Origin of the sequence: Clostridioides sp. ES-S-0010-02 (assembly GCA_020641055.1) — a bacterium.
Taxonomy (GTDB): Bacteria; Bacillota; Clostridia; order Peptostreptococcales; family Peptostreptococcaceae; genus Clostridioides.
The window spans coordinates 2,388,626-2,446,296 of sequence record CP067345.1; the positions used below are offsets into that span (position 1 = coordinate 2,388,626).

General features: G+C 28.3%; 50 protein-coding genes, 3 pseudogenes and 2 other annotated features (2 of these 55 running past the window's edge). Of the genes and pseudogenes, 1 reads left to right on the forward strand and 52 read right to left on the reverse strand.

Annotated elements, in window-relative coordinates; translation table 11 throughout:
- From JJC01_10990 to JJC01_11100, 23 genes and pseudogenes are all read right to left on the reverse strand, one after another.
- On the reverse strand, positions 1-555 hold the 5' portion of the coding sequence (locus JJC01_10990) for a DUF4872 domain-containing protein (protein UDN56716.1). 498 nt of this gene lie to the left of the window's left edge; only the first 555 of its 1,053 coding nucleotides appear in the window; it begins with the start codon at positions 553-555; its stop codon lies off the left edge, out of view.
- A gap of 397 nt (positions 556-952) precedes the next feature.
- Positions 953-2,152, reverse strand: a complete 1,200-nt coding sequence (locus tag JJC01_10995; protein UDN56717.1) for an argininosuccinate synthase — start codon at positions 2,150-2,152, stop codon at positions 953-955.
- Between the two features lie 262 nt (positions 2,153-2,414).
- Positions 2,415-2,622 (reverse strand) — a binding site (T-box leader).
- A 105-nt stretch (positions 2,623-2,727) separates the two neighbouring features.
- A complete protein-coding gene (truA, locus tag JJC01_11000) occupies positions 2,728-3,468 on the reverse strand; it encodes a tRNA pseudouridine(38-40) synthase TruA (protein UDN56718.1) in 741 nt (246 codons plus the stop codon).
- A 21-nt stretch (positions 3,469-3,489) separates the two neighbouring features.
- Positions 3,490-4,923 (reverse strand): HAMP domain-containing histidine kinase, encoded by a 1,434-nt coding sequence (locus JJC01_11005; GenBank protein UDN56719.1) that lies wholly within the window; start codon positions 4,921-4,923, stop codon positions 3,490-3,492.
- A gap of 2 nt (positions 4,924-4,925) precedes the next feature.
- Positions 4,926-5,624, reverse strand: a complete 699-nt coding sequence (locus JJC01_11010; protein UDN56720.1) for a response regulator transcription factor — start codon at positions 5,622-5,624, stop codon at positions 4,926-4,928.
- 28 nt (positions 5,625-5,652) lie between these two features.
- Entirely contained in the window at positions 5,653-7,032 is a 1,380-nt protein-coding gene (locus tag JJC01_11015) for a hypothetical protein (protein ID UDN56721.1), read from the reverse strand.
- Positions 7,033-7,179: 147 nt separating this feature from the next.
- On the reverse strand, positions 7,180-8,328 hold the full coding sequence (locus JJC01_11020; GenBank protein ID UDN56722.1) for a class I SAM-dependent RNA methyltransferase: 1,149 nt from the start codon (positions 8,326-8,328) through the stop codon (positions 7,180-7,182).
- Between the two features lie 53 nt (positions 8,329-8,381).
- The gene (gene larE, locus JJC01_11025) at positions 8,382-9,200 is read right to left on the reverse strand and encodes an ATP-dependent sacrificial sulfur transferase LarE (GenBank protein UDN56723.1); all 819 of its coding nucleotides are present in this window, start codon (positions 9,198-9,200) and stop codon (positions 8,382-8,384) included.
- Positions 9,201-9,564: 364 nt separating this feature from the next.
- Positions 9,565-10,266, reverse strand: coding sequence for a DUF4253 domain-containing protein (locus tag JJC01_11030; protein ID UDN56724.1), 702 nt, complete (start codon positions 10,264-10,266; stop codon positions 9,565-9,567).
- Between the two features lie 824 nt (positions 10,267-11,090).
- The gene (locus tag JJC01_11035; protein UDN56725.1) at positions 11,091-11,453 is read right to left on the reverse strand and encodes an arsenate reductase family protein; all 363 of its coding nucleotides are present in this window, start codon (positions 11,451-11,453) and stop codon (positions 11,091-11,093) included.
- A gap of 458 nt (positions 11,454-11,911) precedes the next feature.
- Positions 11,912-12,583: an amino acid ABC transporter ATP-binding protein gene (locus JJC01_11040; GenBank protein ID UDN56726.1), complete on the reverse strand. Its 672-nt coding sequence runs from the start codon at positions 12,581-12,583 to the stop codon at positions 11,912-11,914.
- A gap of 32 nt (positions 12,584-12,615) precedes the next feature.
- The gene (locus JJC01_11045; protein ID UDN56727.1) at positions 12,616-13,227 is read right to left on the reverse strand and encodes an amino acid ABC transporter permease; all 612 of its coding nucleotides are present in this window, start codon (positions 13,225-13,227) and stop codon (positions 12,616-12,618) included.
- A 37-nt stretch (positions 13,228-13,264) separates the two neighbouring features.
- Entirely contained in the window at positions 13,265-14,068 is an 804-nt protein-coding gene (locus JJC01_11050; GenBank protein ID UDN56728.1) for an amino acid ABC transporter substrate-binding protein, read from the reverse strand.
- A gap of 132 nt (positions 14,069-14,200) precedes the next feature.
- Positions 14,201-14,461 (reverse strand) — a binding site (T-box leader).
- A gap of 86 nt (positions 14,462-14,547) precedes the next feature.
- Entirely contained in the window at positions 14,548-15,855 is a 1,308-nt protein-coding gene (locus JJC01_11055; GenBank protein UDN56729.1) for a hypothetical protein, read from the reverse strand.
- A gap of 530 nt (positions 15,856-16,385) precedes the next feature.
- A pseudogene (locus tag JJC01_11060) lies at positions 16,386-16,890 on the reverse strand (AraC family transcriptional regulator).
- Between the two features lie 92 nt (positions 16,891-16,982).
- Positions 16,983-17,423 carry a SufBD protein gene (locus JJC01_11065; protein ID UDN56730.1) on the reverse strand — a complete coding sequence of 147 codons (441 nt, stop codon included), beginning with the start codon at positions 17,421-17,423 and terminating at the stop codon, positions 16,983-16,985.
- Positions 17,424-17,750: 327 nt separating this feature from the next.
- Complete coding sequence (locus JJC01_11070; protein ID UDN56731.1) at positions 17,751-18,128, reverse strand: C-GCAxxG-C-C family protein; 378 nt, start codon at positions 18,126-18,128, stop codon at positions 17,751-17,753.
- Positions 18,129-18,214: 86 nt separating this feature from the next.
- Positions 18,215-18,709: a methylated-DNA--[protein]-cysteine S-methyltransferase gene (locus JJC01_11075; GenBank protein UDN56732.1), complete on the reverse strand. Its 495-nt coding sequence runs from the start codon at positions 18,707-18,709 to the stop codon at positions 18,215-18,217.
- A 142-nt stretch (positions 18,710-18,851) separates the two neighbouring features.
- Positions 18,852-23,107: pseudogene (locus JJC01_11080) on the reverse strand (2-hydroxyacyl-CoA dehydratase).
- A 386-nt stretch (positions 23,108-23,493) separates the two neighbouring features.
- The gene (locus tag JJC01_11085; GenBank protein UDN56733.1) at positions 23,494-24,663 is read right to left on the reverse strand and encodes a hypothetical protein; all 1,170 of its coding nucleotides are present in this window, start codon (positions 24,661-24,663) and stop codon (positions 23,494-23,496) included.
- A gap of 381 nt (positions 24,664-25,044) precedes the next feature.
- Positions 25,045-26,061, reverse strand: coding sequence for a type I glyceraldehyde-3-phosphate dehydrogenase (gene gap, locus JJC01_11090; GenBank protein UDN56734.1), 1,017 nt, complete (start codon positions 26,059-26,061; stop codon positions 25,045-25,047).
- A 464-nt stretch (positions 26,062-26,525) separates the two neighbouring features.
- Positions 26,526-27,134 (reverse strand): NUDIX hydrolase, encoded by a 609-nt coding sequence (locus tag JJC01_11095; protein ID UDN56735.1) that lies wholly within the window; start codon positions 27,132-27,134, stop codon positions 26,526-26,528.
- Between the two features lie 82 nt (positions 27,135-27,216).
- Positions 27,217-27,918 (reverse strand): hypothetical protein, encoded by a 702-nt coding sequence (locus JJC01_11100; protein UDN56736.1) that lies wholly within the window; start codon positions 27,916-27,918, stop codon positions 27,217-27,219.
- A gap of 248 nt (positions 27,919-28,166) precedes the next feature.
- Here JJC01_11100 and JJC01_11105 point away from each other — a divergent pair, with 248 nt between their 5' ends.
- Positions 28,167-28,421 carry a DUF1294 domain-containing protein gene (locus JJC01_11105; GenBank protein ID UDN60164.1) on the forward strand — a complete coding sequence of 85 codons (255 nt, stop codon included), beginning with the start codon at positions 28,167-28,169 and terminating at the stop codon, positions 28,419-28,421.
- 110 nt (positions 28,422-28,531) lie between these two features.
- Here the strand turns inward: JJC01_11105 and JJC01_11110 are convergent, their stop codons facing one another.
- From JJC01_11110 to JJC01_11250, 29 genes and pseudogenes are all read right to left on the reverse strand, one after another.
- Positions 28,532-28,951 carry a YjdF family protein gene (locus JJC01_11110; protein ID UDN56737.1) on the reverse strand — a complete coding sequence of 140 codons (420 nt, stop codon included), beginning with the start codon at positions 28,949-28,951 and terminating at the stop codon, positions 28,532-28,534.
- Positions 28,952-29,146: 195 nt separating this feature from the next.
- Entirely contained in the window at positions 29,147-29,929 is a 783-nt protein-coding gene (locus tag JJC01_11115) for a PhzF family phenazine biosynthesis protein (GenBank protein UDN56738.1), read from the reverse strand.
- A gap of 216 nt (positions 29,930-30,145) precedes the next feature.
- On the reverse strand, positions 30,146-31,489 hold the full coding sequence (locus tag JJC01_11120) for an MATE family efflux transporter (GenBank protein ID UDN56739.1): 1,344 nt from the start codon (positions 31,487-31,489) through the stop codon (positions 30,146-30,148).
- Between the two features lie 106 nt (positions 31,490-31,595).
- Positions 31,596-32,051, reverse strand: a complete 456-nt coding sequence (locus JJC01_11125; GenBank protein UDN56740.1) for a MarR family transcriptional regulator — start codon at positions 32,049-32,051, stop codon at positions 31,596-31,598.
- A gap of 239 nt (positions 32,052-32,290) precedes the next feature.
- Positions 32,291-33,517 carry an RtcB family protein gene (locus JJC01_11130; protein UDN56741.1) on the reverse strand — a complete coding sequence of 409 codons (1,227 nt, stop codon included), beginning with the start codon at positions 33,515-33,517 and terminating at the stop codon, positions 32,291-32,293.
- Between the two features lie 244 nt (positions 33,518-33,761).
- Positions 33,762-34,574: a class I SAM-dependent methyltransferase gene (locus JJC01_11135; protein ID UDN60165.1), complete on the reverse strand. Its 813-nt coding sequence runs from the start codon at positions 34,572-34,574 to the stop codon at positions 33,762-33,764.
- Positions 34,575-34,943: 369 nt separating this feature from the next.
- Entirely contained in the window at positions 34,944-35,846 is a 903-nt protein-coding gene (locus tag JJC01_11140) for a radical SAM protein (protein UDN56742.1), read from the reverse strand.
- Positions 35,847-35,895: 49 nt separating this feature from the next.
- Positions 35,896-36,357, reverse strand: coding sequence for a hypothetical protein (locus JJC01_11145; protein ID UDN56743.1), 462 nt, complete (start codon positions 36,355-36,357; stop codon positions 35,896-35,898).
- A gap of 51 nt (positions 36,358-36,408) precedes the next feature.
- The gene (gene def / locus JJC01_11150; protein UDN56744.1) at positions 36,409-36,864 is read right to left on the reverse strand and encodes a peptide deformylase; all 456 of its coding nucleotides are present in this window, start codon (positions 36,862-36,864) and stop codon (positions 36,409-36,411) included.
- On the reverse strand, positions 36,845-37,099 hold the full coding sequence (locus JJC01_11155) for a helix-turn-helix transcriptional regulator (GenBank protein ID UDN56745.1): 255 nt from the start codon (positions 37,097-37,099) through the stop codon (positions 36,845-36,847). Before JJC01_11155 ends, def begins: the two co-directional genes overlap by 20 nt.
- A 96-nt stretch (positions 37,100-37,195) precedes the next feature.
- Positions 37,196-37,912: an ABC transporter permease gene (locus JJC01_11160; GenBank protein ID UDN56746.1), complete on the reverse strand. Its 717-nt coding sequence runs from the start codon at positions 37,910-37,912 to the stop codon at positions 37,196-37,198.
- Positions 37,909-38,592, reverse strand: coding sequence for an ABC transporter permease (locus tag JJC01_11165; GenBank protein ID UDN56747.1), 684 nt, complete (start codon positions 38,590-38,592; stop codon positions 37,909-37,911). The genes JJC01_11160 and JJC01_11165 overlap by 4 nt, the downstream gene beginning before the upstream one ends.
- A pseudogene (locus tag JJC01_11170) lies at positions 38,589-39,347 on the reverse strand (ABC transporter ATP-binding protein). Before JJC01_11170 ends, JJC01_11165 begins: the two are co-directional and overlap by 4 nt.
- A 232-nt stretch (positions 39,348-39,579) precedes the next feature.
- Positions 39,580-40,602: a hypothetical protein gene (locus tag JJC01_11175; GenBank protein ID UDN56748.1), complete on the reverse strand. Its 1,023-nt coding sequence runs from the start codon at positions 40,600-40,602 to the stop codon at positions 39,580-39,582.
- A 114-nt stretch (positions 40,603-40,716) separates the two neighbouring features.
- Positions 40,717-41,520, reverse strand: coding sequence for an N-acetylmuramoyl-L-alanine amidase (locus JJC01_11180; GenBank protein UDN56749.1), 804 nt, complete (start codon positions 41,518-41,520; stop codon positions 40,717-40,719).
- A complete protein-coding gene (locus JJC01_11185; GenBank protein UDN56750.1) occupies positions 41,521-41,784 on the reverse strand; it encodes a hypothetical protein in 264 nt (87 codons plus the stop codon). It lies immediately after the preceding gene.
- 80 nt (positions 41,785-41,864) lie between these two features.
- Positions 41,865-43,781, reverse strand: coding sequence for a phage tail protein (locus tag JJC01_11190; GenBank protein ID UDN56751.1), 1,917 nt, complete (start codon positions 43,779-43,781; stop codon positions 41,865-41,867).
- Entirely contained in the window at positions 43,781-46,183 is a 2,403-nt protein-coding gene (locus tag JJC01_11195) for a hypothetical protein (protein UDN56752.1), read from the reverse strand. The genes JJC01_11190 and JJC01_11195 overlap by 1 nt, the downstream gene beginning before the upstream one ends.
- Positions 46,184-46,196: 13 nt before the next feature.
- Complete coding sequence (locus JJC01_11200; GenBank protein UDN56753.1) at positions 46,197-46,439, reverse strand: hypothetical protein; 243 nt, start codon at positions 46,437-46,439, stop codon at positions 46,197-46,199.
- Positions 46,440-46,466: 27 nt separating this feature from the next.
- A complete protein-coding gene (locus JJC01_11205) occupies positions 46,467-48,479 on the reverse strand; it encodes a phage tail protein (GenBank protein UDN60166.1) in 2,013 nt (670 codons plus the stop codon).
- Between the two features lie 116 nt (positions 48,480-48,595).
- Positions 48,596-49,336 (reverse strand): phage tail family protein, encoded by a 741-nt coding sequence (locus JJC01_11210; protein UDN56754.1) that lies wholly within the window; start codon positions 49,334-49,336, stop codon positions 48,596-48,598.
- 12 nt (positions 49,337-49,348) lie between these two features.
- Positions 49,349-54,223, reverse strand: a complete 4,875-nt coding sequence (locus JJC01_11215; protein ID UDN56755.1) for a phage tail tape measure protein — start codon at positions 54,221-54,223, stop codon at positions 49,349-49,351.
- Positions 54,224-54,458: 235 nt separating this feature from the next.
- Positions 54,459-54,785, reverse strand: a complete 327-nt coding sequence (locus JJC01_11220) for a hypothetical protein (protein UDN56756.1) — start codon at positions 54,783-54,785, stop codon at positions 54,459-54,461.
- A 12-nt stretch (positions 54,786-54,797) separates the two neighbouring features.
- The gene (locus JJC01_11225; protein UDN56757.1) at positions 54,798-55,460 is read right to left on the reverse strand and encodes a hypothetical protein; all 663 of its coding nucleotides are present in this window, start codon (positions 55,458-55,460) and stop codon (positions 54,798-54,800) included.
- Between the two features lie 3 nt (positions 55,461-55,463).
- Positions 55,464-55,814, reverse strand: coding sequence for a hypothetical protein (locus tag JJC01_11230; protein ID UDN56758.1), 351 nt, complete (start codon positions 55,812-55,814; stop codon positions 55,464-55,466).
- Positions 55,811-56,218, reverse strand: coding sequence for a hypothetical protein (locus JJC01_11235; GenBank protein UDN56759.1), 408 nt, complete (start codon positions 56,216-56,218; stop codon positions 55,811-55,813). The genes JJC01_11230 and JJC01_11235 overlap by 4 nt, the downstream gene beginning before the upstream one ends.
- Complete coding sequence (locus JJC01_11240; GenBank protein ID UDN56760.1) at positions 56,211-56,549, reverse strand: hypothetical protein; 339 nt, start codon at positions 56,547-56,549, stop codon at positions 56,211-56,213. Before JJC01_11240 ends, JJC01_11235 begins: the two co-directional genes overlap by 8 nt.
- Entirely contained in the window at positions 56,542-56,805 is a 264-nt protein-coding gene (locus JJC01_11245) for a hypothetical protein (protein UDN56761.1), read from the reverse strand. Before JJC01_11245 ends, JJC01_11240 begins: the two co-directional genes overlap by 8 nt.
- Positions 56,806-56,818: 13 nt before the next feature.
- Positions 56,819-57,671: the 3' portion of a phage major capsid protein gene (locus JJC01_11250; GenBank protein UDN56762.1), read on the reverse strand. Its footprint extends 434 nt past the window's final position; the window shows 853 of its 1,287 coding nt (coding positions 435-1,287); its start codon lies off the right edge, out of view; it ends in the stop codon at positions 56,819-56,821.

Here is a 57,671-nt window from a genome sequence, read left to right on the forward strand (position 1 = left end):
AACTGTACAAATTGTATTCGCTTTGCTTAATCCAGGATAACTACAATTCATACATTCACATAGTTCATCATAAGAAATAGAGATTAAATCAGTTATCCCACAATCATATAAATATATTCTTTCTTCTATATCATCATACCCTACCATAAGCACATAATGAAAAGGAATATGCTCTTTATGATATAATTTTTCATAATATGGCAGATAATACATATCTAAGGCTCCTAAAACAACTGGATAACCAGAATCAATTTCTGATTTTGCTTTTTTTAAAGCTTGTTCATACTTTTTAAACTCATAGTGTTTATATTCAAAACCAACAATAGGTGCTAAAAATTCATACATTTTTTTGGTTCTTCCATCCCCCAAAGCAACCATTCTCTTTAATTCTTTTTTATTTGTTTTTAGATAACAAAACGAGCCAAAACCTGATAATAAAAAGAAAAAATCATTTGGCAGAGATTCACCCATTTTATTCATATATATATCTTCTATACCATTCCACATACATTCATAATCATGTAAATGGTGCTTTATTTCAATTATTTTCCTCATTTAATTTACCTCCATTTATAAATAATTTCATTATGGAATTAATAGTGTTTTCATAAATTATATCTTTATAATTTCAAATGATATGGTTATTGCCTTCTACGATTAGTAGCTTTTTCATGTATATTTTTAATTAAACCTAGTATAAACCCTCCTATAATGTGAGAGTCAATGGCAAAATTCAAAAATAAGTATTCATATTGTGTAACTTATAATAAAATTAGACTTTTAATGCTTGTAAATAAGTAGAAAATCTTGAGAAAAATAAGTTTTAAAATTTCTTGTATTGTAATCAAATAAATTATTACAAATAATATAATAATTTTATATAAAAAAGAGTATATAAAAAACTAAAAAACGTTTCTTATATACTCTAATAATTTTAATTTACTATATTCTATTATTTCCCAGCCTTCATAGCTCTAATTTTTAGTGGTAAAGTAAATAAATTAATAAATCCTTCTGCATCTTTATGGTCATAAAGTTCACTATCTCCAAAAGAAGATATTCCTTCATCATAAAGTGCATTTTCAGTAAATATTCCAGCAGGTTTTATATTACCTTTGTAAAGTTTAACTTTTACTGTCCCTGTAACATTATCTTGAGTTTGTTCCATAAATGCATCTATAGATTCTCTTAATTTACAGTACCATAATCCATTATAAATAAGCTCTCCATATTTGTAAGATATCATTTGCTTAAAGTGTAGTGTGTCTTTATCTAAAGTAGCACTTTCTAAAATATTGTGTGCTTCATAAAGAATTGTTCCTCCTGGAGTTTCATATATACCTCTTGATTTCATACCAACAAGTCTATTCTCAACTATATCTATAACTCCAATTCCATGCTTACAACCTAACTCATTTAATTTATGAATTAATGCCACTGGAGATAATTCTTCACCATTTATCTTTTTAGGCTCACCTTTTTCAAAATAAACCTCTACATATTCAGCTACATCACATGCATCCTCAGGGTCTACACATTGTTTATATACATCCTTTTTATGTTCATTTTGTAAATGTTCTATGTCTCCACCTTCTGTTGATACATGCCAAAGGTTAGCATCTACTGAATATATTTTAGCTTTAGTTGCTGTTACTTTTATGTTGTGTTTCTCAGCATAATCTATAGCATCTTCTCTTGATTTTATATCCCATATTCTCCAAGGAGCTATAACTTTTATAGTTGGGTCAAGGGCTGCAATTGTAGCTTCAAATCTAACTTGGTCATTACCTTTTCCTGTACATCCATGGCATATATATTTTGCTCCTTCTTTATGAGCAACTTCAACTAATTTTTTAGCTATTATAGGTCTTGCTAAAGAAGTTCCTAATAAGTATTTTCCTTCATATTTTGCTTCTGCTTTTACAGCTTTAAATATAGTTTCCGTCACAAACTCTTCACTTATATCATCTACATAGGCTTTTGATGCTCCACTTTGTAAAGCTTTTTCATAAACATCTTCCATTTTATCTTCTTGACCTACATTTCCACAAACAGCTATAACTTCTATATCTTCATAATTTTCCTTTAACCAAGGTATTATAATTGATGTATCAAGTCCTCCTGAATATGCTAATACTACTTTTTCCTTCATTGTTAATTCCTCCCAATTTTAAATTATAATTTTATATTTTTTATTTTTTAATAGAAACTCTTAATATTTAATGACTTTAAAAATATAGATTCTTATAAAATCATTTTAATACTAAAAAAACCCCTCAGTATTTTTAAATACTAAGAGGCGAAATATCCGCGGTACCACTCTTATTGATAAACTTAGCTAATCAATCAGTAAATGTATAACTACTAAATACATATTAGTAAATAAATATATTAAAAAACGCCTCTTGGAAAAACCAAGAGACGAAATATATCCGCGTTACCACTCTAATTGATAAGATAAACTTATCCACTCTTTCTCTTAAGGCGAGATTACCTACTAACATACTAAATTCAATTAGCATCCTCCAAAGTTCTTTTCACTAATACTTATTTGCTAAGCTTCCACCATCCTCAGCTCTCTATAAAATACATAAAAGTTACTCTCTTTTTCATCGGATTTAAATATCAAATTTTTTAGACATCTCTTATAGAATATATAATAGTTTATTTTTCCATTTATGTCAACTATATAATTTATTTTCTTTTTAAAATATTTTCTCTTTAAGCTTACTCATATTTTACTTTCCAAAGGCATAGTCCTTTAGCTGGTGCGGTGTCTGATGACTTGCTTCTGTCTTTCGACTCAAGCATATGCTTAACATCTTGTGGTGCTTTTCTTTTAAGGCCAACATCTATTAATGCTCCTACTATTATTCTTACCATATTATATAAAAATCCATTTCCCTCTATATATATTTCTACAATATCATCATTTTCTTTTATATTTATTGAGTAAATTTCTCTTACATTAGATTTTTTCTTAGACTTAGAAGAAGCAAAGCTAGTAAAATCATGTTCTCCTATTAAATACTCACTTGCTTTTCTCATTCTATCTAAATCTAATTTTTTACTTATGTGTGCAGCATACTTTCTCATAAAAGGACTGTGATATTTATTATTATCAATCTTATATAAATAAGTTTTTGATTTTACATTGTATCTTGAATGAAATCTTTCATCAACTTCCTCAACAGTTTTTACAACTATATCCTCTGGCAAATATTCATATAGATATTTTTGAATTTTATCTACTGAATCCATACAATTTGTTTTAAAGTTTATAACTTGACCTCTTGCATGTGCTCCCATATCAGTTCTCCCAGAACCAATTATCTCAATAGTTTCATTGGCCATTTTACTTAAGACAGACTCAAGCTTTTCTTGTATAGTCATGTCATTATCGCCTAATTTTTGATAACCTTTGTATCTTGAACCATCATATGCTACTATCATTTTTATATTTCTCATCTTAATCCTCTTTCTAAGAATTTATGCCTGTTTAGCAAATTTATTTTTTATATTAAAAGTTATTTTTGTTCCAACATTCTTTTCACTTTCTATTTTCATTACTCCACCATGAAGTTTTACAATTTCATTACTAATTGCAAGACCTAATCCACTGCCAGCCTTGTTGTAATCCTCTTGGAAAAATTTATCTAAAACTTTATTTAAATTTTGCTTTTCTATACCTGAACCATTATCTTCAACTGATATAGTTGTTATATCTTCATCCTGAGAAGCTACAACTTTTATGTAACCACCCTGACTAGTGAATTTAAATGAATTTTGTATTAAATTTATAAGAACTTGTCTTAGTCTATTTTTATCTCCTTGGATATTTTCTATGAATTCATTTTCAAATTCAAATAAAAGTGATATATCTTTTTCAGCTGCTTTAACTTTCAACTGATTTACAACCCCAACAACTAATCCTTCAACATCAACTATATCAATATGAAGCTTTATCCTATCAGAAGAAAGCCTTGAGAAATCCAATAATTCTTCTACCAACTTTATAAGTCTTTCTGTCTCATCTTGTATAATACCTAGACCTAAATCTAACTCTTCTCTAGTTATACTTTCATATCCTAATGTTTCACTCCATCCCTTTATAGATGTAAGAGGGGTTCTCAACTCATGAGATACAGAAGATATAAATTCTTCTTTCAATTTTTCACTCTTATCAATTTCATGTGCCATATGTTCAAATGTCTGTGCTAAATCACCAATTTCATCATCTACAATCTTCATATTTTCCAATTTTATATTGTAGTTTCCTACAGCTAATTCGTTTGCAAACTTCTTTAGCTCTCTCAATGGTTTTATAAGAGTCTCAGCAAATTTGAGACTTATTAATATAGCTATAATAAGTATAAATATTCCCGCCAATATAAGCCATGTAGCTTGCTTTAATATGGCGTTATCAATTCCATCTAATGAAACAGTATATCTAACAACACCTTCTATAATATTATTTACTTTGAGTGGTAAGGAGATGCTCATGACATGCTCTCCTGTATCTGGTATTTTATAAGTATATGGTGTTAAATTTTTAGTCTTTACATCTCTTAATGCATTATCTACATCTTCATAATTTGCTTTTTCTTTACTTTTAAATCCATATTGGTCCAATATAACATTTTTATTCTTATCTATTATCGAAATCCCAAATTCTGAATTCTTTGTTAATGGCTGTTTATCAAAAATATTTTTAACTTTTTTCTCAAAGCTTGTAGTTTCCATTGTAATAGCATTATATTCATCAGCGTATTTTATTTCAGATTCAAGTAACTGTTTAACAGAATCATAGTAATAGTTTTGTATATAAAACATGAATAGCCCTTCAAACAGAGTTACCATTATAATAATTATTATAAAATAGTTTTTTATTACTTTTTTTCTCAGACCTTCAAAATGTAACACTATTATTCTTCCTTTCTAAAACAGTATCCATAACCCCAAATAGTTTGTATATATTTTGGTTTTGATGGGTCATCTTCTATTTTATTTCTTATCCTTCTTATATTTACATCTACTATTTTAAAATCATACAAATAATTAGTTCCCCATACCTCATCTAATATCTGATCTCTACTTAATGATTGTTTAGCATTTGATATCAAATATTTTACTATTGAAAATTCTGTTGGAGTAAGTTCAATCTCTTTACCATTCTTAAATAATTTTCTTTTATCTATATCAAGTATAAATGGTGGCGAGACTATCTCACTTGACTTAACATTTGAATCATCTTTTGCAACTCTTCTGATAAGAGCAGAAACCCTAACTAAAAGTTCCTTTATACTAAATGGTTTTATGATGTAATCATCTGCTCCTGAAATAAATCCTTCTATTTTATCATCTTCTTGAGCTTTTGCAGTAAGCATTATTATCCCAACTTGATCAAAATTTTCCCTTATAAACTTACAAACCTCTATCCCACTTATATCTGGAAGCATTACATCTAAAAGAGCTATTGTAATATCACTTTCTGTTGTCATTTTTTCTATAGCTTCTCTACCAGTACCTGCTTCAACTATTTCATAGCCTTCTCTTTTTAAGTTTATACTGACAAAACTTCTAATTCCAATTTCATCTTCTAGTATAAGTATTTTTTCCTTCATAAAATAAAACCTCCAATTGAGTGTAATATTAACCATATATTAATGAGAAATACTCTTTTAATGCGTCTATCGTAATATCTAACTTATCCATTTCATTTGCATCATTTATAGTTAGTAAAAAAGTATATTCATCGCTTTCTTGAAGTACAATAGAATTTTGTGTATTTGCACTTTTTCTATCTTCAAGTTTATTTTTACTCTCTACTATTATATTAAATAAATTCTTACGTTCTGAATAATCAAAATAGTAAAATTTAAATACAGCTTTTTCCCCAACAAATTCTTGTTCAACAATTATTTTATCTACTAAATTATTTTGCATAAATAATCTAAAATTGTATTTATAATTATAGTATATCTGGCTTATAAATATTAATTTTGAATTAGAATCTTCTTTCCCATTCCATCTGTACCAACTTATATTAGCAGATGCTTTAGAGGTATAAGTATTTCTATTCCCTCCAGCAACTATAGGTATCTCTATAATTTTATCTTTATCAACATCATCAACAGGTATGTAATAAGGTTTAGTAATAGTTTTATCATAATCACTAAACACTTTTTGAATTTTATCATTTTTCATATATAATATCTGTGTGATATAATTATTTTCTTTTAACATGGGAATATCTAGTACAACACCTTTGATGGATGCAGCTGAATTTCCAACAGATGAAGCAACATTACCTAGAGTTATATATAACTCATTTAGATTTTTTACATTTTCAAATTTGACATAATCCTTAACCTTCATAGTTCCATCAAAATTTGCAACAGTTGCAAACATCTCATTAGTTTTATTATTCAAATGAAGCATTAATATATCTATCTTGTCATCTCCATCTATATAACCAATCTTTACCTTCATATCGTTAAAATCTTCTTTATTTTGAATCCAAGAAGCATCTAAATCGTATACTTTTGTGATTTCATTATCCCTTACTTTGTATATATGCATATTAGTTTTATCTTTGGATTTAACAAGTAAAATAACTTCCTTATATCCATCTGAATCCAAATCATAGAAATTAGCATATTCTATTGATTCTCCATTTTCTAAATAATGGTCTCCTAGTACATATTTTTCACCATTGTAACTTAAAGTTACAAAACCTACTTTATTAACATTATTACTTAAATCTTCTTTTTGCTCAAATACTACTAATTCATCAACTCCATCACTATTTAAATCTACCTTATTTATTTTTCCTACCTCTTTTGTATTAGAAGGCAATATCATAGATGAGTCTGGTTTTAGTAGCTGATCTATACCATCGTACAATACTTTTTTTGTATCATCATAGTTAGGTATCTTTGCCAATTGTTCTGGAGATTCAGTTTTAACATTACATCCAGTAACAAATAACATCATTAAGCCTGATACAATAATAAGCTTTAATAACTTCATTTAACCCCTCCTAATCCTACAATCTTAAATTTTTCTTTTTTCTCGCAAAAATCTCCTCACAATAGTTAGACGTTTCAAATCCTCATAAGGTTTTACTTATTTTAACAAAACTTTATATTTTGATAAAACTTATGATAAATATAAAATCTAATTATTATTTCTAGGAGGTTTAGGCCCTGGATATTGGAAAAAGTTAGTTTTTAGCATACCATTATATAATTTTCTCTTTTTAGCTGCTTTTTGTCCAAATTCATATTCAAATTCTTCATAGGAAGTTATCAGATAATATGACCAATTTTTTAACTTTCTAAATGCATAACCAAGCTCTTTATATAATTGTTTAACACTATCCTTATCTTCCAATCGTTCTCCATAAGGAGGATTGGTAACTATAAATCCAAATTCTTCTTCACTCTCAAACTCAGTTGCATCTCCTACATTGAATTCTATATATTCATCTACACCTGCTATTTCTGCATTTTCTCGAGCTATATCTATACATTCTGCATCTATATCATATCCATAAATTTTAAATTTAGATTCATTGTCTATTTTATTAAAAGCATCTTTTCTTACATCCCACCAAATCTTTTTATCAAGCGTTCTCCATTTTTCTGATATAAATTCTCTATTTAATCCAGGTGCCATATTTATACCTATCATAGCTGCTTCAATTAATATAGTACCAGAACCACACATAGGGTCTACTAAAGTCCTACCTGCTTTCCAAGGAGTTAAGTAGATAAGTCCAGAAGCTAAAGTTTCTCTTATCGGAGCTTTATTTGCTTTTTCTCTATATCCTCTTTTATGTAAAGCATCTCCTGTTGTGTCTATTGAAAGAGTTACTTTATCTTTGTGTATAAATACAAATATAGGGTATTTTTCTTTATCTTCTTTAAGCAAACCATCCTCTAAATAACTTTTCTTCAAGCTTTCTACAATAGCTTTTTTTACTATAGCTTGTACATCTGGTGTACTGTATAATTTTGATTTTATAGAAGAAGCTTTTGAAATAGGAAATTGAGCTCCATAAGGTATATATTTAGACCAATTTATCCTTTTTGTATTTTCAAATAATTCATCAAAGCTTTTTGCTTCAAACTCAGCAATCTTAAGATGTACTCTTTCTGCACATCTTAACCACATGTTTGATTTTGCTATCCCAAATTCATCAGTCTTATATGTTATTCTTCCATCTTCTGTTTTTATTATTTCATATCCCAAATTAGTAATTTCTCTAGCCAACATTTTTTCCATTCCAAAAAAACATGGCGATATTAATGTATAGTTTTTCATAAAACCTCCTGTTTCCTATATTAATTACAACGATTATTTATTTTTTAACCTATTTACATGTTTAAATTCATACTTCCCATTTGATATCCTGACATATCTAGTGTAACATATTTAAAGCCAAATTTTTTTAATTTAGTGTCAACTTTACTAAAATTGTTATTTTCAAAAAATTTACCTAATTCTTCCTGATTAACTTCTATTCTAGCTATATCTCCATGCATTCTTACTCTAAATTGAGAAAAGCCCAAATCAGATAAATATTCTTCACTTTTTTCTATTATCCTAAGCTTTTCATCTGTAATTTCAACACCATAAGGAATTCTGCTTGCCAGACATGCAAATGATGGTTTGTTAAAAGTTTCTAACTTCATATCTCTTGAAAGTAACCTAATTTCATTTTTCTTTAATCCACTTTCTTTCAATGGACTAATTACTTCTAGTTCATTTAGTGCTTTAAGACCTGGTCTATAGTCTCCTAAATCATCTACATTGGTTCCATCCACTATGTACTTTATATTATGTTCCTTTGCGACCTCTTTTATTTTAGTAAATATATATTTTTTACAATAATAACATCTTTCAACACCATTTTCTTTGAATTCCTTTAAATCAAAATCTTCTATTTTTAATATAATATGTTTAACTCCAAAATTTTTAGTATATTGTTTTGCTTCTTCTATTTCTCTATTTGAGTGCATCATTGCATGAATAGTTACAGCTATAACATTATCTCCTAATGTATCTCTTGCTACTTTAAGTAAGAAATTACTGTCAACTCCACCTGAATAAGCAACTGCCACACTTTCTAATCCAATCAATTTTTCTCTTAATTTTTCTAACTTTTCTCTTTCCTTCACTAAATCTACCTCCATATCAATGAAATATGAACTCTAAAACTATTCTTATTTTTTACATACTTAATGATTATAACATATAAAGTATATATTTAAAAAATTAGAATAACTTTTAAATATATTAATTATAATATTAAAGTACTTTTATTTATATCTTTACAATTTAAGCATATTGCTGTATTACACTATATAAAAACAAAACAGTGTAATACAGTAATATACTTAAAAGCCATGAAGCCTAAATAGCCTATCTTCATGGCTAAGTTCACGATTTTATTCTCATATAATTACTCTTCTTATCGATATAATTGTAAATTACAAAAAGATACTATCATTAAAAATGTTTTAAAAACTTAATACTTATAGTTTACAGAGCTCTATATCAATCCCACCAAAAAAGCCATATGGTAGAATCTTGTATTACCTCTTTTAGAGCTCTTAATGTCTCATATCCTTGTACAATAATATCTTCACAGTACAAGATTAACTCTATGCATAGGTTATTGAACATTGTATTGTCACTAGGTATATTTTTTGAAAAATATTGGACTGTGTCACATCCAATTGCTATTGGGTATGCTCCATAATTTTCGTACCAATATTTTGCAACTGCTATATGCTCTTCATCACTAGGACAATCGTTAAATCCACCAATTGGTATATATGCAAATACTTCATAAGGTTTAGTTGTTGGAACTTTAGCTATGTAAACTTTGTTATTTTCTTGAAATATATCTATATTTGTAATTGGGTTAAAACTTTTATAATCACAAAAAATATCTTCTGACTCTATGAGTTCCTTTACCACCTCTGAAATTTCACTCTTCCTACACTTGAAAAATTCATTTACATCAATTTCATTATATTTTTTCAGACAATGCTCTTTGTAGTTCTCAAGAGAACCATACTCTTTATTGACAATATCAATGTTTTCTTTTAGCAATCCTACCTTTTCATCGATAATTATAATTGGTGTATATCCTTTTTCTTTTCCATCTTCTATCATTGTCTCCAATAAATTGTCAATATCAATCTCATTGTTCACAGGAACACATTCAAAACCATATAAATCTTCAATACCCATATTTATCTCCTATTCTTTTTAGATTTAATTCTTTTGAAAGTTTTCTTTTTTTGTTGTCAAATTTTTAAATACTATTATTATTTGTAAAACTATAAGTAGAGGTATAATTTATAAAAAACATTCATATTAAATAAATTTTCATTTAATTTTTTGTATAAATATAACGTTTTTATGACAATATCCTCATATAAATATAATATCACAAAACAAATGTTCATGGTTAATAATAAGTAATTTTGTAATAATTCGTTGTAATATTATGTTATTTTAAATAAAATAAATGATATAATTTGTATAAGAAAGGATATATTTATTTACATTAAATTTATTTGAGACAAGGTCAATGTGAATTTTTTTAATAGTAACAAATATCCCCAAAATAATAAATAATATTAGACTTTATGTATAGTATAAATTCTAATAAATCACATGCATGTTTGCAAGAATTAATAGATTAAAATCAAGATTTAGATTTAATAGTACTTTTATGTGAAAAGATATGTATTTATTTAATATATTAAACTCAGAAAGTACAAGATTCTACTATCTAATAGCTAATAATTCTATTGATATGCTTTTAATCCCAATACTAAAAACACTTACATAGAGACTAGAAATGTACTTTTCTAACTTGTAATTAACAGTAATTACTATGTATAAATTTTAACTGCATTGAGAAAATAGTAGAATAATATACCTGTAAAATTTATTAGAGTTGTATATTCACGTGTATTTCTTATTATTTATGTATAACAAAAGTAAATTTAATACATAAATTTATAGGTGTACCAATTAAAAATTTTAACTAATACACCCATTGATTTCTATTCTTCCTTTAATAAAATATCTTTCCATACATCTTCTTTAAACCCTAATAGTACATTTTTACCATCAAATAGTAGTGGTCTTTTAATAAGCATACCATCACTTACTAATATTTCTAGCAGTTTATCATCTGACTCAGTCTTTACTACATCTTTAAGACCTAATTCTCTATATTTCATTCCACTTGTATTAAAAAACTTTTTTATATCATATCCACTAATATTATAAATTAATTCTAATTCATTTTTAGTTGGTGGATTTTGAACCATATCTATATCCTCAAATTCCAAATTATTTTCTTTAAGCCATTTTTTTGCTTTTTTAACTGTAGAACATTTTGTATATCCATATAATTTAATCATTATAGTAAAACTTCCTTTCTAATTTTTTATCTCTATATTTACATTTTTATACCCATAATATGTATATTATAATCAAGTTTTATCATAAATACGATAGAACAGTTCAAATTTTCTAGCATCAATAGATACAGTCTTAGTTATATTAAAATCTCCATATTTGCTTTCATTAAATTTATAATTGCTACTGTTGATGATAAATTCTTCCTCCTCATACTTTTTCTTTAGCTATTTTGGTGTGAAGTATGGTATTTCTATAATTTTAATCTTACATTATACATTTTTTGAATTTGTATACATGTAAAAGCCGTGACAGTTTGATATCACGACTTTTTTACCACACAGTTAAATTAAATTTTAACTGCTCTAATATATCAAAATTTATATTTTTCATTGTAAAAGTCAGACAAACAATCCTTATTTTTTTATAAAATTTCAATATAAATTCCGTTTTTAAAAATTTAAACAATTTTTTCTTTTATTTGAATATCCTCAACTATACCATCTTTTATACTTATAATCTTATCAGCAACACTATTTGAAAATACAACATCATGTGTAATTATCAGTATAGTCATGCCTTTATCTTTAAGCCTATTCATTATATTTACTACTTTTTGAATAGTATCAATATCAAGTGCAGAAGTAGGCTCATCAAAACAAAGAACTTTTGGCATTAATGCACAAGACCTAGCTATTGCAACTCTTTGTTGCTGTCCTCCTGACAACTCAAATGGATATGAGTTCAATTTTTCTTCCAAATCAACTAGTCTCAAAAGTTCTTTAGCTCTATTTTCAGCTTCCTCTCTAGGGACTTTAAAAACATTAACTGGAGATTCAATTATATTTTCAAGGACAGTCATATGAGGAAATAGATTAAAGTTTTGAAAAACCATACCTATTTTACCACGTATTTTTGCCATGTCTTTCTTACTTTTTATTATTTCATTATCTATTATAATTTCTCCACTATCAAATTCTTCAAGACCATTTATACATCTTAATATTGTGGTCTTCCCTGCACCAGATTTACCAAGCAAAACTCCAATCTGACCTTCTTCTAGTTCAAAAGAAATATCTTTAAGCACTTTATTTTTTTTAAATGATTTATTTAAATTCCTGATTTTCAACATATAAAAAACCTCCTCCTATAATTATTGTAGCTTTATCTGTAATAAGAATATTTTTTTTCAAGTAATTCAAATCCCTTAGTAAGTATAGCTACAAATATAAGATATATTGCTCCTGCCTCAAATAGTGGTAACAAACTTGCTTCTCTATTCATTGCTATTTGAGATATTCTTAAAATATCATTTAATCCTAATATATATACTAAAGATGTATCTTTTACTAATGTAATTACTTCATTTGAAATAGGTGCTAGTATTCTTTTAAAAACTTGTGGAAATATTATTCTCTTGTACATCGTAAATTTGTCAAACCCTAGTACTTTTGAAGCTTCATATTGACCTCTATCTATTGATTGTATTCCACCTCTAAATATTTCTGCAAAGTATGCTGCATAATTTAAGAAGAAAGCTACTATTCCAGCTGTAAATCTGTCAAATACAATTCCTATAAGAGGTAAACCATAGAATATGACTATCATTTGTAAAAGTAAAGGTGTTCCTCTCATTATTAATATATAACATTGTGTAATACCACTTATTAATTTATTTTTTGATAATCTTAAAAATGCAACTCCAATCCCCAATGGAATTGATACTATTAATGTTATACAAAACATTGCTATAACTATTTCTAAACCTTGTAACATGCCTTTAGTGCCCCCTTCTTAACAGCTAACTTATCTCTTATTTAAACCACTTATCATAAATTTTGTCAAAAACTCCATCTTTTTTCATTTCTTTTAATGTTTCATTTATTTTTTTACAAAGTTCTGGATTTTCCTTAGATGTTGCTACAACATAATCTTCTAATCCAAAATCTTCTTTTAATACTTTATATTTATCTTCACCTTTTTGTCCCATATAGTATCTAATTAAAACTTCATCACCAACAACTGCGCTAGTTCTACCTATCTCTAAGTCTCTAAGTGCTTTATCGTAAGTATCATAAAGAACTGGTGCTCCACCCTTTAAGCTATTCATAAAATCTTTATCTTTTTCTACTGCATCAAGAGCTGTTGAACCTTGTTGAGTTCCAACTTCTTTATCTTTTAAATCAGCTTTTGTATTTACTTTTGAATCACTTAAAGTAACTATTATTTGTTTATTTTGTAAATAAGGTTCTGTATATGATACTATTTTCTTTCTCTCATCTGTTATAGAATATCCATTCCATAATACATCTACAGTTTTTGAATCATTTAACTCTGTTTCTTTCATTGACCAATCTATTGGTTGAAATTTAACTTCCATTCCAAGTCTCTTAAATGTCTCTTTTGCTAAATCAACATCAAATCCCACTGTTTCTCCTTTTTCATCTAAAAATCCCATTGGTACAAATGTATTATCAAATCCTACAATTACCTCTTTTTTTGATGCATTTGAAGCATCTTTATCCTTTTCATTATCTGATTTTGAGCAACCTGCCATTCCACTTACTAAACCTAACATAATTGTAAATAATCCTAATTTTTTTAATATATTTTTCATAATATTCTCCCTCGTCTTTTAAATTTTTAAATTTTAAATATTTTGATTATTTCAGAAAAAATGTATCTATTGCAATATAATTCTCTGCGCGCTTAAAAAATTATATTAAAAAACTCCCGTCTCTAGCTATTGCTAGAGGACGGGAGTTAAATCTCGTGGTTCCACCTCTGTTCATTAATGCCTCACGACACTAACCTCTTTAAGTACAATAAAAATTATACTCTAGCACTATAACGGATGCAAGGATACCGGGAAACTCCTAGTAAAGTATTTTTACTCTTTCAGAGTCCTGCTCAAAGATGTGTTCAAAGTAAAATCTATTGCTCCTCTCACCAATCGGAAACTCTCTGTTTAAGATTACCTACTTTTACTATTTCTTTTCATCGCATTTAATGTTGTTTTGAATTCTTATTTATGATATTGATTTTATATCATAAGGCAATATCTGTCAATATATATTTTAAAATAAATATAAAAATCTAATTCCAAGGTACAACTTCTACCTCACCATAGCATCGTTCTACCAATCTATTAGAATACTCTCCTTTATATCCCAAAATAAAAAGCAAAACAAGCTCAATATATCTTGTTCCTATTGAAATGATATTCCAAATGTCTTCAACTTCTAGTGTAGCTCTATGAGCTTTTCTACTTGGATGAACTATACTATTTCTTAAATAAATAACTAAATCTATTCCATCATCAAACTTCTTTTTTATCATGCTATCAAATATGTCTAACTCATATTTACCATATGGTATCTTACATATATCAAGTAGAAGTCTGATATTTTTAGATGCCAAATTATGGTCAAAAGTTTCATCTGTAAGCACCTTATTTTGCTCTACCAGCACTACATATGACAAAGTTTCAAGTGCAATCTGTACAGATATTATATTATTTTCCATAGTCACACTTCCAAGAGACTCTATATACCAATCAACGACACTCTTTATCGCAGAACCATAATAAAAATCTTCTAATTTTTTGCACATGAGACTTATATATTTTTCTATATTATGATAATTCGACAGCGTATCTGACCATGTTGGTACATATCTAAAAGGTGTTATTTGATTTTCATTCCAAATTCTATAAACTTCATTACCATTTCTATATCCTTTTGCCAAACAAAATCCAACATATCTGCCACACATAAAACTCAAGGCTGTTGCTATTCTATCTAAAAGATTTATTGTATTATTAGTTCTAAAAATTCTACCATCTTTTCTTCTAATCCTACCTATATGAGTTATTATTGCACCAGATTTAGACTTTAAATCTGACTTCAATTCTTTTCTATAATCATACCGTTTATCTATAGTAACAACATAATCATTTATATCAAATTCAATTCTACCTGCATATACCTTATCATTGTATTTTATAAGTTTTCCAGGTATTTTATCTAAGTTTATTATATTAAAATCTACATGTTCAACATAAGAGTTTTTAGATTTTATACAATCATCATTGATATATCCTTCTATCACAAAATCACTTAGAGTGTTTATTGTTATAGAAATAATCTTATAACCATAGACTTCAAGAATAGCATTATCATAGTCCAAAACTAAGTTCTCATCTTCATTTTCTATATCTTCAATGCAACCTATATCTGCTTTAAAACTTATGGATATTGGAGGTGTCATTTTATAATAAATTTTTCCATTACATCTATATTTCTTATCTAAATATATACAAAATCTACCTTCATAGATACTAATATCTTCATTGATACCATAGCTTAAATATTCTGATGTTATAGAATCATCAATTTCTTTCATTTTTATTCCCACCTTTGCTTTTGTATAATAACATGGGGATTTCATTTCTTTTTTATTTAGTAAAACCCAATCTATTATATAATTCAATATATTATTTTTATTAATTATGTATTTTATAATTTCTTATAAAAACAGTATCATTCTAGTATCATCGTTTGTTAGAGACATTATGTATTTTATAATTTTTTATTTATTAATAATACCTAAAATAGATTTTAAGAAATCATTTTATTACCATAGCTTTTATTCATTTAGATATTATCATTCATATATGTACATTGTCAAAGAAAACATTTAATTTATTAAATATTTTCTTTAACAATATATTATTATAATCTTATAAATAATATATTTAATAAACTGAATCTATTTCATTAAATGATTTTTCAAAATAAAAATGGCAGCTTTAATTTGTTATTTCAAAACTACCATTAGATTATGTATATTTTCTTTTAACATATAAAGCTTTTACTCATTACAACGATTTTTACTACGTTTATTTAGTCTATATATTCAAAATATTATGGCACTCATAAAATTGGAACCCAAAATTCAATCAAACTTTTACCATCCTTATCAACTAATTCTCCATATCTCGCAAAATCATATTTAGCATTTTCATTTAACTGGCATGTTGACTGAGGTAACCATTCTTTATAAGCATAATCTACAACAGGTTGTAAGCTATCTTCTCTCTTTGCTTTAAAGGTAAAAACTATATTTTGCACATTCACCTATAACAGAAAAACCTAGTCGTGTATTTCCTTTATAGCCTACTAAAAGAATTTTGTCATTTTCAACCATTTTAACTTCCATTATTCTATCACCTCTCAAAGTTTCTTTTCCATCAACAGTAAACTTTAATTGTACAGGATGAAAATCTCCTTTTTTTCTAAATGATTGTGGGCTACATTTAAACATAGCCTTAAATCCAATTGTAAATGATTGTTGTGTTTCATATCCAGCAAATAGTGAAATTTCCATAATTGGCTTATCTGTAAAAATTAGTAACCTTCTAGTATGATTGTACCTAATTCTGTCTTAGCTATTTTCACATTTCTTGCTATTGTCAAAAAAAATTAATCACTAATAATGATGGCAACCCGTAAAATTTGGATAATATATCATTACTCAAGGTTAGATAATGTATTTCTTATGTCCTTTTCTACTAATGACTTCATATTATCATTATAAATATTTATATCTGCATTACTTAATTCCGCTCTTATACGATGAATAAGTTGTTTCTTATACTTTATGATATTAGGTAATGACTGAATAAAATTTCTCGATACAGAAGGCTTTTTATCCACAATGTGACTTAGTATACTATCTATATTCATTTCAATTTTATTATCAGTATCCCACTTAGCATTTGCAACTATTAACAACAATCCTCTTGTACGAATATATGAACTTTCATTATTAATCATTTCTAGAAAATAATCAAAAAAACAGTATGTAATGTTTGATTTTTTACTTTCATTTTCTAGAAATAAAAAAGTTTTATATGCTTCAGTATGATTTTTTGAACATAATTCTTTAATAAGTAAATCAATATTTTCCAATATTTTCATCTCCTTTGTAACAAATATTTATTTAAGCTGAGTATAACATAACAAAAAATAAATAGAAATAATTGCGATACCTATATAAATATTATCTGTTAATCAAGCTGATTTACATCAATGCATGTTAATACTCAATTGTCATTTAAATTCTGTTAATAAGTAATATAATTTTTTTCTAAATTATACTAGCAAAAAGACGCTCCTTTCTGAGCGTCTTCATAATATAAAAATCTAATATTCTTTTAAAGTTCATTGCGTTTTATTTGTAACTAATAAGTTATATAATAAATAGACTTAATAAATATATTATATAACTTATATTTATTATAGTTCCTTTTTTAAAGTTTCTTTTAAAGTATCATATGCAAAATCCATTATCTCTCTACAAGCAACTAAATCTTTCTTTAAGTCTATACATAACTCTGAACCATACTCATTTCTTACTGTTGTTGTCAAATCTTTAGCATATGCTTTAGCTTTAGTACTTTCACCCTCATGGTTTCTACCTCTTACATATCCAATTATTATATTTGAGGCATTTACTGCACCACATAAACTAGCAACTCCACAACCTGAACCTAATCCACTACCTAAACAAACTGGTATATCTGTATTAAACTCTTCATTATATGCTTTTATAACTGACTCTGCACAATTAAACCCTTTTTCATGGTATTTTGATGCTATAACTTTATTGCACATTAAAACTCCCCCTTATCAATGTAAATTAAAAATCTCTTCTAACATAATTATATCAAATATTAACAAAAAAATCACTTTTAACCAATTTAACTATTTTCTTCTAAATCTAATAGTATTTTTTTTAAGTCAGAATGATTCCCCATATATCCACCAATATTATTTTTACCAACAACTCTGTGACAAGGTATTATTATTGGAATTTTGTTGCTTTTACTTGCTTGTCCAATTGCTCTAACAGACTTTGGATTATTTATATTTTTTGCTATTTCTGAGTATGAGAGTGTTTTTCCATAAGGTATTTTTAACATTTCTTCATAGACAGACTTTTGAAATTCAGTACCATCAACACGTATTTTCAAATCAAATGTTTTTCTTTTTCCATTAAAATAATCATCTATCTGATTTATTGCCTCTTTTAAATCTTCTTCACTTCTTTTTATATCTATTCCTTTTTTAATATATTCTTCTTTTAAATTATTAAATTTTTCATCTCCTATATCTAAACTAACTACAAAACCATCTTCACTCAATATGTACAAATTTCCTATTTTAGACTCATAAACATCATATACTAAATTCATATAACGTCCCCCCTTTTATATTAGTATACATATAATTTTTCAAGTAATAAAGAGTTACCCTAAAAAATAGAGTAACTCTTTTTATAATTGTTATACAATAGAAATTTATTTAGATAGCTATAAATTTTCAATATGTGAAACATTAATCTTCTATATTTTTAAAAGCTTTAGAAAGCATAAGTTTTATCCTGTTAAGCTGATTCACCTCGCTTGCAGAAGGGTCATAATCAATAGGAATTATATTTGCATTCTTATATAATCTTTTTAATTCTTTTATAGAACCTTTACCAATTATATGATTAGGTAAACATCCAAAAGGTTGCATACAAATGATATTTTCCACACCTTCATTCAACAATTCAACCATCTCACCTGTTAAAAGCCATCCTTCTCCAGTTTGATTTCCTAATGATACTACTGGTTCTGTATTTTTCGCAACTGTTTTTATATTTCCTGGAGCGTAAAATCTTTTACTTTTATCAAGTGCTTTTTTATATACTCTTTGGTATATACTTGTTATGTATATAAAGGCTTCTCCTATCATTCTACTTTTTCTACTTCCTTCTAAATGAGTGTGTTTATAAATAGTATTAAACGCACAACTTAAAAAGAAATTTGTAAGGTCTGGTACAACTGCTTCAGCACCTTCTCGCTCTAATATATTCACTAGATTATTGTTTGCAATTGGATGAAATTTAACTAATATTTCTCCAACTAAACCTACTTTAGGTTTTTTAATATCTAATATCTCTAGGTTATCAAACTCATTTACTATCTCTTTTATGTTTTTAGTAAATACAGAAATTTTAGCTTTGACTAGAGATTTTTACATATATCAACCCATTTTTCATATAGAGTATTTGTACTTCCAATAACTTTCTCATATGGTCTCACTCTATAGAGTACTTTCATCAATAAATCTCCATATACAACAGACATAAAAAGTCTATTGATTAATTTTAGAGATACATTATCCATTATCCCACTATCTTCTATTCCATTTACACTAAGTGCAATAACTGGAACATCTTTAAACCCTGCATCATACATAGCTTTTCTTAAAAATCCAATATAATTTGTAGCTCTACAACCGCCACCAGTTTGAGTTATTGCAACAGATGTATTATTTAAATCATATTTTCCAGACTTTAATGCTGTTATTAATTGACCTACTACTATTATAGCTGGATAACAAGCATCATTATTTACATACCTCAAACCTTCCTCAATAACACTACTATCTGTATCTTTTAAAATTTCTATCTTATATCCACTCAGATTTACAGCTTCTTCAAGGAATTGAAAATGTATAGGTGACATTTGTGGTGCTAATATAGTATGTTTGTTCGTTATTTGATTATTCTTTGCATACTGTATTCTATCTACTTTCATATTTTTTACATCTATATTTTTACTTTCTCTCTCAAACATAGCTGCTTTTAAAGACCTCATTCTTATCTTTGCAGCTCCCAAATTATTACCTTCATCAATTTTTATAATAGTATATATTTTAGATTTTTCATTAAGTATTTCTTGAACTTGGTCTGTAGTTACTGCATCCAAACCACACCCAAATGAATTAAGTTGAACCAATTCTAAATAATTTTTATCTCTTACAAAACTAGCTGCTTTGTATAATCTTGAATGATAGACCCATTGGTCTACAACTCTAAGTGGTCTTTGCATATTTGCTAAGTGACATATAGAATCTTCAGTAAGTACTGCCATGTCTAAAGAATTTATAAGCTCTGGCATTCCATGATTTATTTCTGGATCTATATGATATGGTCTACCACATAATACAATTCCCTTTAAGTTTCTCTCTTTTATCTCCTTAAGTGCTCTTTCACCTGCTGCTTGCATCTCCATCTTAAATGAATTTTGTTCATCAGTCGCTTTATCAACTGCATGATTAATTTCTTCCTTAGTTATATTTATACCATTAAAACGTCTTGATAATTCCTCATGAAGTCTCTTTTTCAACTTTTCCTTATCATTTAGACTTATAAATGGATTTATGTAATTTATATTTTTGTTTCTTATATTTTCCACATTATTTTTTATTACTTCAGAATAGGATATTACGACAGGACAATTATAATAATTATCTGCACTTAAATCTTCTTTATTTTCATTGGTTACACTAGGATAAAATATATTCTTTATTCCTTTTGAAATTAAATTTTCTATATGACCATGAACTAATTTCCCAGGATAACACACTGTTTCAGAAGCAATGCTAGTTATACCAGTTTCATATAATTGTTTTGATGACCTATCTGAAAGTACAACTCTAAATCCCATATCATTGAAAAATGTAAACCAAAATGGATAATCTTCATACATATTTAATACTCTTGGTATTCCTATCTCTCCTTTTTTTGCTTTATCTTTTTCTAATGGTTTGTATTTAAAAATCCTATCATATTTATACTTAAATAGATTTATGGGGTTTTTCTTTTCTAAACCTATCTTTTTATCGCCATAAATAGCTTCTCCCTTCTCACATCTGTTTCCTGAAATAAAAATTTCATTATCAGAAAATTTGTTTATTGTAAGAAGACAATGATTTGAGCATCCTTTACATCTAATTACACTTGATTCTAATTTTATACTATTCAATTCTTCTTTAGATAATAAAGATGTTTGATATCCACTTTCATACTTCTCTCTAGCTATAAGAGCTGAACCAAAAGCACCCATAATTCCAGAAATATTAGGTCTAATTACATTTTTGCCAATTAACCTTTCAAAACTTCTAAGTACTAAATCATTGTAAAATGTTCCACCTTGTACAACAATATTATTTCCAATCTCATTTAAATCTCTGATTTTTATTACTTTAAATAAAGCATTCTTTATTACAGAATAAGATAAGCCTGCTGATATATCTCCAACACTTGCCCCTTCTTTTTGAGATTGTTTTACTCTCGAATTCATAAACACAGTACATCTTGAACCTAAATCGACAGGGCTTTGAGAATAGATACCTTCATGTGCAAATTCTTCGATTGTCATAGATAAAGAACTTGCAAATGTCTCTAAAAATGAACCACAACCTGATGAACAAGCTTCATTTAATATTATATTATCAATTACACCCTCTTTTATTTTTAAACACTTCATATCTTGACCACCAATATCAAGTATAAAGTCTACATCTTTATTAAAAAATTTAGCAGCTTTATAATGTGCTATAGTCTCTATTTCTCCATTATCTATTTTTAATGCTTTTTTAATAAGTCCCTCTCCATATCCAGTTACAGTTGAACTTAAGATTTTAACGTCTTTTGGTAATATATCATATATTTCATTTATGACCTTGATTGTTGTTTTTAGTGGATTCCCTTCATTACTATTATAGTAAGAATATACTAGATTCCCATCTTCATCAATAAGCGCAGCCTTAGTAGTAGTAGAACCTGCATCAATTCCTAGATAACAATTTTTCTTAATTGAATTTATATCTACATAATCTATTTTTTCTTTTTCATGTCTTCTTAAAAATTCTTCATACTCGTTTTTATCTTTGAATAAAGGTTCTAATAAATTTACTTCTCCATCTTCAATATTTTTTATATTGTCTAGTTTTTCTATTAGAGATTTAAGTTTTATACTATCTTCATCTACTGATAATAATCCTGCTCCAATAGCAATATAAAGCTGTGCATCTTCTGGGAAAATTACATTTTCATCTTTTAAATTTAGTACTCTTTTAAAAGCTTCTCTAAGTTCAGATAAAAAATACAATGGTCCACCTAAAAATGCAACATTGCCTTCTATTTTTCTTCCACAAGAAAGAACACTTACTGTTTGTACGACAACTGCATTAAAAATACTCATTGCTATATCAGTCTGCTTAGCTCCATCATTTATAAGAGGTTGAATATCTGTTTTAGCAAAAACACCACATCTTGAGGCTATTGGGTAAATAACATTGTAGCCTTTAGCTAATTCATTTAAACCACTAGCATCTGTCTTTAAAAGGGAAGCCATTTGGTCTATGAATGCTCCAGTGCCACCTGCACATATACCATTCATTCTTTGATCTATTCCTCCACTTAAATAGGTTATTTTTGCATCTTCTCCTCCAAGTTCTATAACAACATCAGTTTCCGGATGGAAATATTCTATTGATTTTGTACTAGATATAACTTCTTGGACAAATTTTACCCCAAGTTTTTTTGAGATTCCAATTCCTCCTGAACCAGTTATTATAATGGTTGCATTTATATCTCCCAATTTTTCGTATATTCCATTTAGTACTTCTTTAACTGATTTCTTCACATCAGAATAATGTCTTTTATATTCTTTATGAACTATATTGTTATTATTAAGTACCACAACCTTTACTGTTGTAGAACCTACATCAATTCCTATATGAAATAATTCATCCATTGTACCCCTCCATACTTATATGCTTTTTTAATTTTTGTAAGTTCTATGGCTTTATTTTAAGTAAGTTATTTTATAATTTTTATGATTAATATTTTTATTTTATGATTCTTTTATTAACCAAGCTTACTCTACTAGGTAATTTCTAATAATACCTTTAAATTTTAAATAAGAACATATAGTTAGTGTACTAAATTTTGTCATAAATTTCTACAGATTTTTGTTACTTTTTACATAAATATAACTTAACTCTAATACCAATTTAATGTTCGTATATTATAAAATATCTTCATTCAAAAAAATGGTTGTCAGTACACAATTCCTTATTGCATATAGACAACCATTTTTTTGTATATTATTTTTATTTTAATTACTTCTATTTATCATATTTATGATATGAGCATAAATATAAAGTGAGCTGCTGCTCCTGCACATAAACCACCTATTGTATGAGAAAGAATTGCTTTTCCAGCTAATTGTCTAGCATTTAATGCATCCATCATACCAATATGTGTACTTAAATATCCACTCCAACACATACCCATTGCTGTAAATACTGCTATATCATTAGGAGTTATAGCTCCTGATTTTATAAATTCTGGAACTAAAGACATTGCCGCTCCAACAGCTCCTAATGAAGTTATAGGGAATGCTATTGCTTCTGGTGATGTAAATCCAAATAATGGCTCTAATATAAATCCAAGCTTATCCCCAAGAACTGGAAGTAATTTTATTCCTTCATATGCAGCTCCTGTATAAACCTCTTGACCTGTAGCAGGGTCTGTAGATGGTCCAAAAGTTAATAGCATAACTAATGTACATACTACTAGGACACCAGGGATTATAGCCATTCCCATATCTACACCCATCTTACCACCTTCAAGAATAGCATCTAGGCCTCTTTGGAACACATTTCCTTCTCTTATTTCTCTAAATTCAGCTTTTTTCTCTAATGTTCCTGCTGCTTTATCTTCTTCTGGATTATAGTTATAGAACTTCTTAGTAAATGTCAACATTATTCTAACACTTACAACACTACCTATTACTGCACCTAAGTTACCAATCAATGCTGGCAATACATATTCTGTACCTTGAGATATCATAAACGTTGTTAAGATAAGTCCCATACCAAAAGCTGTTCCTAAATTACATAGTGCTGGAACTTGATATTGTTTAAAATACTGTGTGAATGTTTTATCTTTAGCAAAAGGTATAATAGCTGGATTATCTGATAAATAAGTTGTTATAGCCCCTGCTATACTAGCACCAGGTAATCCGTATAAAGGCTTCATAAATATAGCGAAAATTTTATTAATTAATGCTATTACTCCAAACTCTGAAAGTAGTGCGCTTAATGCGCCTGCAAGAACTGCCATAGCCATAATTAAGAAAACTGTCTCTAATAGTAAAGCATGTGCTGTACTCATTATTACTTTAAACATCATTCCTGCGCCCATAATACTACCAACATAGCCAAATCCAACTATTAGTAATATTATGAAAACGAATGTCTCCATGCTTACTGCCTTAACCTGTCTCCTGTCTGTTAACTTCTCCATTTTGAATCATCCCTTCTTTTCTTTTGTTGTAAAGCTTAACAAAACCTTTTCTCTTTTTTAATTATACTTATAAATATTACTCTTTGCAACTTTATTTGTCATTTTTTTATCATAAATAAAATGAAAACCAGTATTCCAATAATAAAAATTTTTCAGATTTCTGCAAGTTTTCGACATATTATCTTTCATATATAAAATGATACAATTTCTTACTAAATAGATATAACCTCCTCTAACGACCTAATATCTAATAACAAGTTGTAACTTATAACTTTTATATTAATCAAAAAAGATTATGAAAAATTTTTTCCTTCAATATTTTTCATAATCTTTTTTTCTGTTTTTATAAATTTTTTTCAAAAATTTTTTTTTAGTTATGTATTATTTTAATTTTTCAGCTATATATTTTACTAAATCAACAGTTCTTGAGGAATATCCCCATTCATTGTCATACCATGAAACTACTTTGACCATATTATCCTCTATAACCATTGTGGACAGAGCATCTATGATAGATGATCTTGAATCGCCTCTATAATCTATAGAAACAAGTGGTTTGTCACAGTATCCTAAAACACCCTTTAATTCTCCTTCAGCAGCTTCTTTTAATACAGAATTCACTTGCTCAACTGTAACGTTTTCTTTAAGTTCACATACTAAATCAACAAGTGAAACTGTTGGTGTTGGCACTCTAAGTGAAAAACCATTTAATTTTCCTTCTAATTGTGGTAATACTCTTGACACAGCTTTTGCTGCTCCTGTAGTGGTAGGTATTATAGATTCAGCCGCTGCTCTCGCTCTTCTCAGGTCTTTGTGGCTCTTATCTAATATTCTTTGATCGTTAGTATATGAATGTACAGTAGTCATTAAACCTTTTACTATACCAAATTTTTCGTCCAATACTTTAGCAAATGGTGCTAGGCAATTTGTAGTACAAGATGCATTTGAGATTATATTATGCTTTTCATTATCATATTGTTCTTCATTAACTCCAACAACTATAGTTATATCTTCATTTTTTCCTGGAGCTGTTATTATTACTTTTTTTGCACCTGCTTTAATGTGTTTTTCTGCCTTTTCTCTTTGTGTAAATAATCCTGTTGATTCTATAACTATATCAACCCCTAACTCTTTCCATGGTAATTCTTCCGGGTCATTGTATCTCAGTATTTTTATTTCTTTAGAGTTTACTATTAGTGTATCTTCATCCTTTGCTTCTACCTCACCTCTAAAAGTTCCGTAACATGAATCATATGTAAATAAATGTGCCAAAGACTCTGTTGTTGCTCTTGCATTTATGGCTACAATTTCTATATTATCTCCTAATTCTTCTTGAGCTATTCTCAACACAGCTCTTCCTATTCTTCCAAATCCGTTCATTCCTACCTTAATTTTCATTATGAAATGTCTCCCTCCATTACTATGTTTTTACATGATTATTGTACACTAAATAATTCATTTGTTCAATACTTTTTCTAGATTAAATAATTAAATTCTGTGTTTTTTTATTGTCAAAAGACAATTAGTGTATCATTTTTATCTCTTTTAACCCTTATTTAGTATATACTTTTTAATATAAAGAGGCTGGAGGGACGTATTTTGCCCAATGTCCCTTGGGACATATTTCACCACCATTTTTTTGAATTTTTAAACTATATCTATATTTGAAAATACAATATGTATTAAAAGATTATCTCTCAATACAAAAACATCTAAAGATTACCTAAAAATAACCCTTAAATTTTTGTATTGATTACTTTACATCTTAAAAAATAAAACAAAAAAGAGATTATATCATTATATGAATAAAATAAATTTTTATACTTTACTCACTTACATAATACAATCTCTTTTTTGTATAATTATTCAAATAATTTAGTTCCTAAACTTACAAACATTTGTAAAATTAAAAATGCTTTTGTATCTATCTTATGATTACTCTGTAAAATTTCTTTTGCTTCATCTTGTGAAACTAAAATAACTTCAATATCTTCATCTGGTTCTAAGAATTCATCAGTTATATTACCATCGCATATACAGTAAACAAATGCAATCGATTCATCACTCATACCAGGAGATAGATATACTTTCTCATTACTCTTATTTTTTTGAATTTCTAAAAGAGTAAGCCCAGTTTCTTCTCTAAGTTCTCTTTCAACAGAAATATCTATAGATTCACCCTTATCGATAAGACCTGCTGGCAATTCGTATATATATCCATTAATGGGTACTCTAAATTGTTTTATTAAAATTAATTTTTTACTACTTTTATGAAGACCTACTATTGCAACTGCATCTGCACTATCTTCTTTATTTTCAAGATAAATACTTTTTAGTTGTTCACTGCTTTTTCTTGATGCTACCATCCATATCTTATCTTCATCTAGCTTATTTTTATACTCAATTTCAAAAAGTCCCATAAACTTACTTTCAACCAATGGATTTATATTCTTTATTATAGTTTTTTTCAAATTTACTACGACCTCTCTTTATTTAAATATCCTTAAGTAATTATAGACATAATACTTTAAAATAAGTATTGGATACAGTTTCTTATATCTCCATTTCTAAGTTATCTTTATCTATGAACCCTACTTTAATTTCACAATCAAATATTTCTTTTAATAATTTTGCTAACTCTTCTCTTGCACTCATTACTTGATCTAAATTTGCATTAGTAAAACCATCTATAGGGAAAAATATATTTTTTGAACTACTTGTAATTTTTCCTTCTTCACCTTGTCTCCATATCCATCTTCTAGTTTTTACCATATCTCCAACAGAATAAATTAATTCTCCTTCTTCCATCAACTCAACTTCAGTTTCTCCAAACGGAATAAATTTATCCCCTTTTTTTGAAAATCTAACAAATACATCATCATCTCTAAAATCCATATCATGTGCACCCATTGGAAGTAGATATTTTAAAGAAATAGAGTTTCCTAAGTCTACAATAGGATTTATATGTGGAAGCTTTTTATTTTTAGCAACTCTTGTTGTCATTGCTTCTATCGAACTCATAAATTTATTTGGATTCATCCCTAAACTTCTAAATGCTTCTCTATATGGTATAATTTCTTCTGCTTCTTTTACCTTTTTATCTTTAAAGTACTCTTCTACTCTGTCTATGCTTATATCTAAAAGATTATTTATTCTTTCAATTTCTTTAGTATTGTCTATTCCTTTTGCAACTACTACACCAAAACATACATTTTCTAATTTATCAAATACTTCTTTTTCTACTATGAATTTCATTTTGCCTTGTCCTCCTGTTATTTTACATTATTTTCTAAGTAAATTTTATCACTTTATGTCTTATAAATATACCCCCTATTTTAGCAATTGTTTAATTTTTTTAAATTTTCCAATTAATACAATATTAGTTCTTATGAAATATTTTATATATAGTAATTATAGATTAAGCTTTTAAAAAAAATATTCTTGCTTTATAATGTATAATATATTTTTATTATACGTCTTATGGAGGTAATATTGTGAAAAATTTGATTTCTATATATTTTATAATTATTAATATTATTGGTTTATCTTCAATGTATATTGATAAGAAAAAAGCAATAAAAAATAAATGGAGAATAAAAGAAACTACCCTTCTTGCCATAGCAATAATTGGAGGTAGCATCGGTTCTATCATTGGAATGTATTCTTTTAGACATAAAACTAAGCATATTAAATTTACACTTGGGATACCATTTATAATATTACTACAATTGTTATTATTCTATTTTTATATGCTTTAAAGTGATTTTTAAATATAATAATTCTATTTTTATTAATAATTTAAGGTGTATAAATTTTTTAATTTTATACACCTCTTATCTAGCAATTCATAAAAATCTAACCAATTAAATTAATGACCTTTATGTTTGGCTTTTCTTTTTTCTTGTTTCAAAGTAAAAAGTCTTTCTTTTTCTTCTTCTTTTCTAGACTTAGCTAGTATTTTTTTATCTTGTTTTCTTTCTTCATGTTGAAGCTTAAGAGCATTTTGCGCTTTAGTTCCTATAGTTTCTTTAGACTGTTCTTTTTTTACTTTTCTCTGCATCCTTTTGTATCCAATGTTGTCTTTAGATACATTTTTATCCAATTTGATACTTCCAAAATTTAATGAAAAGAACTTTTCAAGTATGAATTCATATACTTCTACATCCTTAGGTTCTGCTCCAAAAACTACCCTACACACCTCATATTTTTTACCATCTTGTCTTTCGAATATACCTATCCAAAACGGTTCTTCAAATAAGACTGTTAATTTTCCACTAACATTATCCATTGCTAGTTCCTCCTATTTATTTGCTTTATTTCTAAAGAATGGACAACCAAGGAGGCAGGTTACTGACAGCAATTGCTGCGTCTGGACTACCAACCAGACTGTGTTTTTATCTTCATCAGTTAAATATTAACTTTTTTATTTTAATTTGTCAATGTTGATATAAATTTATCTTCCTTACTATTGCTATTAACAACTTTAAATATTATCCATTATTTCTCCATGCATAAACAAAGCTGCTTCTCCAGAAATTTTTACATCATTATCTTTTAATAATTCACACTGAATAATGCCACCACGATTAGAAAGTTGTGATGCTATCATTTTATCTTTTCCCAACTTTTCAGCCCAATATGGTATAAGACTACAATGAGATGAACCTGTAACAGAATCTTCTGAGTCTAATTCTGGACAAAAATATCGAGATACAAAATCTGTATCAGTTCCTTGTGATGTAATTATAACACCTAGCCAACCTGTTAATTTACATAAATCTTGATAATTAGGTGTATAGTCTATAACTTCTTGTTCATTACTTAGTAACAATATTAAATCTCTTGAAGAGTAGATAGCCACTGGTGTACAACCCAGTAAACTACGTTGTTGTACTGATAATTCAATTTCAATAGGTTCTCTGTTTGGAAATATCATTTCATATAGATTCCCATTTCGTGTAACTTCAAGAGTTCCACTTTGAGTAAAAAAACAAATTTTCTTAATATCTATATCAATAAAATTGGATATAACATAAGCTGCAGCTAAAGTTGCATGACCACATAAATCAATTTCTTCTTTAGGTGTAAACCATCGTAAGTCATAATTTCCATTATTTTTAACTAAAAAAGCTGTTTCTGGAAGATTATTCTCTGTTGCTATTTTCTGCATTAATTCTAGTGATAACCTCTTTTCAAGAACACAAACACCAGCAGGATTTCCTTTAAATAATCTATTTGTAAATGAATCAACTACATAATATTTCATTATTCACACCTTCTTTCTAATTTAAAGTTAGGAATACATTCATATTATATTATCCCATATTTAAATAATCAAAACAAATTACTATTTCTTATGAATTTATATAATTCAATATCTTACTCTCGACAAGTATTTATTGAAATACAAAACTAGAATACTTCTTTATCAATATTTCAATAATATTTTCTTTTCTGATAAAATCTCTTCTATAAATCTCTTCTATACTAATTGTAGTGACTTTTCTTTAAACCACATTATGACAGTAATAATTGTTGCACATACATCTGCTACCAATTGAGTTGCAATAAGACCTTTCATCCCCCATAAATTTGTGAAGATCAACAGAAATGGAATGAACAGCAAACCTTGACGACATATACTTAGCATACCACCTTGTTTTGCCTTTCCAATTGCTAAAAAGTAATTTCCTATGACAATTTGAACCCCTAATGTCATAAATGAAATAGCATCAACAATTAAAGCAGTTCTTCCAATTTCCAATACTTTAACTGATTCTTGATTAAATATATAAATAAATTGCTTTGAAAATAAAATGCACAAAGTTCCAAACAATACATTTACAACAGTACTCCAATATATTGCTGTCTTAGTAGCTCTTTCAACTCTATCTATTTTTCCTGCACCATAGTTATATCCAATCAGAGGAGAATAACCTTTTAAAAAACCATATAAAGCATTTGATTCCAAAGACATAAGGCGATTAACAATTCCCATAGCTGCAATAGCAGCTTCTCCAAATGGTTTAGCAACAATATTAGTTAAACTCACTGCCCCACCAGTCAAAAATTGGAAGAAGCAAACTGGTAGACCGATTTTGAAAATCTCTGTGTAAATAGTACGCTTGATTTTAAAATAACTAAAAGAAATTTTCAAAAATGTATGCCCTTTTAAAATATAAAATCCATAAAATGAGGTAGAGACAAGTTGTGAAATTAATGTTGCAATAGCTGCACCAGAAACTCCCATATGACATCCAAATATTAAAACTGGGTCTAATATGAAGTTTGTTAATCCACCAAGCAACATAGCAGTCATACTAAATGAAGAACTCCCTTCTGCAACTATCATATTATTCATCATTATATTTAAAACATTGAATATAAGCCCCAAAATATATATCAAACCATATTCTCTTACATAATAAAGTGTGCTATCTGTTGCCCCTAAAATATTCATAAGAGGATTAAAAAATAATAGCATAATTGTAACCAAAACAGTGATTAAAAATATACCTGAAAAGAAAGCTATACTACTACAAGCCTTTACTTCCTCATATTCTTTTTTACCAAGAAGCCTTGAAATATAAGAACCTGCACCACTTCCAAAAAGCAATCCTATTCCAGTACCAACCATAGTTAATGGATATACTAAGGATACTGCAGCAGTTTGCAGTGTCCCCAAACGACCTACAAAGAAAGCATCAACAATATTATATAATGCTGATACTATCATCCCCATCATAGTAGGCATTCCTAATTTTAACAGTGATTTCCTTACATCTTCTTTTTCTAAAAGATAGATTCTTTTTTGATTTCCATTCATATCAATCATCCTTTCAAATGTTTTGTTTCAATACAGTATAGTTACTAAACATATTTTCAAAAATAATTGCTACCCTCTACGATAGCAATTTTTTCACACACAGCTATTACTTTTCTTCTAATTTTTTATCAATACTTTCTTCAAAAGCAGAAAAATAACTCAACATATACTCATAAAAAGGCTCTGGCATATCATCTAACAGTTTTAGTGATTCATCATTAGTTTGCTTATGATATTCTTGATGAGCTTTATAATTTTTCATTCCATCATCTGTAAGGCTCAAAACTACTTCTGTATCAGAATCAGGAGATACTTTTTTTACTACAGTTCCTTTATCTACTAGTTTATAAATCATCTGAGAAGCTGCTCCTTTTGTAATACCCAAAACATCTGCAAGAGATGTAATGTTTATTCCAGGATTATCACCAACAGCTGATATTGTATGAATTTCTGATTTTGATAATAGAATCTCTGTTCCATAAGTTCGCTTTTTATCTTCCCACTGATTGTATTTGTGAATAATACGTTCCATCAATGTAATTAGTTTAGAATAATCTCTCATACTTTCACCTCTATTTGTTTAGTTTCATTACTGTTTAGTTACTATACATATTATATCTTTACTTATCAATTGTCAAGTTTCTCTTTAAGAAATATCCAAGGATTTATTTTCATAATTGAATGAATCCTTATTTCTGAACCTCCATATAAAAAAGGAGTACTATTTTTTGTACTCCTTTTTTATAAATTTTATTTTTTATATAGATTAAGATTACTATATTATCTTAATCTTCCAAATTGTTAATTTGACTTAAAATTATAAATTGGTTTCAATATATTAATTATGTCAACTGTTTCTCTTATATTTTCTACAATCTCATCAATTGGCTTATACGCTTGAGGTGCTTCATCAATGGTTTTAATATTTACACTCGTTGTAAATACATTTTTCATAGAATCTTCATAATCTTTCATATTTATACTTCTTTTGGCTTCTCCTCTTGAAAGTATACGTCCTGCTCCATGAGGTGCAGAATTAACCCAATCTAAATTTCCTTTTCCTACTCCCAAGATAACACCATCTCTCATATTTATAGGAATCAATAACTTTCTTCCTTCATATGATGCTATAGCTCCTTTTCTTAGTATTCTGTTTTCAATTTCTATATAATTATGTATAGTTTGAAAATGGTCTAAATCATTGAACTTAAGACCTATACATTCTTCAATTATTCTTTTAGCCATTGTATTTCTGTTTAGTTCAGCATATTTTTGTATAATATCCATATCATGAAGATAATCTTCCATCAATTTTCCTTCTAAATAGCATAAATCTTTTGGTATTTTAGGGGTAAAATTATGTTCTTCTTTAAGCGTTATCAATGCATCCTGAATTTCTTCTTCTCTATTTTCCTTTTTGTACTGCTCAACAAGTCTTTTACTGTCTTCATCAAAGCTATTGCTAATTCTGACATAGTAATCATAAGCTTTTTTTTGGTAGTATTTTGCTACCCTATTGCCAAGATTTCTACTACCAGAGTGTATTATTAAATATTTATTTTTTTCACTATCTTCATTTAACTCAATAAAATGATTTCCCCCTCCAAGGCTTCCAATAGCTCGATTATATTCCTCTGTAGCTTTTCCTATACCTTTTATACAATATAATGATTCTATCTCTTTTTTATAGTTTGCTTTACTATATTTATTTATATTAAATCCATGAGGTATTTTTTTTCTTATAAAATCATCTATCTGTTTCAAATTCAAATCAACTTTACCCAGATTTACACATATAACCCCACACCCTATATCTACTCCAACAAGATTTGGGACTATTTTATCTTGTATTGTCATTACAGTACCTATTACACAGCCAGAACCTGCATGACAATCTGGCATTATTCTTATCTTAGATTTTGTTGTAAATTCCTGATTACATAATTCTATTATTTGACTTATTGTTGTACTATCTACATTATCTGTAAATATTTTTGCTTTATTGTATTTTCCTTGAATCTCTAGCACTAATACCACATCCTTCTAAACTATATATTAATTTTAATATCATATTCTGTTAAAAAAATATATTCAAATAAATTTTATATAAAAAATAATAACAAAAATATTGCTTTTATTTTTATATAATCAAATTTATAATGTATTAAAAATAACATAAAAATGTCCATCTTTCAATATATATACTTTTCTTATGTGATATCATTGTAGATTTCAAATTTTTATTCATTTAAATATATTCATTATTTTTTTACTATTTTTGTAAAACCAATCCCATAGTCATACTATCATCAGAATATGCTTCACCTTTGACATTATTAAAAATTTCAATAGATTTAAAGCCAATATCTTTAATTTCTCTAAAAAAACTCTCTTTTGAAAAGTATTTATTCCAAATATAAAATACATTTTCACTTCCTTCTGTTATAACAAGAGTTTGTTCTAATGTATTGTAATCACTATATTTGCAATTATCTTGTATACACATATATCTTTCACTACTCCAAAATCCTCCATTTTCATTTATTTCCCATGTTTTAACTTCTTTAAAATCATCGTATTTATTTATTGTAAATACATCTAATATCAACTTTCCTCCAGGTTTTAAACTCTTGTAAATATTCTCCATCAATAGACTTCTGTTTTTAGTTGATAAAGCTCCATAATCACAATAAATTAAAGTAGCTATATCAAATTCTTCACTGTAATTCATATTTAAATAACTTTGAAATAAATATGTTATATTTAGATTTTTCTTTTCATTTCTACTTTGTGCATAATTAATAGAACGTTTTGAAAAATCAATTCCAGTTACTTTATAACCTTTCTGTGCAAATCTTTCTGAGTATAATCCTGGACCACATCCTAAATCGATTAAATTTGGATACTTATCTGGAGATGCAACTTTAACTATCCAATCTACAGAATCATTAATAAAGTCTAGACTTCTACTTGCTCCTTCAAAATCAACATCTAAATGTGCTTTTAATAACTGTTTTGAGATATATTCATCATCCCAAAAATTAACTTTACTTTCCTTATAAAGTTCTGGTTTTTCTAAATACATGCATAATTTGTTTAACAAAACATACCACTCCTTAAAATTTATTTATAAAATAAAAAAACCACAGATTTTACTCTGTGGTTTAACTTCAAAAAGATGAGTTTAAATAAGAGTAAAATAGAATCAAATATTTTTAAGCACAACAATAAAACTATCGCTTTATTTTGTTTACTTATTAAATTTGATTTTATTTACTCTTTTCCAGCAATACTTACATCAACGATTTTATGATATCAAGTACCCCGAACAACATCATCCTTTCATATTTTTATTTTATAGATGTATTGTATACTTACTATCTCTATTTGTCAATAAATTTCAGTTTAAATAATTTATAATATTAAATTAAAAAGTACACTATTGTATCTAAAATTAATCAAAAAAAGACAACTGAATATCGCTTGAATGTTTTAATTTTTCTTTCATTACTTTGTCATAACTACTTGATAAAGAATACTTATTTCTAAGTTGATTGACCATTTTATAAAGTTGGTTTTTATACTCTTTATTAGCTGAACCTGTACTGTACAATACTGATAATTTATCAAATAAATTAGGAAATTCTTTTTTAATGAATTCAAAAAAAACACCTCTAGTTATACCTCTTAAATACAGAGTTCCAGGTAGCACATAGTGTACATTACTTTCTTTTGCATATCTAAATAATGAATTTATGTTATCAAAATTATCTGTAATATAAGGTATGATTGGCATAATATGAAGACCAACTGAAGCGTTAGTTTTTCTAAATTCTTTTAACATTTCAAATCTTCTCATTGAATCTACTCCATTTGGCTCAATGAGCTTTTGTGTCTTTTCATCTACAGTCGTAATTGTAGATGCTATGTTAATATATGTAATTCTAGATAATTTATCAACCAAATCATAATCTCTTAAAATTAAATCCGATTTTGTAGAAATAATTGCTGGGGTTTTATATTTGATTAATAGATTCAATATTTCTGGCATAATTTTATACTCAGCTTCTATAGGTTGATAACTATCTGTCACTCCACCTATATTAATTACTTCTCGCTTCCACTTATTGCTACTCAATTGTTTCTCAAGCATTTCTACTATATTTGTTTTTACATAGATATCTTCAAAATAATTATTAGAATTAATATACTTATGTGAATAGATAGCATAACAATATTTACATGCATGTTCACATCCACGATAAATATTTAAATCCCATTTATATGGAATACTTCTTTTTAGTTTATTGCAAGCAGTTTCACAATTTATTGGAATATATTTTACTTTATTATACAAACAATCACCTCTTTACATCTAATAATATCATAATATTAAATTATAGTAATTAAAGTAAGTTATTACCATGCCATAATTCATAGTCATCACCGTATTTACAAAGTAATATATCCCATTCATTCATGGATATTCCTCCACACACTGCTTTTTCTTCTAAATTATATAGACATTGCTTTAAATATATTTCATTATGCCAATCTCTATATAAATTTTCTAAATTTAGATTATATACTACAGATACATCCATTGAGAAATTGTTATTGTTCCATTTTAGCATTTCTATAAACTTAGTTTCATTAGGTCTATAAGCCCTTTTTACCATTTCATCATGTACAACTTTAGCATAAAACTTAAATTCATCAATACTATAATTTAATACTTTATTTACTAATAGATGATTTGGAGTACCTTTTTTCTCTATAGAACCTTTTATAGCGAATAGTTCTCTCCATTGACTTACTAATTGATTTTTTGGTAATACATCAATCAAATCTTTATGCCATAATCTCATAATCTAACTCCTCACTATAAAATATTATCTAAATTTAGTACTTAAATTACCTTATAGTTTTACACGTTCAATAATTTTATCTGTAAAAACTATGCCATCCAAATGGTCTATTTCATGACAAAGACATTTTGCCATAAGTCCTGAACCTTTAATTATTATTTTCTCACCATTCTCATTTAAAGCTTGAACTGTAACTTTTTTAGGTCTTTTTAATTTTCCCCATACATCAGGAAAACTTAAACAACCTTCAACAACAATTTGCTCTCCTTCTTCTTTAATAATTTCAGGATTGACAAGTTTAATAAGTCCCTCTCCTAAATCTATAACAACTAAACGTTTTAATATTCCCACTTGGCATCCAGCTAAACCCCCACCATTTGGTGTATTGTACATGGTTTCTGCCATATCGTTTAATAGGTCTCTTATCTTATTATCTACTTTTTCTACATTCTTACTCTTTTTTCTTAAAATTTCATCGTCAAAAGTTCTAATCTCTCTTAGAGCCATAATATTCCCCCCTACTTATCTGAGCTCTTGATTTTCTCTCACTTTGTTCAAATAAAAATATACTTTCTATTGGTTCATTAAAAACTCTTGAAATATCATATGCTAACCATATTGAAGGTTCATTTTTTCCAGTCTCTATAGCATTTATAGCCTGCCTAGATGTTCCAACTAATTCTCCTAGTTGTTCTTGTGTTAACCCCAATTTTTCTCTTAATACCTTGATTTTATTTTTCATATATACTCCATTCATGTAATGTTAACCTTACATTTAAACTGTAACATTTTCTAATTTTTATGTCAAGTCAACCTTACATTTATTTTGATAATCTATTTAACTAGATATTTTTTTATTGAATTTTTTAAGTAATAAAACAATCCAAATTAATGATACAATAAATGAGATAAAAATATATATGTAGTTACTATCTTTAAATGCCTTTGCTAACCAAAATGATGGTAAGAAAAGTAAAATATATTGTATTTTATTTAAAATAAAAAATGGTGCTGGAATACCTAACATAAAAAGTCCTGATAACTTTGTAAGTGCCATACCTTCTAATTTATTTGATGATAAAGAAATTATTAATATTGATATAATAATTCCCTGAGTCAAAGATACTAAAGAAATTGCCAAATTTAATAAAAAAGAAATTTTAGTTAGCGAAAAAGTTAATAATAAAATTACTGTAATGGCAAAGGCTAATATAGCTGGTATTCCAAGTCTTGAAATAAGATAACCACTTTTTCCAATAGGAGTGATTATCAAATACTTTGAAATATTATCATCAATTTCTCCTAACATAACCATAGTAGAAACAAAAAAGAACATAAAAGGTGTTATAAAAGCTAAAAGCAAGTCAAATACTAAAAAATATGGTTCTAAAGTTAATTTATAATAAGAACTATCAATTAATATATTTTGAATTAATGGTATTCCAAATTTTATAAGTCCTCCACATAATATTGGAGAAATACATACTACAAAAAGCATAGCATCACCTTTTATTTGCTCAAATTCTTGTCTAAAAGCATTAATAATTTTTATCATAACTTTATACCACCTACCTTTTTCCAAATACTACAAACAAAATAATATGTTATAAAGTAAACTATTATAGTCATCAATATTAAAATTAATATATTAGTTACTAAAGAATTTTTATCTCCACTAATAAGAGAAATACATATATTAAAAGGATACAAGTTGGTGAATACACTTAAATCCATCAATACATTAATTATTGGTGGCACAAAGCAGACAATCTCAATAGGAATAGTTAAAACAATAAATTGATTTAAACTTGATGCTCTACTTGCAAGTATAAGCCCAAGTAATGAAAATATTATGGATGCAAAGAAAGTTCCCATAATTACTATCAAAATATTATTTAAATTTGCTGTAATTGCAATTACCATAGATACAATACTAGATATTATTGACAATGAAATCACTTTTGATAAAATATATTCTGATATTTTTGTGGGAGATACAGCTAGGGAATTTAAAACTCTTTGACTCTTCTCAAGAAGTACAATTGCTCCCATAAAAAATAGTCCCATTGCTGCTGGGTCAGAATAAATCATAATTATAGCTACCTTTTCTCTCAATAATGGTGGAAAGGCATTAAGCAAACAAATATATACAATACTTAAAGTAACATATAAAAAATAAAATCCATATTTAAATTGAAACTTTACATCTCCTAAGATAAGATTTTTTAATCTCATTGTAAATTCCTCCCTGTTATCTCAATAAAAATATCATTTAATGTCGGTTCACTGCTATGTATTGATAAGAGCTTATTTTCCTTAATAAGCATATTTAATTTTTTGTCATTACTAGTATCATTTAAAAAACATTCAGAAGTTTTTTCTTCATTATCAAAATCTTCATTATCAAAATATGTATATCTAATTTTAACAGCACCTTTTGACATAATAAGATTATGTGGTGTATCTAATGCAGATATTTTCCCATTTACAATGAATGCTACCCTATCACAAAGTTCTGTTGCATCCAACATATTATGAGTTGTTAAAATAATAGTTTTACCTTTAGATTTTTCTGACAAAATCATATTTTTCATAATCTTACTATTTGATGGGTCAAGTCCACTTGTTGGTTCATCTAAAAACAATATATCTGGATTATGTAATAAAGCTTTTATAAAATTTAGTCTTGATTTCATACCCTTTGAATATTCTGATATTTTTTTATTTGCTTCACTTTCTAATCCTACTGATTTTAGTAGTTCATCAATTGGTAAGAATTTTTTAGAATATAAAGATCCAAAGTATTTTAAATTTTCTATTGCAGTTAATTTTTCATATAAACTAGGAAATTCAAAATCAACGCCTATATTCTCATAAAATTTATTTGAATGTTTTTTGCTTTCTATTCCATTTACAAATACACTTCCTTCATAATTGGTTATCATACCAATTAGAATTTTTTGTAACGTTGATTTACCTGCTCCAGATGGTAATATAATATTAGTACAAAATTTTATATGATTTTTAGAAATTTTTAACTTCTTAGTAAAAAAGGAAAAAGTATTTATGTTTAAAGAAATGAAAAAGTTATATGATAACCTTAACAACACTAAAAAAAGCAAAGAGCAAAATAAAAAGAGGGTGGCAGCTAGTAAAGTAGTTACCCCCATCTTTTTATAGTAATTTTTTATTTTTTAAATATTATGTTGAATATAAATATTTTTAATATAATAATTTATTAACCTGTCTTATATTTTCATCGACATTTTCGTTTCTCATTCTTCCTTTTACTATCTGGTACATATCGAAAATCATTTTTTCTTTGTCTTTAAACTTCTCTACACTCATTGACACTTTGTCTAAATATCTAGTTAGATATAAATATTCTTCTAGCTTTTCTTTCTCACTTAACTTGTTATTTTTATATTCTTTTGTTATATAAGTAATAGTTTCTTTAATTACTTTATTGCTTGTATTATGCTGCAAATCATCGACAGAAACAAGTTTTCCAGATAAGTCTATTTTTTCAGAAATATTATCAGTTTGATTTAAAATAACCTTTGAGTTACTTGCGTGATTTAATATATTTTGTAATGTTATTTCACTACTTTTTATATCATCTCTTATTTTTTCTTTTTTCATTATTTTTTCTGAATTTTTATTGTATGCTTCTTCAACTTCTGCTATATTATCAAACCTTAAACCATTTTTAATTTTCTCCTGCTCTTGCTTAGTTTTCTCTTGCTCCTTTTTCTTTTGTTGCTCTTGCTCAGCTTTTTCTTGCTCTTTTTTCTGCTGTTCTTGTTTAACTTTTTCCTGTTCTTGCTTTTGTTGCTCTTGTTTTGCTTTCTCTTGCTCTTTTTTCTGTTGTTCTTGCTCTTGCTTAATTTTCTCCTGTTCTTGCTTTTGTTGCTCTTGCTTAGTTTTCTCTTGCTCCTTTTCCTTCTGCTCTTGCTTTTCTTTTTGTTCTTGTTTTATTTTAACTTCTTGTCTGTATTCTTTATCAGTTAACATTTTAAAATAATCTCCATAGAATACATAGTTAAAGAAAATAAGATATGCTATTAAGAGTGATGATATAATAATTTTTAATACTCTTAATATTTTATTAGCATTGACATTTTTTATAGAACTAACAAAAAATAAAATTGATAAAACTAGCAATGTTATTGGGAAAAATATAACTGACAAAAATAAAATTAATATCTTTTTCCACAATTTTAACTTTTTAAATCTTTCAAACATAATTCATCCCCCTACAATAAGCTATTTTAATTTTAACATATTCTTACAAGTTTTATCTTATAAAAATAAAAAAAGGATGGCAGCTAGTTAATTAGTTGCCATCCTCTTGCAAAACTATCTTTTTATAAATTCTAATGCTTTTTTAGTAGTTTCAAATCTATCATTTCCCTTTATCTCAGTAAATTTTTCTTTATTTATAGTTTTTATTTTGTTACATGCTCCTGCTCCTACAACATATAAATTTTCTGTATTACCTGCTTTATAGTCTTTTATATCACATATCAAACATTTTTCTTTTTCATATTCCCAACCAATAATCATTGCTGGTATTCTATCGACTTCACCTTCATAAACTATTGTATGTTTATACATTCGTTTTACCTCATTATCTATATTATCTATTTTTTTATTTAAAATACCTTCCGCTATCAATTTAGCAACTATATCTTTATGTCTAATATAATAGTCTGTATCTGCTTTACTATCTACGAAACATACTTCAATTAATATTGCTGGTGCTTTTGTATTTCTAAGCCAGTAAAGCCCTCTTGTATCTGTCTTAGCCCCTCTATTTTTAAATACTGTTGCTAACTTTTCATTAACTCTATTTGCATACACTTTGCCATTATTAGTTTTATATATCGTTTCTGTACCCATGGGATTTAGTGTTGTATTATTTGCATTGAAGTGAATTTGTACTGCTAAGTCTATGTCTTGTTTATTAGCTATCTTGCATTGTTCTGCAAGGTAGTTATTAGATTTATCTATCTTACCTGTATAGATAGTTGCTCCTCCCTTTTTAAGCCATTTAGCAATCAAATCTACAAGTATTCTATTTTCTTTTCCTTCATCTATATAGCCAACCGCTCCAGTCCCTTTCCCTGTTAGTGTATGACCTGCTGTTATTGCTATTCTCATTTAAGCACCTTCTTTCTGCAACATGTCTTTTATGTCTGTTACATCTATTTTTATTTCTTCTACATCTGTTTTCATTGCTCCCATTTCAACGAGTATGTTTTTATTTATCTCTTGTTGCTGTGTAGATAATTCTATAAAATTTTCTACTGTCTTTTTATACATGTCTCTATCCTCTTTTTTCTCTTGCATAGTGTTCTTAAATAGCAAAGCGCATAATATCCCTACTGCTCCTAATCCGCTTAATTGTGTTATTAATTCTTCCATGTTGTTTCCTCCTAGTTTTTTAAGTTATTTAATTTGAATATAAAAAAGATTAGACCGTTAATCTAATCTTTTTTTATATTTTATGTTGCCTCGTATTTGTCAAAAATTACATTGCCAACTGAACTCCCTGTCCCTACAACTCTAACCCCTCGTAAGGATATGCCTGTGTTTATAGCAACAGTTCCTTTATGACTTGTTATAGTTGGCACTATTATATAAGAGTTTTTACAGCCATAATAAACCGTAAAATTTGTATCTCCATCGTCATAGCAACCTGTAGGAATATAGATGGTTTTTGTATTAAGACCATCATCGATAGTACTAGCACCACTTCCTACAGTCACACCTGCCGTTCTTGTAAACAGATTTGTATTAGAAATTGTTGAAATAACAGCTACCCTATAAGCTTGTATTTTTTCAGCTATGGCAACTGATGCATTGTTTGAATTACATATTTCTTTTAAAAGAATCCCGCTACTTGCGACTCTTGACATTGCAGTAGTATTGCTAGCAATATAACTCATAGCTGTAGAACTATTTGCAACTCGATTTGATGCTAAGGTACTAGTGCCAATTTGGTACATAGCTGTGTAATCACCCGCAATAAGACTCATTGCGATAGAACTACTAACAATATAACTCATAGCTGTAGAGTTATTTGCGAAAATATTCATAATTGTAGAATTACTTTTAAAAATACTCATAGCTGTAGTGCTATTGGCAAAATTACTCATAGCCATAGAACTATTCGCTATAGTTGTTATAATTGTAGATTGTTTTGCAATAGCATTAACGGAAGCCGAATTGTTTGCAAGGGCGTTTATGCAAGTAGTATTACTTAAAAGAGCGTTTATTACTAAGGGTCTGCTTGCAATACTATTCATAGCAATAGAACTCTTTGCAATACTATTCATAGCAATAGAACTATTCATTATGGCATCCGCTATATTAGTTTTTATTTTACTTTCTTCTCCTAAAATATTATTTGTTGTTCTTATACTATTAGCTATTTCTTTTTCATCTTTCATAATAGGGAAAGTTTCATCATTATAATTAAGCGTGCTTATTTGTGTATCTAATAAATTTAATGCTGAATCAATGTTTATTTTATAAGTTGCATTGTTTGAAGCAACAGTTTTCATTGCTAATACTCTTGGTATAATTTCTTTTGCTATTTCATCATTTTTTAAAACTTCATCCATAGAACTTTGATTTTTTAATAGTGTTTTTGTAGCTTCTAAATCCGAAAAAATTTCCATTACTGAATTTTCATTCGTGGCGATTTGCGTCATAGCTTCGCTACTATTTATAATAGCATCTCTAATCACAGGATTTTTAATTATAGCCTTAATAACCGCTGGCTCTACTGTAACTCTTAAAATATATTGTCCAAGTAAATCCATAGCATTTGAAGTTGCCACAACTGCATCCATGCTTGATTTACACATAGTTAAAGCTACTATTGCATTACTATTATTAAGTATTGCATTAGTAGCTTCTGTATTTGCCAATATTTCATCTATAGTTGTAAGACTTTCTAAGACAGTATTATTTAAATTGAAAGTAGAATTAAACCATGTGCCTATACTTGTTTTTTCCTGCTCTCTAGTAACATACCTGTCGTAACCATCTTTAAATTTTTGCTCTAAAGAATTGTAATACTCTATAGTCATTCCCTTTACAACATTATCCGCATTTCCTGGGCTAAATATATCTGTTCTGTAAAAAGCATTCAATTGCTCGCCTAACTTAGTGCTTTTGTTAAATAGATTATCAATATCTGTTTCCGAAAAGGCTGTATAAACTGTTTCTCTTATTCCTTTATCTGAAAATAAATATAAACTATTTAAATATAATTCTTCCCAAATTCTGATATTGCCATTATGTAGAATATAGCTGTCTAAAGCATTTAGCTTTAAATCTTGCAAATAATTTAAATAATTTAAAGGCTCTCCTTGAATATCGCTATTTATTTTAAAAACTTCCGCCCAACTCATCAACTCACCTCTACTTTTTCTTTTATTTCTTCTATTTTGTTTCCTTTAAAACTTGTCTTTACCTTACTTACCAGTATGTCATTTATATATTTTTCATCTGTTATAGTTCCATCTGAATTAAACTTCGTTATTGTCTTATTATTTGTGTCTAATATATCTGTTATAGAACCATCTGTATTAAACACAGTCTCTTTTTTAATATAATCCAACTCTTTTGGTTTTTCTAATAACTCATTCCAAGTTACCTTCCCCTTTGACGCTTTCCCTGTGTCCTCTCCGTTTATAAACCAGTTGCCATTTTCGCCAATAACTGGCGTATAACCTTGCTCTCCTCTTAACTCTGTATATATATAATCCGCTTGACCTTCTTCTCTAATGCCTAGCTGACTACCATCCCAATTAAACTCTAATTTGTTCCCTGTTGCACCTTTTAAATCTGTATAAATATAGTCCGTCTGACCTTCTACTCTAACACCTAACTGCGTGTTATTCCAAGTAAATTCAATGTTATCGCCTTTTTGCCCTTTTAAATCTGTATAAGTATAGTCCGTTTGACCTTCTATCCTTATACCTAACTGTGTGTTATTCCAAGTAAATTCAATATTATCACCTTTTAGGTCTACATACTGGTACTCTAACTCGTATTGTTGTCTAACGCCTAGTTGTGTACCATCCCAATTAAACTCTAAGTTCTTACCATCTACGCCTGCTAGAGACCCTAAATCCTCCCATTTAGTTTGAAATATATAAATATTTCTCCCTACAATCCAGCAATCGCCAACGTTTGGGTCTGATGGTAAATCATCTATAGAGTCTAATTTTCCTAGAATCCTCAAAGACGCTCCTCTAGCTGGTTTTTTAGTATCTATATTATTAATCCACCAGTTTCCATTTTCCCCAATTATCGGAGTAAAACCCTGCTCCCCTTTTAATTCTGTATAACTATAATTTTCTTGACCTTCTATTTTAACACCCAACTCCGTGTTATTCCAAGCAAATTCTATGCTATCCCCTTTATCGCCTTTTTGACCTTTTAAATCTGTATAAATATAATCTGATTGACCCTTGACTCTAACACCTAACTCCGTGCCATTCCAATTAAATTCTAAATTGTCTCCATTCTCACCTTTGATTTTTATATCGGGAATTTTAATCCAACTGGTATTATCCCAAACATACAAATCAATTTGATTTTCTATTGTTGCACTCTTTACAAAATAAGCATCGCTTAGAGTTGGATTAGCTGGAAGTGCTGATATGTTATCTAAGCTTCCTTTTATCTCTATCCCAACCCCCTTCAACTCTTCCTTTGAGGGTATTGCATTAATAGCGTCTGTAACTTCTGTTTGCATATTTTCTTTAGCTGTAGTTACTTCACTAATCATATTTTCTTTTGCTGTTATTACTTCCGTTTTTACTGTATTAACTTCACTTGTCAAAGTCTCTTTAGTCGTATTAACATCACTAACCATGGTATTTTTAGCGTATGTAACTTCTGTAACTTTAGAGTTAAATGTTTCTTTAATGCTATTAAATTCCTCGACCCTTTCGGCTTCTGCGGTTTCTAATTCTTCTTTAACTGTAGTAACAACATTAGTTAAGTCTGTTTTAGCGTCTGTAACCTCTTTTACTAAAGTATCTTTAGTCGTATTAACATCACTAATCATAGTATTTTTAGCGTCTGTAACTTCTGTAACTTTAGAGTTAAATGTTTCTTTAATGCTATTAAATTCCTCGACCCTTTCGGCTTCTGCGGTTTCTAATTCTTCTTTAACTGTAGTAACAACATTAGTTAAGTCTGTTTTAGCGTCTGTAACCTCTTTTACTAAAGTATCTTTAGTCGTATTAACATCACTAATCATAGTATTTTTAGCGTCTGTAACTTCTGTAACTTTAGAGTTAAATGTTTCTTTAATATTATTAAATTCTTTAACCCTTTCAATCTCCGCCTCTTTTCTTGCTTCTTCTGTTTCCTTTATTTCCTCAATACCTTCGACAACTTCTTTAACTTTATTTATTGTAATGCTTATATAATCCCATTTCGGCTCTTCTGTAATGCTGTTCTTATCTATACTTTTTTCTATATTAATCTTTAAAGAAAAAGTCGTAACAACTAAATTATCTTTATAGAAAGTAAACTCAGCTATCACATCCCCCGCGACTTCGGTTATGTTATTTTCTATTTTAGTTGTTACAATAGAATTTTCTATAGTGCAACTTTGGTAAATTATCTTTTTGTCGGGTCTTTGAAAATTGGCTATAGCTGTATATCCTGTTAAATCTTTTTCTATGTTGTTTTCTAATAAATTAATCTTAAATTCTAGTGCATTATCATATTGTTTATATTTTGCAACTTGGTAATTTTTAGTATTAATATCTACTGTATAAATTCTTTCTCTCAAATTTACCACTCCTTTATTTTATTAATTTTGGAGTAAATTCTTCTATTACTTTTTTTTCTTTTAATACAAATTTTCCATCTTTAATTTTATAGTCAAGAGGATTTAAGTCACTTGGAATATCCTCAATAATTATTTTATTTAATATTTGCCTATAATCTTCCTCTCTATCTGCGAAACAGGTAAAGTCCTGCTCCGCCTCCGATTTTATGCAATTGTATATTTCTCCTGTTTTTTTGCTATAAAAAATAGTAACCATTTTTTTACGCTCCTTTTTATTTAAATTTTAAGCATAGACATAATAATGTACAGTAATAAAACCTTCCGAGAAAAAATTCATTCCCAACCAATAGCCTATTGTTTGATTTCCAGATAGCGAAAAACTATATCCTCGTATACTTGAACTTAGCTTTAGCTGTGGTTTTGTACTACTTTCTACTGTTGTAGTTGATACGCTAAAATAACCTATACATTGCCCCGATGTCGATGCGGAACTTATTGAACATGTTGCTTTAAAGCGTTTCCCTGCAAATTTTTGAGGTAAATTAATTACAATTTCTGAATCACTATAGCCAAACGTAGTGTATCCGCTTTCTTGTAAATAATATGACTCTGTTATATCAGAACTAGTAGAAAAATATGTGTATAATCCCGAGTCAGTCATTCTTGTGAAACCTTTTTTACTCATTAACTTTAACCCTTCGTCGTCGATGGAGACATAAGGGCTTACACTATTAAAAATAATTTTAAAAGTGTTCGGGTTGAAATGAACATCTCCAAAACTGTCTATCTCCATTGTCTTAATTCCATTATCATTTACAACGACCATTTCTCTAGCATTTATATACATGCCTTTTAGCTGTCCAAACCAACCTCTATCTAATTTTAGTTCTCCAATCAGCGCATCCGCTATTGCTCCTTTTTCTATCCAAGTAGTTCCATCTTCAATTTTCGTTGTCTGTGCTTCCTCTTGGCTAGAAAACTCTGTAACATTTCCATGCGAATTTGTTGCTCTTACTCTAAAATACCATGTTTGGAAAGGTTCTGCTTGATGAACATAAGCACTTGCTTGCCCAATAAAAATTCGATTTGTAAAATTAGTTGTATCGGGTACAAAGTCTTTAATTTGAGACGCATAAACTTCGTATTTATAGTAAGATTTATTTGTAAATGTCCATGTCAAATTAATAAAAGCGAATAGCCCTTCCGCTGTTAAAATCGGAATATCGGGCAGGGTGTCGGGGAATTCTGAGTCATCTACTTTTACATTATCAATCGCTTTTTTAACTGTTTCTATTTTATTTTCTATATTCGTAAATTTGTTATTTAAAAAATCTAAATGATTTATCAAATCCCCAACTTCAATAGAATAATATTTTTGCTGTATTGGGCTATAGTCTGTTTTAACTACTCTAGCGGTAGCATTAATATTTAGATTAAAATCTCTTATTATTACTTCATCGCCGATATTTACCGTTTCTAGCATTTTGTAATCTTTATAGTTAACAGTTGTAGACAAATCTACGAAGTTGACTTTATAAAGTGTTTTAGGTAAATCGACTTGATTATATTTAAAGTAATCTTTACATTTTTCTCTTAGTTCTTCTTCGACACTTATTTCATCAGAACTGAAATCTATTGCAACTATTTTTTGCGTAGCATATTCAGCTATTCGAGGACTGGTTATATATTTTTCTGTTAATGTAATCATTTCATCCTCATATGTTGCGTATGGATATATTTTAGTTATGATATCTTGGGTATCATATTCTGCTTCAAGTCCAGTTATATTTTTTCTGTATGCAAGTAACACATTTTTGCTCTCACCTCGCTGGTAATTTAAGTAAACATCGAAATTATCAAAGAAAAATTTTGCAGATGGTTCAAAAATTTGAATTAGAGAATTTTCGCCCTCGCAGATTGCGCTATAAGGGCTTTGCATTGATATATTAATACTATTCCTTGCCTTAATGTCTGAATGCCCTCTAAACCTGTTTTTTTCCTCGCACGCACGAAACACTCTTTCTAAAGCCTCTTCGCAAGTAATATCGTTCGTTTCCAAACTTTCTATAAAATTATTAAGTAAATCGTATTTAATGTGTTGTGCTTTTACATTAATATATCCGCCTAAATTTTTTGATATATAATAAATTCTAAATAGCTGTCCCTTAAAGTCGGGTGATGCATCCGCTTTTATTAATCTATCTATTTTTATCTCTTTAAATAAAAAAGAGTTTTCGTATATTGTAAATTCCAACTCGAAAACTCCATTATCCTCTTCCTTAACATGGTCATTTATTACATTTGTAAGAACACCTAACCCTAGATGCCTAAAATCCGTTTCTTTTTCTTCATATAAAATTAATTTTCCTTTTTGAATATTGACCCCTCCCTTCTATTTTCAATCTAAAGACTTTACAAGATATTCCATCTAGGATTTATTTTTATACTTTTTATATCTCCTTCCCAACTAATTTTATTTTCTCCCTCTTCAAGTACAGGAAAGTCACTAAATAACTTATTATTTTCATTTATAATAATATTATTTTCTTTATTTATTCTATATACATTCATCTGTTCACTATCTATTATTAAATCGCTTAAAATTCCATTTTCTGTTATACCTCTTAACTCAACGCTTTGAGTATTTATTTTTATTTTTATGTCTCCTGTAGCCTCTATAAAAAATTCTGGAAATGATTCTCTATAAAAATTTGTTATAGCAGTACTATTTTTATTTATAGTATCTAAAATTATTTTTTCATTATCATTGTTGACATAACGAAAAGGCATACAATCAAATTGCAATAAAACTTCACCGAAATTTTTTGCTATTCTTGATATATCTAATTTATTGCTACAATATGCTAAATAATAAAAATCTGTAGTATTTACAAATAACTTTTTATATGAAAAATCTTTTTGTAACCACGTTTTGAGTTTTGTTGAAACTTCTTCTATATCTGTGCTTTGTGCATCTATATCGCAATCAATTTCCAATGTAAAATTCTCAAAACTTCCATTGTCTATCGTTAAATCCCCGTTTCTACCTACTACACTTATTTTTTCGATTGAACGCTGAGGAGATGACAAATTATTCATTTCTTTAATTCTTAATAACTCTCTGCTGTCTTGGTTTTCATAAATAAAAAACATAACTCCCCCCTTCTATCGCGGCAATAAATTATCCCTGTTTAAAATAAATAATAATTCATTTCCGAAATCTCTTACACTTCTTTCACTGTCATTTTTAAAATTTTCTATATAAATATTTAAGTCCCCTAATTTATTGGAAGAAAAAGAATTGTTCTTAAAGGATTCTTTAGCTGCTCTAATATTATTATTTGATGTATTCATATTCGCTTGTATTTTACTAGTTTCAAAACTTACTATTGATTTTAGATTTTTAGTAGCTGCTAAAACATTTTTTTGTAGATTATTTTTTAATTCTTTTGTTACATCTTTAGAAGAACTAAATCCAACTTGAAAGTTTTTTATAATATCATCGGTAAAGCCAAATATATTATTTTTTAACCAACCACCCATTTTAGAGATACCACTCCACAATCCAGTTGGTATATGAACACCTATTTCTTTGTTCATTCTCAAAGATGGTGAGTGAGTGTCAAAAGCACTTTTAAAACCATCAATCACCCCATCGGCAAAATCTGATATTTTGTCTTTTAGCCAACCACCTGCTCCTTTTATACCTTCCCAAAAACCTTTAACTACATTTAAGCCGATTTCTTTAATTTTATCTGGCAAGCCAGACAATGTATCTTTTATAGCTTTTGCCATGTCTTTAGCTGCTGTTGTAGCCTTTGTAACTAAATTTCCGCCCCACTCTACAACTCTATTTATTGTGTCATTAAGCCATTTTTTAAATTCGTCTGGCAATGTTTTTATTTTATTAATTATATTGTCAAAAAAATTTTTAGCAATCTCAAAAGCTTTATTTTTTAAATTACTGCCCCATTCAGAAGTTTTTTTGACTATATCATTAAATTTTTCTGTTATTTTATTGGGAAGCTCTTTAAAGAATTTCATTGTGTTTTCTAAAAATGTTTTAGCTATTTCTAAAGCCTGTTCTTTTACATTAGTTCCCCAATCACTTATATCTTTAGCTGTATTAGTTAACCATTCGCCGATTTGTTCGGGCAATTTAGAGAACCAATTAACCATATTATCTAAGATTTTTGGTAATTCTATTGTTACCCAGTTCCATAACTGTTCACCTAATGCTAAAAAACTTCCTGCAATTTCTCCTAACATATAACCAAGCTGATAAGGAACTTCTGCAAACCAAGCTTTTATATTTTCTATCCATGTTGGTATAGTTTCAGAAAAAAAGTTTGAAACACTCTCTAGCAAAGCCGAAAATCCTTCTTTAATTTTTTCTCCAAGCCCATTAAACCACTCTCCAACACTTGCTACACCTTCATTGAATTTATTGCCTATATGCGCAAAAAAATCACCTGTAGAACTTAAAAAATCAGAAAATCCATCTTTTATAGATGACCACATATTTTGTATATTCTTACCTAAAGAGTCACATATTCCACTAAACCATTTCCCAACACCATCAAAATTTTTCTTAGTTTCTTCTACTAATTTTTTTGTAGAATTATTTGTTTTCGGCACAGTTTCTTTTGCTAATCTGTCAGTATTAAGGTCTAATTTTTTTATATTTTCGTCTACCTTTTCTACTCCATCAGCGTAATTATTTATATCTTCTACACTAGAACTTAAATCTCCACTTGCGTCTGCGCCTTCTGATTCTAAACTTGAGTTACTAACTGACTCACTTGTATTTGATTTTAACTTTTCAATTTCTTCTAATTTCAATTTAAGTCGTTCAAGTTCTTTTTCCTGTTCGGGGATTATTTCTTTTAAGTTTACAGCTTCTTTTATAGCATCCTGCACACTTTGTTTTTCTGAATTAATACCATTTAACAAACTTTCCGAAAGGCTCTGACCTGTATTTTGCCAATTCTGATTATATGTTTGAAGCAACTTCAAAATTTCTTCGTTGTTTTTTTCTATTATTAACTTTCTTGATTCTGCTTGTATATTTTCATCACTTAATAACTGTTCAAATTTTTTGTTAGCTTCTTCCTTTTCTTTTTCATTAGCTGCTTTTATCACCTCTAGCTTTTGCTCTTCTAATTCTTTTTTGTTATCTAATTCATTCTGATAACTTTCTTTTTTCTTACTTGCTTCTTCTTTTATAGTTTCTATTTGTTCTTTTAATCTTTCTTTTTCTTCTTTTCTTTCTTCATCTAATAACTTTTTTCTTCTATCTTCTTTTGCGTCATCTATTTCTTTTTGAATTTTCTCTCTATCTTTTTGGTTTTTAGCTGACGCTAATTTTCTTTCAAACTCGCTTATTTTTTCATTATAAGTCTTTTCTTCATCTGCTTTTTGCTCTGCTTCTATTTGTTTGTCTATTTCATCAATTTGTTGTTGTATAGCATTAGTTTTTTCGCTTGTTTCAGCATCTAATAATTTTACTTTTTGATTATATTCTTTTTCATATATTTTGATTCTTTCACTGGATGCTTTTTCCTCTGCGCTTTGTCTATCATCTATACTTTTTAACTGTATTTCTTTTTCTTCTTCATATTGTTTTTTAAATGCTTCTGTTATAGCATCACAAAGTTTTTGAAATTTACTTTTATTTACTTCAAGATTTTTTTCTATAGTTTCAGCTAATTTTTTCGTTGCTTCTCCTACATCTTTTTTAGAGTCGCTTAAGGCATTTACAACGCCAGTACCAACTTCCGAAGCTGCTTTATACATTTTCCTCGATGGAGAATGTATTTCTAATTCCCCTTTAAACGCTTTTACAATAGTCTTACCTAAGTTTTTAGCAGCACTAACAACTGATTTAACTCCACCTGTTATACCATTTATAATACCACTTACAATATTTTTACCTGCATTTTTTGCAGAAGAAAAAAGACCCGAAAAAGCTTGCGGAAGTGTCTTCGTAAAAAAGTTAGCTATCCACCCAAATACATTTATAGCCGTTGCTTTTATTGCGTTCCATGCAGCTATAACAGCTTTTCTAAAGCCCTCGTTTTTCTTCCATAAATACACAATGCCTGCTGCAAGTCCCGCGACAGCAATAGTAACAAGCACAATAGGATTCGCGGACATAACTAGATTAAAAGCTGCTTGCGCTGCTGTTGCAACTTTAGTCGCCGCTGTACTCAGTTTTGTAGCTATAGCTGTAGCTTTTGTTGCTAATTCTAATTCTTTAAACATCTTAACTGATTTTTGTATAGCTGTAGTTATAGCAAGTGTTCCTATTGCTGCTGTAACTGTGCCTATCACAGCGGCAACTAAAGGCATATTATTAATACAGAAACTAGCAAATAATTTTATTGCAGGTAATGCTGCCTCTGCAAGTGGATATAAAAAATCTGTTTTTAATCTTCTTCCTATTTCTTCAAATTGACTTCCTACATCACTGTATTTTATTTTGTTTATTTCGTCCATTGTTTGCTTTGTTCGGTCAAATTCCCCATTAATATCACTCAACGCACGTGTACTTTCTTCTTGTAAATCTTCAAACATTGTTCCAAACGTTGCAACTCCAACCTCGTTACGTTTTATCGGGTCTTCTATAGCATATATTGCGTCTGTAATTTCTCCCATTGCATCCGCTGCAATTTCTCCACCTTGTGCAAACCTGTTCTTTACATCATCAACGTTAAGCCCCATTTGTGCAAGATATTCATCCGCATCGCCTGCCTTGATTTTAACTCCAAATTCTTTTACCGCATCGCCTAGTTTGTCAACTGAAAATACACCTGTATCAACACCATTTTTAAGCGTATTAAACATTTCTTCTGCACTATGACCAGAATTTTTGAAATGCACCGAATACTCATTGATTACATCTAAAAGGTCGTCATTTTGATTTAATCCAGATTGCGCTCCTTGCGCTATTAACCCGAATGCCTGCTGACCGTTTAGTCCAAACTGCGTCATTAACATATTTACTGCTCTCATGGATTCTGGTACTTCCATGCCGAATGTATCACGTAGTACAATAGCATTTTTAGTAAGTTCTTTAATTTGTGTTGGGTCTGTTTCTTTTGTTGTCTGTGCAACTCTAGCCATAGAGTCTTGTATATCATCCAAGCTTTCTCCATAATTATTTTTATACAAATCCATAATTTCATTCTTGAACTTTTTCATTTCAACTGTACTTTTTCCAGTTTGCGCTTGAAACGAATTAAGAGCCTTATCTGAACTTAAAGCAAGCTCTTTAAGTCCATCAGCAGCCTTTTTTATTCCATCCGCTACAAGACTAGCAATAGCACCTTTTAACACAGTAAAACCTTGTTTTAAACCATCCGCACTTTTTTCTGCTTTCTGTTCTGCGTTTTCAAGTTCTAATAATTCTTTTTTTACTTTGTCAAGTTCGCTTTTTAACGCTTTAGCTTCGTTTGAATTTTTCCCAAACTGTGTAACAAGTTGCTCATATTCAGTTTCGAGTGAGGATGCTTTATTTTTTAATTCATCCATGCTATGTGCTACTTCTTCAAGAGAACCTTTATATTGTCTTATTTCCTTTTCTGTTTTATTTACTGCTGCTGTCTGATTTAATATTTTTAGTTTTAATTCTTCCGCACCTTTTGCATTCGCTTGTTGCTCTTTTTCTATTTCAATAAGAGCTTTAGCGTACTTTTTTGCTTCTTCTGAATTTTTTCCAAATTGTTCGACTGTTTGTTGATAAACTTCTCTTAAATTATCAGCTCTATTTTTGTTTTCTTCTTCTGCATTTGTTAACTCTTGCATCTGCTCTTTATACGAAGATAACTTATCTTTTTCGCTTGTTAAAACTGTTTCGAGTTGCTTTAATTTCGCGCTAATACCTTCTGTACTAGTCGCCCAATTATCCATACCAGCTGACGCTGCTTTAAATTCTGCATTTGCTAACTTTATATTTTTATTAGCTTCCGTTATACCTTTTTTTAAATCTGATATATCGACTTTAAATTTTGTGGTTATATTTTCCTCTTGTCCTGCCATTTTCTCACCTCCTACTAGAACCAATTATCTCCTGCGGGTTTTCTAATTAATCCGTTTTTTGTTTTTTCTTTAGTTTCTATTTCTTTTTTATCTTTGCTCATGCGCTTTAATAATAAAAATACTTCGCTAGCTTTCTCTCTACGAATTTGAAAAGGTGTTAAGGCTTGAAATTTTTCACAAAGAATTAATTCAAGTTCAAAAAAAACATCGTAAAGGGGAGTCTTGCTCCCCTTTTCTAGTTTTTTGAGTTAGGCATACCCATAATTTCGTTAAATGTATATTTGAAAATTTCTACAAAAACAACCACCAATTCTTTGATATTTGTTTGTCTTAACTCGTCATCTGTTAAATCATCGAACACATTTTTTAGAAATGGTTTCAAGAGTTTCAATCCTTTTATAACCGTTTTTACAATTTCTTCATTATTGTTTATTTTTTCTATATCAACGATTTCGAAAATGTCTTCGATTGTACCAAACATAATATTAACTGTATCAGTTGTATATGTTTTTTCAATTTTATTTTTATTATCTTTAGAATATATATTAAGTTTTAATTCCATTTTTTATCACTCCTATTTTTTTAGTGTTTTTGATTCAATACTTGATTCTTGTGGTGGTGAAGGTGGTGTTTTAGCTTTTAATGTATCTGGAGTTGTAACAGTATCAAAGAACTTAGTCAAATCCGCTTTATCATATCTAGTATCAACAACTATAGCTTTAGCTGAACCACCTTTAACAAATTTATGTGTTGTATAAATACCTACATATGTTAATTCTTGATTATTCGAGTCTGTGCCTGCATTTTCGCTCGCAACCGTCTCATCTGGTATGTTAAAAGTACCTTTGTATCTCCAAACATATCTGTACTCGCCATCTGTTCCTTTCGTTCTATATCCTATTGCAAAATATTTAACTTTTCTTTCTGCATCAATCATTGCGCCTGTTTCTGTATCAAAGTTTTTACCTGTTATTTCCGATAGTACTTCTAAATTAACTGGTGCAACTTGTAATGTAAATGTGTCTGCACCTTCTGAATTTATTACAAGCATAGCAACATTATCATAATATTTTGCTTCGCTCGCTGTCTCTGTTGTCTTTCCTATCTCTGCAACCATAGACAATGATTTTACTTCTCCGGTTGTATATCCGTCACTTCCTTCATTATCTGTTAAAACTTCCGCATAAACTAATCCATCCACACCTCTAAATTCAAATACACCTTGTGTTTCTGCCATTTTTTATTCCTCCTTGTAATTTTCTATATAGTAAATTTCTAACATAGTTCCTGTATGTGTTATCTCGTCGCTTTTAACGTCTATTGGTTGCCCTGTTATTATGAAATTATTTTCTTTTAACAACTTTTTAGCTTTTAACATTTCAGTTTCAACGAGTTTGGGGTTGTTGCTATAAAAGTATAGCCAAAAACCCCAAACACATTTTTTTGATTCATTATTGTAATACTCTTCATCGCCTTGAAAATTCCAAAATGTAAAAAAAGAACTCGGATATATTTCTTCTCGCGATAAACTTCCTTGCAAGAAAACTTGATAACCTAGTCCTTCTATAATTTCTATTAATTTTTGTTTCATAGTCTTTCAATCCTTTTTCTAAATACTTCTTGTTGTATTTCTAAGATTTCTTTTTTAGTTTTATTACTATAAAAAGCATTATATAATTGTCTATCTGGTGTCATTTTCGGAGTACCATACATTAAAAAAATACTCGCAAGACCTTTATTTTTTATATCAAATCCAACTTTAGTTATTGCTGTTGTTCCTTCCCAAATCACTTTATTTTCTTTATTTATAGATGATTCTGTTGCTCCTGTTTGTTTATGTTTTGCAATTGCGGGTTTTATTTTTTTAGTAACATGAGAGTTGGTAGCATGTAATGCGCTTTCGAATGTCTTTTTTAAATCTTTATTTAAATTCTCTAGTTTTTTTATATATTCTTCTAGTCCAGATATATCAAGTTGAGTTTTTTTTCTAGCCATTGCCTTTTATCCTTCTAACTTTAAATTTTAGAATTTTAAAATTTTCCTCCACGTTTTCGGGTTCTCCTAAAATTTCGAATTTCACACCATCAGAAAGCCTTTCGACTTGACAATCGCTTTTTAAATCGGGTGTATACCAAGTTTCTATATACGCAGTATCTTCAATCGAATATATACCATTTACAACCTTATCAGTTCCACCAAAACTCTTGAAACTTGCAAATATTATAAAACCTTCTTTATAAACTTTATTTGTTACACCATTGTATTTCTTATAGGTAGGGATAAGTATTCTAAGCGGGGTAGAATAATTATCTTTTCTTTTATACACTTTCCTCAACTCCTTTTTTGCAAGCTAATTGCGTAGCTCTTTGCATAAAATAAGAAGATAGTACACTAGAGTCCCATAAATCCGTTACGCCTCGTGCTATTGTACTCGCAGCTACTTCACTTTCAAGAATTTTTTTTTCTACTCCTGCATAATTTAGATAACTTTTTACATCAATGATGTAAGCTTTTAATCTTTCGTCATGATAATTGTTTGTAATACCTAAACACATTTTTGTAAATGTTAGAATATCATACATTTTTTACACCTTCTTAAACTGCTACTGTATCTTTTTGTAATATATAAACGCCATTTACATCTATTAGTTTACCATCACAAATTGTAAGACCTTTGTTTTGCCATTTGTTAGTGTCTGGATTAAAATATCTAGTAAATCCAATTTCTAAATTACTGTTTATTGCATAGTCTTGTGGTCTAAAATATATCATAAAAGCTTCGCCTTTTGCTGCTGTATCATAATCTTTCAATATATCTGGTTCAACTAAAATTACTTCTCTGCCATTAAATCTGCATGTTAAGTTACCCGTAATAGGGTCATATGTTTCAGTATATAAAGGTCTGTTATTGTCGTCCCTTAAAGTCATTATATTGCTTTCCCAAGTCCCGACAGTCATTACTAAAACACCTTGACCTCTGTACGCAAGCGGGATTTTTGCAAATAGTTTTTTTCTAAATTGTGTCCAGTCTGCAATATCAGCATCAGTAAAATTTAGTTTATTAGTAGATTTTATTTTATCATCGTTTAATATTCCTTTTGGCTGCCCTACGCCTGTACCGTTTATTATAAAATTATCAAATTCTTTTATAAACGCTTCCGCTAACAACTTAGCTATTTCACTTTCAAGAATTGGCAAAGATACAATACTCGATAACAAGCTTTGCGATATTCTTGCTTCTGCTATATAATAACTAAAACTTACAGTAGCTTTTATAGTAGGAGCTTTTTGTGTATCTGATACTTCTTCCTCTCCTATCCATTTAACGATTGGGACAAGTTCGCTTATAGGAAATTCTACTCCACCTTGTATATTTAATTTTCTAACTTTATTATATAATTGACCATATGTTTTTAATTCTTTTATAAGCTCTTTCATAATAGTGTTA

Excerpts from the sequence above, each read along its gene's own strand:
- JJC01_11030 (UDN56724.1), bottom strand. The coding sequence starts at position 10,266 with ATGGGTATTGAAGATTTATATGGTTTTGAATGTGTTCCTGTGAACAAT.
- def (UDN56744.1), bottom strand. The coding sequence starts at position 36,864 with ATGGCTCTAAGAGAGATTAGAACTTTTGACGATGAAATTTTAAGAAAA.
- JJC01_11085 (UDN56733.1), bottom strand. The coding sequence starts at position 24,663 with ATGGAGAAGTTAACAGACAGGAGACAGGTTAAGGCAGTAAGCATGGAG.
- JJC01_11075 (UDN56732.1), bottom strand. The coding sequence starts at position 18,709 with ATGAATTTAGTATATGATGTTTATGAGTCTAAAATAGGAAATTTGTAC.
- JJC01_11100 (UDN56736.1), bottom strand. The coding sequence starts at position 27,918 with ATGAAATTCATAGTAGAAAAAGAAGTATTTGATAAATTAGAAAATGTA.
- JJC01_11210 (UDN56754.1), bottom strand. The coding sequence starts at position 49,336 with ATGTTTTTTATTTATGAAAACCAAGACAGCAGAGAGTTATTAAGAATT.
- truA (UDN56718.1), bottom strand. The coding sequence starts at position 3,468 with ATGAGAAATATAAAAATGATAGTAGCATATGATGGTTCAAGATACAAA.
- JJC01_11050 (UDN56728.1), bottom strand. The coding sequence starts at position 14,068 with ATGAAAAATATATTAAAAAAATTAGGATTATTTACAATTATGTTAGGT.
- JJC01_11040 (UDN56726.1), bottom strand. The coding sequence starts at position 12,583 with ATGTTGAAAATCAGGAATTTAAATAAATCATTTAAAAAAAATAAAGTG.
- JJC01_11245 (UDN56761.1), bottom strand. The coding sequence starts at position 56,805 with ATGTATGATATTCTAACATTTACAAAAATGTGTTTAGGTATTACAAAC.
- JJC01_11110 (UDN56737.1), bottom strand. The coding sequence starts at position 28,951 with ATGGATAATGTTAGTGGAAAATTAACAGTCTTATTTGAAGAACCGTTT.
- JJC01_11200 (UDN56753.1), bottom strand. The coding sequence starts at position 46,439 with ATGGTTACTATTTTTTATAGCAAAAAAACAGGAGAAATATACAATTGC.
- JJC01_11230 (UDN56758.1), bottom strand. The coding sequence starts at position 55,814 with ATGAAACAAAAATTAATAGAAATTATAGAAGGACTAGGTTATCAAGTT.
- JJC01_11125 (UDN56740.1), bottom strand. The coding sequence starts at position 32,051 with ATGAGAGATTATTCTAAACTAATTACATTGATGGAACGTATTATTCAC.
- JJC01_11225 (UDN56757.1), bottom strand. The coding sequence starts at position 55,460 with ATGGCAGAAACACAAGGTGTATTTGAATTTAGAGGTGTGGATGGATTA.
- JJC01_11215 (UDN56755.1), bottom strand. The coding sequence starts at position 54,223 with ATGGCAGGACAAGAGGAAAATATAACCACAAAATTTAAAGTCGATATA.
- JJC01_11010 (UDN56720.1), bottom strand. The coding sequence starts at position 5,624 with ATGAAGGAAAAAATACTTATACTAGAAGATGAAATTGGAATTAGAAGT.
- JJC01_11190 (UDN56751.1), bottom strand. The coding sequence starts at position 43,781 with ATGAGTTGGGCGGAAGTTTTTAAAATAAATAGCGATATTCAAGGAGAG.
- JJC01_10995 (UDN56717.1), bottom strand. The coding sequence starts at position 2,152 with ATGAAGGAAAAAGTAGTATTAGCATATTCAGGAGGACTTGATACATCA.
- JJC01_11070 (UDN56731.1), bottom strand. The coding sequence starts at position 18,128 with ATGTGCAATAAAGTTATAGCATCAAAATACCATGAAAAAGGGTTTAAT.
- JJC01_11015 (UDN56721.1), bottom strand. The coding sequence starts at position 7,032 with ATGAAGTTATTAAAGCTTATTATTGTATCAGGCTTAATGATGTTATTT.
- gap (UDN56734.1), bottom strand. The coding sequence starts at position 26,061 with ATGAAAATTAAGGTAGGAATGAACGGATTTGGAAGAATAGGAAGAGCT.
- JJC01_11135 (UDN60165.1), bottom strand. The coding sequence starts at position 34,574 with ATGTATTTAGAAAAACCAGAACTTTATAAGGAAAGTAAAGTTAATTTT.
- JJC01_11235 (UDN56759.1), bottom strand. The coding sequence starts at position 56,218 with ATGGCTAGAAAAAAAACTCAACTTGATATATCTGGACTAGAAGAATAT.
- larE (UDN56723.1), bottom strand. The coding sequence starts at position 9,200 with ATGGAGGTAGATTTAGTGAAGGAAAGAGAAAAGTTAGAAAAATTAAGA.
- JJC01_11155 (UDN56745.1), bottom strand. The coding sequence starts at position 37,099 with ATGAAAAATAAAATCAAGGTATTAAGAGAAAAATTGGGGTTAACACAA.
- JJC01_11035 (UDN56725.1), bottom strand. The coding sequence starts at position 11,453 with ATGATTAAATTATATGGATATACAAAATGTTCTACAGTTAAAAAAGCA.
- JJC01_11020 (UDN56722.1), bottom strand. The coding sequence starts at position 8,328 with ATGAAAAACTATACATTAATATCGCCATGTTTTTTTGGAATGGAAAAA.
- JJC01_11180 (UDN56749.1), bottom strand. The coding sequence starts at position 41,520 with ATGAGAATAGCAATAACAGCAGGTCATACACTAACAGGGAAAGGGACT.
- JJC01_11145 (UDN56743.1), bottom strand. The coding sequence starts at position 36,357 with ATGAGATTATGGCATAAAGATTTGATTGATGTATTACCAAAAAATCAA.
- JJC01_11185 (UDN56750.1), bottom strand. The coding sequence starts at position 41,784 with ATGGAAGAATTAATAACACAATTAAGCGGATTAGGAGCAGTAGGGATA.
- JJC01_11120 (UDN56739.1), bottom strand. The coding sequence starts at position 31,489 with ATGAATGGAAATCAAAAAAGAATCTATCTTTTAGAAAAAGAAGATGTA.
- JJC01_11045 (UDN56727.1), bottom strand. The coding sequence starts at position 13,227 with ATGTTACAAGGTTTAGAAATAGTTATAGCAATGTTTTGTATAACATTA.
- JJC01_11160 (UDN56746.1), bottom strand. The coding sequence starts at position 37,912 with ATGATAAAAATTATTAATGCTTTTAGACAAGAATTTGAGCAAATAAAA.
- JJC01_11220 (UDN56756.1), bottom strand. The coding sequence starts at position 54,785 with ATGGAATTAAAACTTAATATATATTCTAAAGATAATAAAAATAAAATT.
- JJC01_11055 (UDN56729.1), bottom strand. The coding sequence starts at position 15,855 with ATGAAAGAAATTGATGATTCTATAACATCAGAATATTTAAGCTATGGT.
- JJC01_11115 (UDN56738.1), bottom strand. The coding sequence starts at position 29,929 with ATGAAATATTATGTAGTTGATTCATTTACAAATAGATTATTTAAAGGA.
- JJC01_11165 (UDN56747.1), bottom strand. The coding sequence starts at position 38,592 with ATGAGATTAAAAAATCTTATCTTAGGAGATGTAAAGTTTCAATTTAAA.
- JJC01_11175 (UDN56748.1), bottom strand. The coding sequence starts at position 40,602 with ATGTTTGAAAGATTTAAAAAGTTAAAATTGTGGAAAAAGATATTAATT.